Consider the following 57,671-nt stretch of genomic DNA (forward strand, 5'->3'; position numbering starts at 1 on the left):
GTTACAGATATGACATCTAGATGAATTTGATTTTAGATGTCATGTTTATCACTCCTTTCTGTTAGTTTTGTTTGGTGATTAAATTATATAGAAAAGAAAGAGGTGATTCAAGGGATTTTTTAAAATCTCGAATCACCTTTTTTTATATTATTATTTGCTTACAATCTTTTATTATGATATAATTTAAAAAAAGTTAAATAGGGGAAATTTATGTCATATTCTTCAAAATTAAAAGATGAAATTTTAAACAATAAAAATAGAGATAAAAATGATATATTATCAGAACTTTTTGGGATTTTTTTGTCTAAAAATTGTATTAGAAATAGTGGGATTGAATTTAGTACAGAAAATTTAAAATTAGCTCAAAGGGTATATAATAATATATTGAAAGTAACAAATTTAGTGCCACAATTAAGATATATTACTGCAAAAAGATTTTCCAAACCAAGAGTTTATACCATAAGTATAACTAATATTATAGATACAGAAGAAAATTATGGTTTTTTTTTAAAAGAATTATTTTCTTTTAAAAAATTTGAAAATAATAAGAATATCTCAGGAATTTTAAGAGGATATTTTCTAAATTCTGGATATATAAAAGATCCAAGTAAGGGATATACTTTGGATTTTTTCATAGATACAGAAGATGCTTCAACTTTTTTGTATATGTTATTAAAACATATAAATAAAAAAGTATTTCAAACTGAGAAAAAAAATAAAAATATAGTATATATTAGAAATTCAGAGGATATTTTAGATGTGATACATTTGATGGGTGGATTACAAATTTTTTTTGAATATGAAGATGTTACTGTAAAAAAGGAATTAAATAATAAAATAAATAGGAATATGAATTATGAACTTGCAAATGAAACAAAAAAAATGTCAGCTTCTATCAAACAAATTGATATGATAAGCTATATAGATGAAAAAGTTGGACTTGAAAATTTAACTAAAGCACTTTCTGAACTTGCTAAGTTAAGATTGAAGTATGATGAAGATTCTTTTCAAGAATTAGCAGATAAATTAAATATTTCTAAATCAGGGATTAGAAATAGATTTAGAAGATTAGAAGAAATATATTTAGAATTAAAAGGGTAAAATTATGAAAAAGTTAAAAGAATATAAAGAATTTGAAGAATTTTTAAATGATTTTAAAAATTTTAATGAAAAAGCAAAATATTTTAAAATAGATATGAAAGGAAATGTTTTTATTAAAGCCCCATCCTATATTTTAGAATATGGATATATGTATATAGTTAAGAAATTTGAAGAAGTTGAAGAATTATTTTCTACAGAGGATATATATTTAAAAAAAGAAAAACAGGTAAAAAGACATTCAAATATATCTTTGGAAAAGCTTAAAGAAAGTTTTTTTAGAGCTATATTTAATAGAGATTTCATACATTCTTTAAGTCTTGCAAATGAGTTGATTAGAAGAGATAAAAAAATTTTTTTTGAAATATTATATTTAAACGCGAAACTATCAGATGATGAAAATAGATTAGTTAAGGTATATCTTTTTGAGAAAATAATAGAAGATATAGGAATAAATATACCTATGCTTAGAAATTTAATAGCATATATATGTAGCTCAAAAGAAGGTTACGGAAATAAAAAGAAAATAGATAAACTTTATGCATATATATTTAAAATTAAATTTGGTGAAGATTTGAAGGTTAACCTTAAAAAAATGAATAAAAATAATGAAGTTATATTAAGATTCTTGGAGGAAAAATAATGTTGGAAATGAAATTTATAAGAGAAAATGTAGAACTTGTAAGACAAGGATTAAAAAATAGAAATAGTGAATATGATTTGGATGCGTTATTAGAATTAGATATTAAGAGAAGAGAGTTATTAACTGAGGTGGAAACATTAAAAAAAGAAAGAAATGATGTTTCAGCTATTATAGGTAAAAATGCTAGAGAAGGCATTGATTCTACTGAACTTAAAGAAGGAATGGCGAAAGTTTCGGCAAGAATTAAAGAACTTGATGCTGAAGTTTTAGAAATAGATGAAAAACAAAGAATGATGTTATTAACTATACCTAATGTACCTCATTTTTCTACTCCGATTGGAGTAAATGAAGATGAAAATGTTGAAGTTAGAAAATGGGGAGAACCAACTAAATTTAATTTTGAAGTTAAATCTCATGATGAATTAGGAGTTAATTTAGATATACTTGATTTTGAAAGAGGAGCTAAGCTTTCAGGTTCTAGGTTTACTGTATATAAAGGTATGGGAGCAAGGCTTGAAAGAGCTTTAATTAACTTTATGTTAGATATTCACACAGAAGAACATGGATTTACAGAAATCTTAACGCCACAACTTGCCAAAAAAGAAATAATGATAGGTACAGGGCAACTTCCTAAATTTGAAGAAGATATGTATAAAATAGTTGGTGAAGATTTATACTTAATACCAACTGCAGAGGTAACTTTAACTAACCTTTATGCAGGAGAAATTTTAAAAGAAGAAGAATTACCTAAACATTTTTGTGGATTTACTGCATGTTTTAGACAAGAAGCAGGTAGTGGTGGAAGAGATTTAAAAGGATTAATAAGACAACATCAGTTTAATAAAGTTGAAATGGTTAAAATTGTTCATCCAGATAAATCATATGAAGAATTAGAACATATGACGGGCTGTGCAGAAAGAATATTACAAAAATTAGGACTACCTTATAGAGTTCTTGCATTATGTACAGGAGATATGGGATTTTCTGCAACTAAAACATATGATTTAGAAGTATGGGTTCCATCTCAAAATAAATATAGAGAAATTTCAAGTTGTTCAAATACTGAAGATTTCCAAGCAAGACGTGCTATGATTAAATTTAGAGCAGAAGATAAAAAAAGTTATTTTGTTCACACATTAAATGGATCAGGATTGGCTGTTGGAAGAACTTTACTTGCAATAATTGAAAATTATCAACAAGAAGATGGAAGTATTTTAATTCCTGAAGCATTAGTTCCATATATGGGTGGTAAAACAGAAATAAGATAAGAGGCAATATGAAAAAAATAATAAAAGGTCTAATCCTTCTAGTTTTTTTAGGAGGATTAGCCTGGTATTTAGAATTTTCGGGATACCTATATCATAATCATATATTAGCTAGAAAATATGATATACACGGTATAGATATCTCACATCATCAAGTGAGACTAAATTGGTCTCAAATAGACAAAGACTATGAGTTTGTATTTATGAAGGCAACAGAAGGAAAAGATCATTTAGATAGAGATTTTTTCTATAACTGGAATAGAGCACAATTATCAGGATTTAAAGTAGGAGCTTACCATTTTTTCTCTATGTTATCTAAAGGAGAAGAACAGGCTAATTTTTATATCTCTAAAGTACCTAAAGTAGATAATGCATTTCCGCCTATAGTAGATTTAGAAATACCAACTAAATATCCAAAAGAAGTTGTAAATAAAGAACTTAAAGATTTAATAAATAAACTAGAAGCACATTACAAAAAAAGAGTAATAATATATGTTACAAGACATACATATAAGGCATTTATTGAAAATGAATTTCTAAATAATCCTATATGGATAAGAAATATAAAATGGTATCCAGAGCAAGAAAGATGGGATTTTTGGCAATATTCAAATAGAGGAAGAGTTAAAGGTATTTCAGGGTTTACAGATAGAAATGTCTTTAGAGGTAAGGATATAGATAAGTTTATAGAAGAAAATAGAATAAAATAATAAAATAGTTCAATGAAATTTCATGGAACTATTTTTCGTGTAAGGAGAAATAATGAATCTAGTGCAATTTAATAATGTATATAAACAATTTAATGGTGAATACATATTAAAAGATATTAGTTTTAGTGTAAATAACACTGATAAAATAGGATTAATAGGATTAAATGGTGTTGGAAAATCTTCATTAGTAAAAATATTACTTGGAAGAGAAAATCATGATGGTATGGAAAATAATATTAATCAAAAGGGAACGGTATTTCTAAATCCTAATATTAAAGTTGGCTATTTATCACAAAATCATAGTTTTTCTTCAGAGAAGAATACAGTATATGAAGAATTATTAGAAGTTTTTTCAAAACAAAAAGAATTGTTAGAAAAAATAAATAAAGTTAATACATTAATGAGTGTAACTGAAGATTTAGAAGATTTACTTAAAGAATATGAAAAATTACATAATGAATATGAAGCTACAGGCGGATATGAAGTAGAATTTAAAATAAAACAAGTAATGCAAGGGTTAGAATTAAATGATTTTAGAGATGCTATACTTTCTTCACTTTCTGGTGGTGAGAAAACTAGAATTACTCTTGCAAAATTACTCTTACAAGAACCTGACTTATTAATACTAGATGAGCCTACTAACCATTTGGATATAATATCTATTGAATGGTTAGAAGATTATTTAAAAAAATATGTTAAAGCTTTCATATTAATATCACATGATAGAATATTTTTGGATGAAGTATGCAATAAGATAATGGAAATAGAGAATAAGAAACTATATGAATATGATGGAAATTTTTCTGATTTTGTAATTCAAAAAGAATTGTTTTTAAAAGGCGAAATAAAAAGATATGAAAAAGAAAGTGAAAAGATAAGAAAAATAGAAGAGTATGTACAAAGATATAAAGCAGGAATAAAATCAAAACAAGCAAGAGGAAGACAAACAATATTAGATAGAATGGAAAGGATGGATAACCCTATATTTAACCCTAATAGAATGAAGTTGAAATTTGAAATGAAACATTCCTCTGGAGATAGAGTTTTAAATGTCAATCAGATTACTAAGAGTTTTGAAGAAAAGAAAGTTTTAAATAATGTTAGTTTTGAATTATTTAGAGGAGATAAAGTAGGTATAATAGGTAAAAATGGCATAGGAAAATCAACCTTGCTTAAAATTTTAATAGGAAAACTTAAACAAGATTATGGAGATTTCAAAATAGGAGAAAGAGTAAGTATCGGTTACTATGATCAAGATCATCAAAATCTTTTTCCAGAAAATAATATATTACAAGAAATAAATAATTCTTTATCATATACTGAAGAATATTTGAGAAGTAAATCAGCATCTTTCTTGTTTTCAGGAGATGATGTGTTAAAAAAAATTTCTTCACTTTCTGGAGGAGAAAAAGTTAGAGTTTCATTACTTAAGTTAATAGAAGAAAAAGCTAATTTATTGATACTAGATGAACCTACAAATCATTTAGATATTTATTCTATAGAAGTACTTGAAGATGCTTTAATAGATTATGAAGGTAGTATGCTTTTAATATCACATAATAGACATTTTTTAGATTCTGTTTGTAATAAAATATATTTTCTATCAGAAGATGGGTTAGAAGAATTTAAAGGTAATTATGGAGAATATAAAGAAAATATTAAAAATAGAAAAGAAGTAGTAGATAAAACTGAAGAAAAAATTAGTTATGAAGAGAGAAAAGCAAAACAAAAAGCAGAAATAAAAAGAAAAAAAGATCTTGAAAAAATAGAAAGAGATTTAGAAGATATAGCTAATAAACTTAAAACTTTAGATGAAGAAATGGCTAAAGCAGGGTATAAAAATGATTTAAGTAAGATGATAGATATACAAAAAGAAATAGAAAAAACTAAAATGAAAGAAGATGAATTAATATTATTGTGGAGTGAATTAGAGTAGTTTTTATTATCTTTTTTTGATATAATTAAAATGAAAATAGAAGAAAGGATATTTCTTTGATAGATATGATTAAATTAAATACACTAGAAGAATTAATAGGTAAAAAAATACCTAGTTTAAAAGAAGATTTTAATGTAACTATGAATTCTAAAGAAGCAAAAGAAAATATGGTTTTCTTTGCAATTAATAAGGGTAATGATTATGCGAATGAAGCAGAGAAAAATGGGGCTTTTGTAATTTTTGATAAAGAGGGTTTAGATATTAAAAATGGTCATCTTGTAGAAGATACAGTTAAATTTATGCAAGAGTTTGCTAAAAGGTATAGGAGAAATAAAAAATTTACTGTAATTGGTATTACAGGTTCAAATGGAAAAACGACAGTTAAAGATATACTCTATTCAGTTCTATTAGATAAAGGAGAATCTGTATATAAGACACAGGGAAATTATAATAATCATATAGGACTTCCATTTACAATACTTTCGGCAAAAGATAGTGATAATATTTTGTTACTTGAAATGGGTATGTCAAATTTAGGTGAAATAGATTTACTAGCCTCTATAGCTAAACCAGATTATTCTATAATTACAAATATAGGACAATCACATTTAGAGTATTTGAAGACAATGGAAAATGTATTTAAAGCTAAAACAGAAGTAATACCTCATACACTAAAAAAGGTTATAGTTAATGGTAGTGATAAATTCTTGTCGAAATTAGAAAATGTGATTAAGGTAGATGTTAAAGAAATAAAAACAAATCTTTTAGGAGATCATAATTTACTTAATGTCTCTATTGTAGATGAATTACTTAATTTTATGGGATATAAGAAGTTAAATTATGAGAATATCTTGTTAACTGCAGGAAGATTTCAAATAGTTAATGGTAAATATTTATATATAAATGATGCATATAATGCATCGCCATTATCAATGAAGGCATCTCTTGAAACATATTCTAAATTATATAATGAAAAATATAAAATAGCAGCTCTTGGAGATATGTTAGAACTTGGAGATGATGAAATTAAATATCATGAAAGATTAATAGATGTTTTAAAAGAAGTATATATAGATGAGTTAATGCTTTTTGGTACAAGAATGAAACATTTATATAATGAACTTTTGAAAGATGAAAAGGTTAAATTCACATATAGTTATTTTGATGATAAAGAAAATATTAGAAAAGCTATAGATAATATAAAGACTTCTAAGGAAAAAGTGATTTTATTGAAGGGGTCAAGATCTATGAAAATGGAAGAAATAATGGAGGTAAATAACTAATGCTATATTATATTCAAAGTCTATTTATAAATAAATATACATATTTAAGAGTATTTAGATCTATATCTATAAGAATGGGAGTTGCTTTTGGTGTAGCACTTTGTTTTATGATAATTTTTGGGAATTCATTTATTAAATGGTTGAAATATAAAAAATTTGGAGATACTATAAGAGAAGATGGGCCTGAAACTCATTATTCTAAACAGGGTACACCTACTATGGGAGGTCTTTTAATAATAGCTTCTATACTTTTTTCTACTTTAGTTGCAGGGAACTTTACTAATAAGTTTACAGTTTTCCTATTCTTCATGACTATAGTATTTTCAACTATAGGTTTCTATGATGATTATTTAAAATTAACTAAAAGTAAAAAAGGTTTATCAAGTAAGAAAAAGCTTTTATTCCAAACTATAATGACATTTATAGTCTTTGGTTTTGTGTATAAGCTTGGATTAGTTAATAATACTATAGATTTTGCTATTATTAATCCGATAATTAAAAAATCGTATATTTATATGGGACCAATTTTATTTTTCTTTTTTATGTTTTTTGTAATAGTTGGGACATCAAATGCAGTTAATTTAACTGATGGATTAGATGGACTTGTTAGTAGTCAAATAGTAATTGTTACTTCTGTGTTAATGTTAATAGCGTATGCAGTAGGACACTATAATTGGGCAGAATATATTAATATTTATCATGTAACAGGAGCAGGAGAAATTGCGGTGTTTTTAGCTTCTATAGTAGGAGGATGTCTAGGATTTATGTGGTTTAATTTCTTTCCAGCTCAAGTATTTATGGGAGATGTTGGTTCTTTAACTATAGGAGGATTACTAGGAACTATATTTATATTATTAAAACAAGAACTACTTTTACCTATTATGGGTATAATCTTCTTTGTAGAAGCTTTATCTGTAATGATACAAGTATTATCATATAAAAAATTTAGAAGAAGAGTATTTAAAATGGCCCCTATTCATCATCATTTTGAAAAATTAGGTATGCCAGAAACAAAAGTTACAATAAGATTTTTAATTGTTACAATAATTGCTTGTTTATTAGCATTAATGATACTTAAATTAAGATAGGAGAATAAAAATGATTATCGTATTTGGTGCAGGTATTAGTGGTATAGGTGCAAGAGACCTATTAGAATCAAAAGGGAAAAAGGTAGTTTTAGTTGATGATAAAATTGGAGAGATGACTACTGAAAAAGCTTTAGAAATTATTGAAAAAGAAGAGATTGAATATATAGTTAAATCACCAGGAATTTCTTTTAAAAATCCTTTTATTCAAAAAGTAATAGAGAAAAATATTCCTATATATTCTGAAATAGACATTGCTTATGAATATATGAATAAAGATATACAAATAATTGCATTTACGGGAACTAATGGTAAAACAACTACTTGTACTAAAACTTATGAAATGCTTAAAAAAGCAGGATTTAATGTAGAACTTGGTGGTAATGTGGGGAGATCTTATGCAGAAATTGTAAAAGAAGATAAAGAGCTTGACTATATAGTGCTTGAATTAAGTAGTTATCAATTAGAAAATAATCCTAAGATTAAACCATATATTGCTGGAATAATTAACTTAACACCAGATCATTTAAGTAGATATAATGATGTAGAAGATTACTATATGACTAAATTTAATATATTCTTACATCAAAGTAAAAAAGATAAAATGATAGTTAATGTAGATGATAGTACATTCTTAAATTTATATAAAATAGCTAAAGAACTTGAAAATTACAAAAATCCAAAAAGAGTATATATAAGTAAAAATACTAAAGGAAGTATATTTGTAGCTGATGGAGCTATATATATTATGAAAGATCTTTATGAAATGTATAATTCTAAATTTAATTTAAGCCAAAGTGCAGATAAATTAATAGAAGTAAAAGATCTTGCTTTAAAAGGAGAACATAATTTAGAAAATATGCTGTTTTTAATAGCAACTGCTAAAATATGTGGAGTTCCAAATAAAGTAATTAGAAATTATCTAAAAGAGGCTAAAAGTATAGAACATAGAATGGAAGATTTCTTTAAAAAAGGAAATACAGTATTTATAAATGATTCAAAAGGAACTAATGTTGCTTCAACAAATAAAGCTATCTCTTCTTATGAAAATGATATAATATTAATTTGTGGAGGGGAAGATAAAAAAGTGCCTTTAGATGAATTAAGTAAAGAAATAGGAAAAAAAATTAAATTTACATATATTTATGGACAAAACAGATATTTAATAGAAAATGAGCTTAAAAATGTTGGGTACAACAAATATTTAATGTTTGAAACTGTTGATGAATGTATTAATCATATTAAAGAAAATGTGAATTTTGAAGAGGATATAACAGTACTTTATTCACCAGCTACTTCAAGTTTTGATCAATTTACAAACTTTGAAGAAAGAGGAAGATATTTTAAAAATAAAGTATTAGAAATTTTAGGAGAAAAATGATGCAAAATTTTTTTAAGACTACTAGTAAAAAGCAATTATTAACAACTGTTTTAATTTTAATTTTAATTTTAACTATTATAGGTGTATTTAACTTATTAAGTTTAACTTCACCTGAGAGTTTAAAAAATACTTCAGGATTAAATCATGTATCAATAATCATAAAACATTTAAGACATTTGAGTATCGCATTTGCAACTATGGGTGCATTTATGGTCTTTTTAAATGTTAATAAACTAAATAAAATGACACTTGGTATCATGATAATTATAGTTGCTGGATTAATAGCTACACTATTAATAGGGAAATCAGTTAATGGAGCTAGAAGGTGGATAGTTTTTGGACCAGTGACAATACAATTTTCAGAATTTGCTAAATTAGGATTAATACTAGTATTAGCATATATGATAGAAAGAGCATATTATATTAGAAAAGAAAGACTTAATATTTACCTATATACTGGAATATATACTTTATTTTGTGCTGGATTAATATTAATTTCAAGATCATTTTCAGCAACAGTACAATTTATATTACTATTCCTTTGTATGTATTGGATAAGTGGAGTAATTTCATGGAAAAAAATAGTTGCAATAGTTTTTATTTTGGTTATTCCAGGTTCTATTGCAGTACTAACAAAAGGATATAGACTTTCGAGATTAAATTTTGAAAATGAACATGCACTTTTAGCTATGAAATCAATAAGTAACGGAGGATTATTTGGTTCAGGTTATGGAAATAGTATAGCAAGAAACTTTTATCTTCCAGAAGTACAAACAGATTATATATTTGCTGGATTTGTAGATGAATGGGGATTTGTGGGAGCTATAACATTAATAATAATATTTTTAATTTTAATTTATTTTATATTCTACAGTGCTAAATTTGCAAATTCTATTTATGAAAAAATGATAATTTATGGAGTAGGATTTATGATATCAAATCAATTTATACTTCATTTAGGAATAAATGTTAACATACTTCCTTCAACAGGAATAACTCTTCCTTTCTTAAGTGCGGGAGGGTCATCTTTATGGACGATATTTATGGGACTTGGATTAGTTTTGAGTATAATATTAAGTATGAATGATAAATTAGAAGAAGGTGTAATATATGAGTAAAATATTAATTACTACAGGTGGAACAGGTGGACATATCTATCCGGCATTAGCACTTGCAGAAAAACTTAAAGAAAAAGGGCATGAATTAGTGTTCATGGGAACTTGTCATAGAATGGAAAAAGAAATAGTTCCAAGTAGAGGATATAAGTTTTATGGACTTGATATTATTCCTATAAGAAGTATTAGTGGAATATTAAAATTAGTTAAAGGAATATATGATGCAAGAAAAATTTTAAAAGAAGAAAAAGTTGAATATGTAATAGGGTTTGGAAACTATATTTCACTTCCAGCGTTACTTGCAGCTAAAACATTAAAACTTGACATATTCTTACAAGAACAAAATGTAACTATGGGACAAGCAAATAAATGGATGTATCCATATGCTAAAAAGATATTTGTAGCATTTACAGAAACTTTAAAAAGTGTTAAAAAGGAATATAAGGATAAATTTGTTGTTACTGGAAATCCAATAAGACCAGAATTTTATGGAGTGTCTAAATGTGAAATTAGAGAAAAAATGGGAATAAATAAAGATGCTAAAGTAATAACTATAATGGGAGGATCATTAGGAGCGAAAAATATTAATGATGTACTAGTTAAGAAGTTTGAAGATATTAAAGCATCTGAAGTTACACTTTATTGGGCTACTGGGAAAGAATTATATAAAGAAGTTACTGATAGAGTAGAAGAAAATGAAAATACTATAGTAGTTCCATATTTTGAGGAATCATATAATATTATGGCTGCATCTGATTTACTTTTATGTCGTGCAGGAGCTTCAACAATTTCTGAATTAATTGAACTTGAAAAACCAGCAATATTGATACCATATAATTTTGTTGGACAAAAAGAGAATGCAGAAATATTAGAAGCAATAGATTCTGCTAAAATATATTCTAATGAAGAAGTAGAAATTGCTATAGATGAAGCAATTAGACTTGTTAAAGATGAAGGAAAACTTAAATTTATGAAAGAAAATATTTCTAAAATTAATCCAGGTAATGCTGTAGAAAATATTATGAAATATTTTGAGAATTAGTATGGGTAAAATACTAATAACTGCTTTTGATCCTTTTGGTGGAGATCAAATTAATGTTTCGGAAGAGGTATTAAAGAACCTTCCTGAAAAAATAAATGGATATGAAGTTATTAAACTTTTAATACCTGTGGTTAGAAATAAAAGTTTAAATAAAATTAAAGAAGCTATTATAACCTATAATCCTAAATATATATTATCTTTAGGTCAAGCTGGAGGCAGTAAGACAATATCTATAGAAAGGATAGGAGTAAATGTAGATGATTATAGAATAGAGGATAATGAAGGTAATCAACCTATAGATGAACCTATCTTTGCAGATGGAGAAAATGCTTATTTTTCAACATTGCCTATTAAAAGTATCTTTGAAAGATTAGAAAAAGAAAGTTTGCCTGTTAAAATTTCTAATACTGCAGGAACTTTTGTATGTAATCATGTACTTTATGGTGTAAGATATATAATAGAAAAAGAAAAGTTTGATATTAAATCAGGATTCATACATCTTCCATATATGGATTTTCAGGTAAAAAATAAAGAGAACATGTATTCTTTACCTTTTGAAAAGATATTAAATGGAGTAATTAAAGCAATAGAAGTAATAGTGGATAATGAAAAAGATAAGAAAATTATCGCTGGAGAGATATTTTAGAAAAGATAAATAGACAACTATTTATCTTTTTATTTTTATAAAGATATAATAATATTTAACAATTCCGTTAGATGAGGGTAAGGTTAGAACTACTAAAGAGATTAAAAAATGAAAAAAGTATATAGCTGTAGGTAATAACGAAAGTGCAATTAATGAATTTACATACGAATATAAAAATAAATATATTGGTGGTATAGTGGATAGGAAAGTATATATGAAAACAAAAAATGAATATTAGAGGGAGAAAGTATTTTTATAAATAAGATTCCTGCGGTGGAGAAAAAAGTTTTGGCACTGTACTTGAAAGGGTAAATTGTTAGCATTGAAGAAGAAGGGAAAGTATATAAAATGATTAAAAGTGGGTAAAGATAATTATATTATTTTAACTGAAGAAAAAAATGGGAAAAAAGAGAGGTGTTTATATTAGAAAAAGGAAATAGAAAAATTGTTTTAGGAAATTATTCTGAAAAAATAAATAAGTTTGAATTTAGGATGAGAAATAAAAGAAATTAAATAAGTTTAGAATAAAGAGAAACAACAATATCACTTGATTTTTTACATAAAATTTGATAAAATTTAGGTGTATGAAACAATAAAAATCTAGGAGGAAAAGAAATGAAGTATAATTACAAAGACTTAGGTTTAGTAAATACTAAAGAAATGTTTGCTAAAGCAAATAGAGAAGGGTATTCAGTACCAGCGTTTAATTTTAATAACTTAGAACAATTACAAGGGATTATTGAAGCTTGTGTTGAAATGGGTTCACCTGTAATTTTACAAGTATCTACTGGAGCAAGAAAATATATAGGGAAAGAAATGTTACCGTTTATGGCTAAAGCTGCAACAGCATATGTAAAAGCTTCAGGTTCAGATATACCAGTAGCATTACATTTAGATCATGGTCCAAGCTTTGAAGTATGTAAGGACTGTATAGAATATGGTTTTTCATCAGTAATGATAGATGCATCACATCATTCATTTGATGAAAATGTTGAAATTTCAAAATCAGTTGCTGAATTTGCACATCAACATGATGTTACAGTAGAAGCAGAATTAGGAGTTTTAGCTGGAGTTGAAGATGATGTAGTTGCAGAACATAGTATATACACTCAACCTGATGAAGTTCAAGAATTTGTTGAAAGAACAGGTGTAGATTCATTAGCTATCGCTATAGGAACTTCTCATGGAGCACATAAATTTAAACCAGGAGACGATCCTAAAATTCGTTTAGATATTTTAAAAGAAATCGAAGAAAGAATACCAGGATTCCCAATAGTATTACACGGTTCATCTTCAGTACCTAAACAATTTGTTGATATGATAGTTCAATATGGAGGAACTATGAAAGATGCAATAGGTATACCTGATCAACAATTATTATTAGCTTCTAAATCAGCAGTAGCAAAAATAAATGTTGATACAGATGGAAGATTAGCTTTCACTGCAGGAATTAGAGAAGTATTAGCAACTAAACCAGGAGAATTCGATCCTAGAAAATATGCTGGAAAAGCAAAAGATTATATGAAAGAATATTATAAATCTAAAATTGTAGAAGTATTTGGATCACAGGATGCATATAAAAGAGGAGTAGAAGTTAAATAATTAGTTATAAAAGCCTTGTTTCTAAATCTATGGAATAAGGCTTTTAAACATATAATAAGGAGGTTGTAGTGTTTAGTAGAATTTCAGATGCAGAAGTAGCACAAATAATTTTAAAAGGGTTAGGGAATAAAGGAAATATAGATTCATTAGAAAGCTGTTTCACAAGATTAAGAGTGGGAGTTAAAAATTTAGATAAAGTTAATAATGAAGTATTAAAAGAAGCAGGAGCACTTGATGTAGTTGTTGTGGACGAAAATAACGTACAAGTAGTAATGGGAACAAAAGCTCCAAGAATTTTAGATGTAATTAATAATGGAGAAGAAAAACTTTCTACTAAAGAAGAAAAGTTAATAGAAGCTTTAGGGAAAAAAGAAAATATAGACTCATTAGAAAGTTGTTTTACAAGATTAAGAGTAGGAGTTAAAAATTTAGATAAAGTTAATAATAATGTTTTAAAAGAATTAGGAGCATTAGATGTAGTTGTTGTGGATGAAAATAACGTTCAAGTAGTAATGGGACCAAAAGCACCAAAAATTTTAGATGAACTAAAAAAATTAATATAGGTGATAATATGAAATATTTTGTTGGAGTAGATTTAGGTGGAACAAATACTAAAATAGGACTGTTAGATTCAAAATATAATATTTTAGTTGAAGAAAGTATAAAAACAGAATCGAAAAAAGGGCCAGAAGATACATTTGGTAGAATTTGGAATAAAATACAAGAATTATTTACAAGAATTTCAGCTGATATATCAGAATTAGAAGGAATAGGGCTTGGTATACCTGGTCCAGTGGTTGATAGATCTATAGTAAAAATAGCTGCTAATTTTTCTTGGGGGAATGATTTTAATGCTAAAGAAGTATTTGAAAGAATTTCTGGAAAAACTGTAATAGTAGAAAATGATGTTAGAGCTATAGCACTTGGTGAAAATTTATTTGGAGCGAGTAAAGGGTATAAAAATAGTATAATTATGCCCATAGGAACAGGTATTGCTGCAGGTATGATAATTAATGGAGAATTAATTTCAGGTAATGATGGAGCAGCAGGTGAAATTGGACATATTTCAGTTGATTTAAATGGTGAGAAATGTGGTTGTGGATTAACAGGGTGTTTAGAGTTATTTACATCAGCTACTGGTATAGTGAAAGAGGGAATAAAAGTTCTAAAAAAAGAACAAAAAGGAATACTTTATGAAACATTTAAAGATGAATTCGAAAAACTTGAAGCATATCATATTTTCATTGAAGCAAGAAAAGGAGATAAAACTGCAGAAATTATAGTAGATAATTTTTGTAATAAATTAGCCTATGGAATGGGTGTGTTAATTAATTTAGTAAATCCTGAAATAATAGTTATTGCAGGAGGGGTTGCAAAATCAGCTGACTTAATAATAGATGGAGTAAAAAAACATTTACCTAAATATGCTTTAAATATGAGTATTAATATACCTATAGTTAAAAGTGAATTATTAGATTCAGCTGGAGTAAAAGGAGCTGCATCGTTAATTATAAATAAAAAATAAGAAATTTCATATAATAATATGATACAATGAATATTATATAAAAAAGGAGAGATATAAATGAAAAAGACAATATTAGGGTTAAGTCTTGTTTTATCTGCATTATCATTTACAGCAGAACCAAAATATAAATTGGGAGATGTAGAACAAGCAGTTATACAAGCAGAATTAACAAGAGTAGCGGAAGAAGGTACATTAAATTTCATTTTTGCTGATTTTAATAATTATGTAACAGAATTGGTTAAGAAAGAAAAAGAAAAGAATGCGAAATATGATGAAACTAAATTTGAAAATAAAAAACAAATATATATTTCTGGTTTAAAATATATATTTGCTCAATTAGGATATGATGCTAATTTTTCTATTAAAGAAAAAGAACAAGAAAATGCAGAATTTGGATATTATGTTGACAAAACTATGAATGACAAAGATACATATTATTTAGATAAAGCTGTATTAGAAATTTTAAATAAACTTTACGAAAAACCAACTAAAGTTAATTTTAAAGTTTATTCAGATAAAAATTTAACTAAAGAAAAAAAATAAGGAATTTTTATGAAAAAAATAGTTATAGCTATATTACTTTTATTTTCTTTTAATTTATTTGCAATGATTGATTTAGAGGAAGGATTAAAAGAACTAAAAGATATGAAGAAAGAATTAATAGTAAAATATAAGAAAGAAATGAATATTGATTTTACTGATATGACTAAAAATAGTGTTAATGAGATAAGAATTTTTAATGAAACACTTTATCTTAAATTTCTTTCAAAATATGTAACAGATATTACAGATATTAAAATTTATTCATCAAAAATGGTTAATAATTTAGTTATATTTGCTGATATTCCAATAGAAAAAAGTGATTTTAATAGTATTTATAGTATTATAGCTAGAGAAGAAAATAAAAAAAGATTGAAATTATTACAAGTTCCGAGCAGTAGTAATAAAAATCAATTAGATAAAATAATACAAGAGAAATCTTCGGGAAGGGATTAAAGAATGACTAAGTATGTATTTGTTACAGGTGGAGTAGTTTCCTCTCTAGGAAAAGGAATTACTGCCGCATCTCTAGGTAGATTATTAAAAGAAAGAGGGTATAAAGTAACGATTCAAAAATTTGATCCTTATCTAAATGTTGATCCAGGTACTATGAGCCCATATCAACATGGTGAAGTTTTTGTTACAGCAGATGGAGCTGAAACAGACTTAGATTTAGGTCATTATGAAAGATTTATTAATGAAGAACTTACAAAATATAATAATGTAACTAGTGGAAAAATAATGTCAACTATAATTAGTAAAGAAAGAAAAGGTGATTACCTTGGAGGGACTGTTCAAGTTATACCTCATGTTACTAATGAAATTAAGAAAAAAATTATGCAAGCTGGAAAAGCTTCAAATTCAGATATAGTAATAACTGAAATAGGAGGAACTATAGGAGATATTGAATCTAATCCTTTTATAGAGGCTATAAGGCAATTTAAAAAAGATGTAGGTAGAGAAAATGTGATATATATACATGTAACTCTACTTCCATATTTAAAAGCAGCTGGAGAATTAAAAACAAAACCGACACAGCAAAGTGTTAAAATGTTACAAGGACTAGGAATTAATCCGGACATAATAATTCTAAGAAGTGAACATCCTGTAGATAAGAGTATAAAATCTAAAGTTTCATTATTCTGTGATGTTGATGAAAGTTCTGTAATTGAAGCATTAGATGCTAAAAATTTATATGAAATACCTATTCAAATGGAAGAATTAGGTCTTGCAGATGAAGTTTGTAAAAAATTAAATATAGAAAATATTAAACCTAGTCTTGAAAAATGGAAAGAAATGGTTAATAAATTTATGAACCCTAAACATGAAATTAAAGTAGCTGTTGTTGGAAAATATGTAGAACTAAAAGATGCATATATTAGTATAAATGAATCTATTGAACATGCTGGATTCCATTATGATACTAAGGTTAAAATTGATTATTTAAAAGCAGAAGAATTTGATTTAACAGAGTTAAATGAATATGATGGAATATTAGTTCCAGGAGGATTTGGTGGACGTGGTATAGAAGGTAAAATAAATACTGTAAGATATGCAAGAGAAAATAAAATTCCTTTCTTTGGTATTTGTTTAGGAATGCAAATGGCTACTATAGAGTTTGCTAGAAACGTTTTAGGAATGAAAGAAGCTAATTCTACAGAATTTGATAAAGAAACTCCGTATCCTGTAATAAGTTTAATGGAAGAACAAGGTCAAATTGAAAATTTAGGAGGAACTATGAGACTTGGAGCATATCCATGTAAGTTATCTTCTAATAGTAAATCTTATGCACTTTATGGTCAATCTGAAATTTTAGAAAGACATAGACATAGATATGAATTTAATCAGAAGTATTTAGAAGAATTTGAAAAAAATGGATTTAAGATAGTTGGGAAATCTCCAGATGGAAATTATGTAGAAATAATTGAAATAGAAGATCATCCATTTTTTATAGCTGCTCAATTCCATCCAGAATTTATGAGTAGACCAAATAAACCACATTCATTATTTAAAGGATGGATAAAAGCAATTTTAGATAGAAAAAATATAAAATAGAGCAATGCAGGGTAACCTGCATTGTTTTTAAAGAGGTATTTATGAAAAAAATCTATATTTTATTTGTGTTTTCTTTATTTGTTAGCTGTAATTCAATTCAAAAAGAAGTAAAAAATAATTTTGTTAACGAGCCTTTAAAGGTAGAAGTTTCAAAATCAAATCAAGAATATATAGAAAAAATGAATCAAAAAGCGAATGAAAGAAAGAAAGAAATAGAATTTAAAGAAACTGAAATAATAAACATCAATAATAATGTTGATGATTTTGAATTATTAAGAAAAAAAGAAATAGAATTTAAAGAAGATAAAACTAAAATATTAGAAGATTCTAAACACAATAGTTCAAAATATTCAGATGAAAATGAATATATATATGTTTTTGAAAGTGGATTAATAAGTCCAGGGAAAAAATTACTTTCAGAAATAGAAGTTGAAGGAATAAATATATTAAATAGAAAAAAATTAGAAAATCAAACATATAAAAATATAAATCATGCTACAAATGTTTTAGAAAGTTTAGTAAATAATAATTATTCAGATACCAAAACCTTAAATATTAGATTAGGAAGTTTTCAGGATAAAGATTATAGATACAATGCAAAAGGTTTTATTAATATGTCTTATGGTTGGTCTGATTATTATAAAAATCTAATATATCTTTCTAAAGAAAATAATTATATAGATGATATAGGTCAAAATTATAAAATAAATAATATAAATAGAGATATGTTTTCTAATTTAATTTTTGATAAAGAATATAAAAAAAATAGACAATTAAAAGTATTAGCATTAGGTAATGTAGAAACGGATAAGACTGTAAATTACTATAATTCTACAAATGGATTATTATTTTATTTTAATATGTCTCCTGAAGTTCAAAAGGCAGCAAGATCTGAGAGTATATTAGTTAAAAATATGTATAGTGATAAAGAAGCAGAGCTTGATTTAATGTATAAAGGAAGAAAAGAAAAAATAGGAAATGATTTTTTTTATGAAGTTGAAAATTTAGGTAAAAATAATTCAAAGCCATTAGCCCTAAGATCTGCAACAGTAGTTCATGAAGGTTTTTTAAAAGAGGGTGTTAGAGGTTCAAGTTTTTCAGCACCTAAAGTAACAAGACTTGCATATGAAATTAAACAAAGATATCCATTTTTAACATATCATCAAATAAAAGAAATAATATTAACGACTGCCTCTAGAGAAAGTGGCGAAAAAGAATATTTAAGTAATATTTATGGGTGGGGAGTGGTAAATGGAAAGAAAGCATTAAATGGTTTTTCTGATTTTAATGCTGGTTTAATAGAAGAGACAAAATTTTTTGAAGGTATGAATGAAAAAATTTATGATAAATTAGGGAATATATATCAATATATTGAAATACCAAAGGGGATTTTTGAATTTTCTAATGATATTAAAAGTGGACTTGCTGGAAATGGTGAAAATATAGATTCAGATATACTAAATTTGACAGATTCATCTTTAACTGTTGATGGACCAAGAGGTAATTTTAGATTAAATATACCTAAAGTACTAGATAGTGAAAAAATTTTTTATTCAAATGTAAAAAAAGCAGGACTTAGAAAAGCTGGAGAAGGAGAATTGATTTTATCTGGAAAACAAAATTATCCGTGGACACAAGTGTTAGAAGGAGTTTTAACTTTAGAAAATAAATCTACTTCAAAATACGATGTATTTAAAAAAGCTACTTTAAGATTAGATAAAGAAGCTCAAATAAAAAATGAAGTACAAAATGATGGTTTAGTCATAATTAATACAGATGTTGAAATTGATAAATATATTTCAACAGATTTAGCTACAACTAAATTTAAAGCAGGGAAAAAAATTACTGCAAAAGAAGCATTAATTTCTGGTAAAATTAAAATATATTTTCCAGAAGGAGAAGAGATTAAACCTGAATATGAGATTATTAAAGGTAAAGATATTGATATAAATAAAATAGAATTTCTAAATGTTTTTTTAGATAAGCCTAGACTTGATAATAAAGTTGTTAAAATAGGTACAGGTATAAGAAAAAAAATATTAGAATTAGATGAAGAAAAATTAAGAAATATTCCTTCTTATAATTATAATATGAAAAGTTTTTTTGAGGAGTATAATTTAGATGATAATGAAAAATATTTATTAAATATTACTTCTGAAAATCGTTTAGAAGCTATGTCTCAAATATTTACAGATAACTATGCAACATATTTATCAAATGTTCTTAACTTAAATAATATGACACTATCAAATATCAAAAAACCATTATTTAAAGAATATAATAAAAATAATATAGTTTATTATAATTCATTTATTTCTACAAATTTGGTTAAAGATGATTTAAATACACCGTTTAAAAATAATATTTATTCTAATAGTTTAGGAATAGATTTTAAATTGTATAATAATATTCATTTGGGATTTTTTAGTGGAATAAGTAATTTAAGAAGTGTTTTTGAAAATAATGCAGATTTTATATCTGATAAATATAATATTGGTTTTAAATATAAATATAAATATAAAAACTTGGTTTTATCAGATATTTTAGATTATTCATTTGTTAATTCTAAAGTTAGAAGAAAAATAGTTAATGATGATGTATATTCATATTTTAAAACACATATTATTAATAATATGTTAAGTTTAGGATATGAAGTTGATATAAATAATAAACATAAGTTAGTTCCTAATATAGATCTTATTTTAACTAAAGTTTTAGTTGATTCTAATAAAGAAATTGTAAATGGAGAAAATGAAAAAATAGGTTTAGAAATTAAAGATAATAATTTAAATTATACAAGTTTTGCTTTTGGTTTTGATTGGCAATATAAAATAAATAAGTATTTGACATTAGATAATAATATTAATTTAAATTTTAATATTAAAGATAGAGTAGAAATAAATGCGAGACTATTAGATACAGATTTTAAAATGAGGGGTAAAAATCTTGATAAATTTTTAATGAGTTATAGAGTAGGTGCAAACATTGATTTTCAAAATAATTTTAAAATTGGAGTAGAAAGTAGTATAAATACTAAAGGTAAATGGAATAATTCATTTACACTTAAATATGAATTTTAAGAAGTTGCAACGATATTTATCGTTGCATCTTTAGTTAGGAGATATATGATAGAAACTTTAAAAAAAAGTATTTATTTTTCTTTTATAAATTCAGAATCAGTAATTACTAATGAATTTGCAACTGATTTAATAGTAAATGAATATAGTCAAGGGAAAAAGATGTTAACAGAATTATCTCAGGAATTATTAGGTTCGGATAATTTTCGATTTAGTGTAGCTTTTATTACTTTAAGTGGAATTACACCATTACTTTCAATATTTGAAGAATTAGAAAGTAGAGGTGTAAAAGGAAAAATTTTGACAACAGATTATCTTCATTTTACTGAACCGAAAGCATTAGAAAAATTAATTTCTTTTAAAAATATAGAGGTTAGAATATATAAATCTAATGGAAATGTTGGGTTTCATACTAAAGGTTATATTATGGACAAAAAAGAATATAGTTGTATAATTACAGGGAGTTCTAATCTTACTATTTCGGCACTTACAACTAATAAGGAGTGGAATAGTAGAATGTATGTACATAGAGATGGAGCTATGTATAAACAAGTAATAAATGAATTTAATAATTTATGGGATAGTTCTAAAGAAGTAAATTTAGAACAATATATTAAAAAATATAATGAAAATAGAAAAAATAAAGTAAAAACTATTTCTTTAGAAAAACTAAAACCAAATAATATGCAAAAAAAATTTATTGATAGTTTTAATTCTAGTATTAATTTAGGAAAAAAAAGAGGGATCTTAATTTCAGCAACAGGAACAGGAAAAACGTATGCTTCAGCTTTTGCATTAAAAAATGCCAAAAGTATATTATTTATAGTTCATAGAGAACAACTTGCAAGGCAAGCAATGGAAACATATATTAAAGTGTTAGGGAAAAATAAAAAAATGGAAATATATTCTGGAAATAATAAAAAAATTACTTCTAAATATATATTTGCAACGATACAAACATTATCAAAAAATTTAGATAAATTTTTAAGAGAAGAATTTGAGTATATAGTTATAGATGAAACACATAGAGCAGCTAGTAAAAGTTATAAAAAAGTATTAGAATACTTTAATCCAAAAATTTTTTTAGGAATGACTGCAACTACAAGTAGAACAGATGGGATAGATATATGTAATCTTTTTGAGAATAATATTCTTTATGAAATTAACTTAAAAGAAGCATTAGAGGAGGATATATTATGTCCTTTTCATTATTTTGCAATAACAGAGTATTTAGATGATGAATTTAATAATGAGTTTAAGGATTTCAATAAACTTGTTGATGAAAAAAGAGTAGATTATATTATTTCAAAATTAAAAATATATGGATATTCTGGAATAAAACCCAAAGGATTAATATTTTGTTCAAGAAATGAAGAAGCAAAAGAATTATCTAAAATATTTAATGAAAGAGGTTATAAAACATCTTATTTAAATGGGATGGATAGTCAAGAAAAAAGAGAAAAAGAAATAGATAAGTTAGTTAATGATAAATTAGAATACATTTTTACAGTTGATATATTTAATGAAGGAGTAGATATACCTGAAATTAATCAAATTATTATGCTTAGACCGACAGTATCTCCAATAGTATTTTTACAACAATTGGGCAGGGGTTTAAGAAAACATAATAGTAAAGAATTTGTAGTTGTATTGGATTTTATAGGTAATTATACTACAAATTATATGATACCTTTAGCATTTTCAAGTAAAAGTAAATATACAAAAGATGATATGAAGAAATATGTATTAACTATGAATTCTATTGTTCCTGGTTATTCGAGTATTAATTTTGATGAAATATCAAAAAAAAGAATATTTGAATCTATTAATAAATTTAAGTTAAATGTATCTAAAATAGTAGTTGAAGAATATTTAAGAATAAAAAATATGTTAGGAAGAATTCCAAATATTTTTGAATTTGATAAATATTCTAATATAGATATAACGAGGGTTTTTGAAAAGTTTGGCTCTTATTATCAAATGCTTATGTTAAATGAAAAAGAAGTAAATTATACTAAAGATGAGTTAAATTTATTTAAATTTATTTCAATTAGATTTTTAAATGGTAAAAGACTTAAAGAATTAATGTATTTAAAAACCCTAGAAGGAAAAGATAAACAACTTGAAAATATGATGAATAATAAATTTGAATTTTATTCTAAATTTGATATAGACTTTAATAAATTTTTGGAATATAAGGATAGTAAAGAAATAAAAGATATGATAAGTTTAGGAATAGATAGACATAATAGAATATATTCTAATAAATATGAAGATACTGACTTTGTACTTTATGAAAAGTATACTAGGGAGGATGTTTGTAGATTATTGAATTGGGAAAAAGCTATTAATCCTCAAGGTATTAGTGGATATAAGCTAGATAACAAAACTAAAACTCTTCCTGTATTTATTAACTATGAAAGAAGTGAAAAGAATAAAAGAGCTATGAGTTATGAACCTAATTTTCTAGATAATAAACATGTAGTAATATTTTCTAAACCAGGAAGAAAAGTAAATTCTCCTGATATTGATGCTGCAATAAATGCAAAAGAATATGGGATTTCAACACATCTATTTGTTAGAAAAAATAATGATGATAATGAGTTTTACTATCTAGGTAAAATGCTACCTACTATGAAATATGAAGAAGTTATATTACCTATACAAAAAAGTGCTGTTGCAATAGAATATGAATTAAATACAAGGATAAGAGAAGATATATTTAAGTATCTTGAATATTAATATACAAAATGCTACAATTTAATAAAGGAGTTTTATGGGACATAAGATATATGAAATGCCTTTTTCAAAGGTTTATCCACTTTTAAAGGCAAAATTAAATAGAAAAAATATTGATGAAAATAAAGTAGATTTAGCAATAACTTGGTTAACGGGATATAATAAGAGAGAGATATCTAAAATAGTTGAAAATAAGATTGGGTATAAAGAATTTTTTAAAAAAGCTCCAAAATTAAATGAAGATAGATTTTTAGTAACAGGTAGTATTTGTGGAGTTAGAATAACTGAAATTGAAGAAGAATTGATGAAAGAAATTAGAATATTAGATAAAGTAATAGATGAGTTATCTAAAGGGAAAGATATTGATAAAATTATCAAAAAGGAAGGAAAATAATGGAAATAAAAATAACTACAGAATATATTAAACTTGATCAATTACTTAAATTTGCAAATCTAGTAGAAAATGGTGGAAGTGCAAAAGAGGTAATATTAGAAGGTCTTGTTTTAGTAGATGGTGAAGTTGAAACTAGACGTGGTAGAAAAATATACAGTGGTATGGTAGTTGAGTTTGAAGGAGAAAGAGTAGAAGTTAAATGATAAAAGAAGTGTTTTTTTCAGGTTTTAGAAATTTGATAGATAAGAGAGTTAAATTGTCTCGTGGATTTAATCTAATTTATGGTGAAAATGCACAAGGTAAAACTTCTTTTATGGAAGCTATCTATTTTGGAGCAACAGGTAGAAGTTTTAGAACTAAAAAAAATAATGAAATGATAAAATATGATAATGATGATGCAAAAGTATTTGTTAAATTAGAGAACACTTCTAGTTATTCTATTAACCTATTTAAAAGTGAGAAGAAATACTTTAAAAATGGAGAAAGAATAAAATATGTAGACTATATTGGAGATATTTTAGCCATTTCATTTATACCAGAAGATGTAGAACTTGTGATGGGGAACCCTTCTATTAGAAGGGGATTTTTCAATTACGAAATTTCTCAAATCAGTAAAGAATACTTATATTTAATAGTGGATTATGAAAAAGTACTTAAGATAAGAAATAAGATGCTTAAGGAGAAAAAACACAAAGAAGAATTGTATAAGATATATAATGAAAAGTATATAGAGATGTGTGCCAAAATACTTAAGATGAGAAAGGAATATGTAGAGGAATTAAATAAATACTTAGATGTAAATTATAAAAAACTATTTAACCCTAAACATAATCTAAAGTTAATATATGATAACTTCTTAAAATTAGAAGATGTAACTGATGTTGAAAAAAATAAGGAGAAGATATCAGAAATATTAAAGAATAAGGAAGCATACGATGTACAGTTAGGTTATTCTAATTACGGTATACATAAGGATGAATTCCATTTTGATTTAAATAGTAAAAATGCTAGATATTTTTCATCACAAGGTGAAAAAAAATCTATAGTATTCATATTAAAGATATCTGAAGTTGAGTTAATAGAGAAAAAGATGAATAAGAAACCCGTATTTTTAATGGATGATATAGCATCATTTTTTGATAATTTTAGAAAAAACCAAATTATTCACTATTTCTTAGAAAAAGAGATACAATGTTTTTTAACTTCAACGGAAGATTTAAAAATAGTGGGGAAAAAATTTGATGTTGATGGGGGTGTAGTAAGTGAAACGGATTAGTAGTGTAATAAATCAAAACAGTTTTGTTGGATTTAATTATGATAAATACGTAAATGATGCATTAATTAGTAGTTGCAGTATATGCTCTATTAAAGATGAGAATATATATATTTATGTAAATGATCCTAATGTAAAGATATTTATAAATCAAATTAAAACTAATATTTTAATAGAAGCTAGAAAATTTTCTGAAATAAAGGAAATATATGTACTAGATGATAAAAAAGGTTTAGTAAATGCTAGAAATATGAAGAGAAAGAATGCTAAAGAAAAAGTAACATATGATGATGGAATTAAATATGAAGATATTTCTACAGAAGAAAAAGAGAGAATATTAAAGGATATATCTGAGGTTGAAGCAAGTGAAGAAATAAAAAAACATCTTTATGATATAGCTGAAATATATTTTAAGACAGGAAAAGAAATTAGGGTTATATGTCCTGTATGTAATAAGGAAAAACTAGACTTATTTGGTGATAAGTGTTTAGATTGCTTGCAGAGAGAATTAGAATATAAAAGGGAAGAAGCGTATTTTGATATTAAAGATAACCCATATATAGAGGATAATAGTAAGATATATATAGAAGCAAGAAGAAGAATAGTAGAAGAAAAAATTGATAAGATTTTTAAATACTTAGAAGAAAAACAAGAAAAAGCTAATATTAATGATATAAATAATCTTTTTATGGAATATGCTATGTATAAAGCAGGGACAAAAGATAGTGAAGTGCAATTTTTAGCTGCAGATGAACTTAGAAAAAAACTATATCATTACTATCTTAAGAAAAATATAGTAATACCTGTGTTAGGAGGCAATAATGGATAGAAAAAATATTGCTTTACTAAAAGAAGAAGTAGTAGAGAAGTTAACTAATATGGGTCTTGATAAAATGGTAGTAATAAGTTCAGCATCTAATAACTTAGAATACTATCATAATATATTAAAGCAAGAAGAAAGTAACTATGAAAGTAAATATGTTAATTTAAGTTCATATTCTGCTCTTGATTTAGTAGGAGCAAATATTGAAATACTTGAATTTTTAAATAAGAAGGGAAAAGGAATATTATTCCTTGATATCAATTTAGCTCTAAAAGTATTCTTTGATGAAGTAAGAGTTATGAATTTTAAGGTAGATGAAGAATATAGTAGAGAAGAAATTTTTGAGTATTTAGCTCAAAATGGATATAAGAAGGAATATACAGTATTAACTAAGGGAGAATTTGCTATTAGAGGTGATATTATAGATATATATCCATCTAATTTAGATAATCCTATAAGACTTGATTTTTTTGATACTTTACTTGAAAGTATAAAGGTATTCTCAACTTATGATCAAAGATCTAAAGAAAATATAGATGAGATAACAATATTTGGTAATATTTTAAGTGGTATAGAAAGAGAAATAGTTGATATGCTTTCAATATTTAATGAAAGTAATATAGAGATTTTTTTAGAGAATAAAGAATTTCTTGAAGTTAAATTAGAGCAAATGACTATACTTGATAAAGATAATGCCCAAACTTTAAAGAAAAGGTTTGAAAAACTATTAGAAAATGGTAATTTACTTGAAGTTAGTAGAAGTAAAGATAGAAATTATCAAGATGAAATAAGGGTAAAAAGAGAAAGAATAGAGAAAAAAGGACTTAAATTTAATAGTGTAAATCAAATACTTGAAGGAGATTATGTAATACATGTTGAATTTGGTATAGGGATATATAAAGGGACAATAAATATTAATGAAAGAGATTATCTATACATTCAATATGCTGATAACGACAAGCTATATATTCCTGTAGAAAAACTAGATAGAATTAGTAAATATGTTTCAGCAGGAACAGCTCCTAAACTTTATTCATTAGGTACTAAAGGGTATAGAAGACGTGAAAAAAGAATTAGAGAAGATGTTGAAAAATTTGCAAAAGAATTAGTAACGATACAAGCTAAGAGAAAATTAGTAACTAAGCTTCCTTTTGTTAAAGATACTTTATGGCAGGAAGAATTTGAAGAAAAATTCCCTTTCAATTTAACTTGGGATCAACAAAAAGCAGTTGAAGATATTAAGTGTGATTTAGAAAGTGGAAGATTAATGGATAGACTTTTAGTTGGTGATGTTGGATATGGTAAAACAGAAGTTGCCATGAGAGCTGCATTTAAAGCAATAGAAAATGGATATCAAGTTGCTATACTTGCGCCAACTACAGTACTTGCAAATCAACATTTTGAAAGATGTCATAAAAGATTTGAAGATTTTGGTATTACGGTAGCTAATCTTTCAAGACTTACAGGTAAAGGTACAGATGATGTCCTATATGGTTTAAAAGATGGTAAGATAGACTTAGTAATAGGTACTCATAGATTACTTGGAGATGATATTAGATTTAAAAACTTAGGTCTTTTAATTATAGATGAAGAGCAAAAATTTGGAGTTACAGCTAAGGAAAAAATTAAGAAAAGAAGAGAAGATATACATCTTTTAACTCTAAGTGCAACGCCTATTCCAAGAACTTTAAATCTTGCATTACTTGGTATTAGAGATATTTCTTTAATACAAAGTTCACCTATGGATAGATTACCAATAATTACAAATAAGATAAAAGAAGAGGAAATTAGGGAAGTAATACTTAAAGAATTGGCAAGAGATGGACAGGTTTTCTATATCACCAACAATGTTAAGGGTATGGTAGAAAAGAAAAAAGATTTAAAGAAACTTATGCCTGAATTTGTAAATATAGAATATATACATGGACAACTAACACCTAAAGAGATAAGAAAAAAAATTAATGATTTTGATGAAGGTAAATTTGATATATTAATAGCCTCAACTATAGTTGAAAATGGTATAGATATTACTAATGCTAATAGTATAATTATAGAAAAATATACTCATCTTGGATTATCACAGATTTATCAATTAAGAGGAAGAGTTGGTCGTGGTAAAAGACAAGGTTACTGTTATCTTTTAGATACTGAGTATAAGACTAAGAAAGGTAAAGAAAAAGACAAGAGTCTTGATAAGATAGAGGGAGTTGAAGGTGGAGGATATGTACTTTCACTTGAAGATTTAAATATACGTGGTGCAGGAGAAATCTTAGGAGAAAAACAACATGGTGCCATAGATATGTTTGGATATGATCTTTATCTTAAAATGTTAAAGAATGAAATTAATAGATTAAAAGGTGAGAAGATACAAGAACTTAAAAATACTGAAATTAATCTGTTAAATAATGGATATATTCCTAAAGAATATATAGAAAAAGACGAAAGAATAGTAGTGTATAAAAGATATGCTGAAGTTCAGAGTATAAATGAGTTAAGAGAATTAACAGAAGAAATAAGAGATAGATTCGGGAAAATACCAGAAGAAATGCAAAATTTCGTTTATTCAATGAGGGTAAAGATGTATATGCTAGAAAATGGTATAGATAAGGTTGAAGAAACAAATCATGAATATATCTTAACTTTACCAAACTATATTGTTAAATTAACTAAAGAAGAATTTGCTAAGAGAATTAAATAAAACTTGCCAAAAGTATATGAAAGTAGTAATATCAAAACAAGAAATGAGAGGGAGAAGTGGAAATTATGAAAAAGTTTTTAGTTTTAACAGTAGTATTATTTAATATGTTATCATTTGCTGAAGCAAAACATAATAGATATAGATTAGATGTTTTAGCGTCATATGATAGACAATTAGAAGAATTTGGTGTAGAAGGACCAACAGTTTCAGTAGGATTTATGCCTGAATGGAAAAAAGAGATAAATTAAAAATTAGATGTAACATTTGGTACAAAAACATCTGTAGCTATAGGGTGAGCTATCAGAATAGATTATGATACTAGTGATCTTAATTTAAAAGATTGTTATGAAGAAGGATTTACTCCTGAAGATTCAGCAAAATGTGAATTAGAAGTTGATAAATATATAGTTCGTCATGCTAAAAAAACTTTTAAAAAGTTTGTACATGGTTCAATTAACTTAATTGGTGTTGCTGACTTAAATTATAGAATAAATGAAAAAGTAGGAATATATGCTGGTGTAGAAGGAGGATTAGGTATTTTATTCTTATCACAAGATAGAATAATACAATTACCTCAAAATCATGAAACTGTTGGAGATTCAACAGTGACATATGATCCAAATAAAACACAAACTATAAAATATGAAAATTTCGGCTTCGAACTTGGACCAGTAATTAAAGGAACATTAGGAGTTAAGATAAATGACAGATACAATATAGGTGTGTTCGGAGGATACGGAAATAAAGAGCTTGTAGGAATAGAAGCAGGATACAAATTTGATAGATAGTGGGAATTTTTCCCACCTTTTTTTATGCAAGAAAAAATATGTTGAATATATTTGTAATTTATGATAAATTAGACTAAAAGAATATATATTTATGGAGGCCATATGTCAAACTTAAGATTTTTTGTAGAAAAGAAAAAGCATTGTGACTTTGAATCGAGGAGGTTATTAAAACAGCTGCAAGAAGAATTGGGTATAATGTCTTTGAAAGATATTAGAATATTAAATTGCTATGATATTTTTAATTCTCCTGATAATATAGAGGATATAAAGAAAATGATATTATCTGAACCAGTAACAGATGATATTTTTGACAAGCTAGAATTAAACGGAGAAAAATATTTTGCTATCGAGTTTTTACCGGGGCAATTTGACCAAAGAGCTTCGTCTGCAATGCAGTGCGTAGACATAATAACAACATCAGATAATAATCTAGATATAACAACTTCTAAAATTTTCATACTATATGGTGAAGTGTCAACTGATGAACTTCAAAAAATCAAAAACTATCTAATAAACCCTATTGAAACAAGGGAAAAGAATCTAAACATCCTAGAAAAAGAAAAATTAACTATCAATACGGACGTAATTACGTACAATAATTTCATAGACTTAAACTCAGAAGAATTGGAGAACTTAAGAAAAGAACTTGGTTTATCAATGACTTATGAGGATATTTTACATATTCAAAATTACTATAAATCAGAAAAAAGAAATCCAACAGAAACAGAAATAAAAGTATTTGATACATATTGGTCTGACCATTGTAGACATACTACATTTGAAACAAAAATAAATAAAGTAGAATTTCCAGACACTAGTTATGGAAGATTTTTAAATTCTGAATTTGAAAAATATTTAGAAATGAAAGAAGTTGTTGCAAAACATAAAAACATTACTTTAATGGATCTTGCAACAGTAATACCGAAGTATTTCAAAAAGATAGGAAAATTAGATAGTTTAGAAGTTAGTGAAGAAAATAATGCATGTTCAGTATATATAGATGTTGAAACTGAGAAGTTTGATGGAGAAAAAGAAGTTGAAAAATGGTTATTAATGTTTAAAAATGAAACACATAATCACCCTACAGAAATAGAACCGTTTGGAGGAGCATCTACTTGTCTTGGTGGAGCTATAAGAGATCCATTATCAGGAAGAGCTTATGTTTATCAAGCAATTAGAATTACAGGAGCAGCAAATCCATTAGAAAAAATAGAAAATACTTTAAAAGGTAAATTATCTCAAAAGAAAATAACTACTGGAGCAGCTCATGGATATTCTTCTTATGGAAACCAAATAGGAATAGCAACATCTCTGGTTTCAGAAATATATCATGAAGGATATAAGGCTAAGAGAATGGAAGTAGGAGCGGTAGTTGCTGCTGCACCACTTGAAAATGTAATAAGAAAGAGTCCTGCAAATACTGATAGTATAATATTACTTGGAGGAAAAACAGGAAGAGATGGTTGTGGAGGGGCAACTGGATCATCTAAAGAACATACAGATGAATCATTATTTATGTGTGGTTCAGAAGTTCAAAAAGGTAATGCACCAGAAGAAAGAAAAATACAAAGATTATTTAGAAATGGAAATGTAACAAGATTAATTAAAAAATGTAATGACTTTGGAGCAGGAGGAGTTTCAGTAGCAATAGGAGAACTTGCTGACGGAATAGATGTTAATCTTGATTTAGTTCCAGTTAAATATGATGGATTAAATGGAACAGAACTTGCAATATCTGAGTCTCAAGAAAGAATGGCAGTAGTAGTAGCTAAAGAAGATGTAGAAGAATTCTTAAAAGAAGCTGAAAAAGAAAACTTACTTGCTACAGTAGTTGGAAGTGTTACAGATAATGGAAGATTAATTTTAAGACATAAAGGAGTAGATATAGTTAATATTTCAAGAGAATTCTTAAATACTAATGGAGCTACTCAAGAAATAGAAATTAAAGTTGAAGATATAAATGTTAAAGACTTCTTAAGTAGAGAATTAGCTAGTGAAACATTTAAAGAAAAATGGTCAGAAAATATACAAAAATTAAATGTTGCATCTACTAAAGGATTATCAGAAATGTTTGATTCAAGTATAGGAGCAGGAACAGTATTAATGCCTTATGGAGGTAAATATCAACTAAGTCCTATAGATGTATCAATAATGAAGATACCTATGTTATCTAAGAAAACTAACACAGCTTCAGCAATAACTTGGGGATATAACCCATATTTAACAGAAAAATCACCTTATCATGGATCTATGTATGCAGTACTTGATTCAGTAGCTAAACTTGTAGCAGCTGGTGTAGACTATAAAGGAATACACTTATCATTCCAAGAATACTTTGAAAGATTAGGTAAAAACAGTGTTAAATGGTCAAAACCTATGCTTGCATTACTTGGAGCAATGAGATGTCAGCTTGACTTTGAAATAGCTGCAATAGGTGGAAAAGATTCTATGAGTGGAACATTTGAAAATATTTCAGTACCACCTACATTAATATCTTTTGCTGTAAATACTGTAAATGCTAAAGATGTAATATCAACAGATATTAAAGAAGCAGGAAATAGAATATACTTAGTAGAAAATATAATAGATGAAGATTTATCATATAATAGTGAAGATATTAAAGTTAAATATGCAAAAGTACTAGAAGAAATGAGAAAAGGAAATATAGTAAGTGCTAAAGTTGTAGGCATGGGAGGAATTTCTGGTACAATTTCACAAATGTGCTTTGGTAATAAATTAGGAGTTAAATTAACTAATATGGATGTAGACTACTTTGGATATAAACCAGGAAGTATAGTAGTTGAATCAAAAACAGCACTTGATTTCATTGCTTTAGGAGAAACTACTAAAGAGTATGAAATAAATGTAAATGGAGAAATTATTGATTTAGAAACAGTTAAGAACTTATGGTTAGATAAACTAGATCCAGTATTCCCTTATGAATACAAAGAGAAAAAAGAATCAATAATAAATATCTCTAAACCAAAATTTGTAGACTATAGCTCAAGTGTTAAATATGCTAAACCAAGAGTATTAATTACAGCATTCCCAGGAACTAACTGTGAATATGATATGAAGAATATATTTGAAAGAAATGGTGCAGTAACAAATATTACTTTATTTAGAAACTTAAATAAAGCTCATATAGAAGGATCAATTGATGATATATGTAGAGAACTTAGAAATAGTCAAATATTTGTACTACCAGGAGGATTCTCAGCAGGAGATGAACCAGATGGATCAGGTAAGTTCATTGCTGCAGTATTACAAAATCCAAGAGTTAAAGAAGAAATAGAGAAATTCTTAGCTAGAGATGGATTAGTACTTGGAATATGTAATGGATTCCAAGCCTTAGTTAAATCAGGATTACTTCCATATGGTAAGATAGGAGAAATAACTCCAGATAGTCCAACATTAACATACAATAAGATAGGAAGACATATATCTCAAATGGTTAAAACTAGAATAGCAACAAATAATTCACCATGGTTATCTAGCTTTAATGTAGGAGATGAATTTGATATTCCCGTATCACATGGAGAAGGAAGATTCTTTGCAAATCGTGAAACATTAGAAAAATTAATAGAAAATGGTCAAGTTGCAACTCAATATGTTGACTTTGATGGTAATGCAAGCAATGAATTTAAATTTAATCCTAATGGATCAGAATTTGCTATAGAAGGTATCGTATCACCAGATGGTAAGATATTTGGTAAGATGGGACATTCAGAAAGAATTGGAGAAAATACACTTAAGAATGTAGAAGGAAATAAATATCAAAATATATTCAAAAACGGAGTAGAATACTTTAAATAAGAGGAGGAAAAATGCAAGTAGCAATCATTTTTGGTAGTAAATCAGACTTAGATGTTATGAAAGGAGCAGCAAATGCTTTAAAAGAATTTGATATTCAATATGAAGCTTTTGTACTTTCAGCGCATAGAGTTCCTGAAATATTAGAAGAAACTTTAGAAAGATTAGAAAAAGACGGGTGTAAGGTTATTATAGCAGGAGCAGGGCTTGCAGCTCATCTTCCAGGTGTAATAGCATCTAAAACTACACTTCCAGTAATAGGAGTACCTATTAATGCAGCTTTAGGAGGAGTAGATGCCCTTTATTCAATAGTACAAATGCCTAAGAGTATTCCGGTAGCAACAGTTGGAATTAACAATTCATACAATGCTGGAATGTTAGCAGTACAAATTTTAAGTGTTTCAAATGAGGATTTAAGAAATAAATTAAATAGTTTTAGAGTTAAAATGAAAGAAGATTTCAAAAAAAATATATCAGTAGAACTTTAGGAGGATAAAATGGAAAAAAGAGATTTCTTATACGAAGGTAAGGCAAAACAACTATATACAACAGATGATAAAGACTTAGTTATTGTGCTTTATAAAGATGATGCAACTGCAGGAAATGGTGCTAAAAAAGGAAGTATTAAAAATAAAGGTATCTTAAACAATGATATCACTACATTAATTTTTAACCTTTTAGAAGAACATGGAATTAAAACTCACTTTGTTAAAAAATTAAATGAAAGAGAACAACTTTGCCAAAAAGTTGAAATCTTCCCACTTGAAGTAATAGTAAGAAACTTAATAGCTGGATCTATGGCGAAAAGAGTAGGTATAGAAGAAGGAACTAAACCTGTTAATACTATATTTGAAATTTGCTATAAAAATGATGAATATGGAGATCCATTAATTAATGATCACCATGCAGTAGCTTTAGGACTTGCTACATATGAAGAATTAAAAGAAATCTATGAAATTACAGCTAAAATAAACAACTTATTAAAAGAAAGATTTGATAAATTAGGAATTATTTTAGTTGATTTCAAAATTGAATTTGGTAAAAACTCTAAAGGAGAAATCTTACTTGCAGATGAAATTACTCCAGATACTTGTAGATTCTGGGATAAAGAAACTGGTAAAAAATTAGATAAAGATAGATTCAGAAGAGATCTTGGAGATATAGAAGAAGCATACATGGAAATTTTTAGAAGACTTAGTGTTAAATAGGGGATAAAATGAATATATTATTTGATAAAATGGAAGAAGAATGTGGAGTTTTTGGAATATATTCTAAAAACAAAGAAAAAAATATTTCAAAACTTGCATATTACGGACTTTTTGCCCTTCAACATAGAGGACAAGAAAGTGCTGGTATAAGTGTTTCTTTAAATGGAGAAATACAAACATACAAGAATATGGGCCTAGTTGCTAAAGTTTTTGATGAAAAAATATTAGATGACTTAAAAGGAAATATTGCTATAGGACATGTTAGATACTCTACTTGTGGAGGATCTAAAATTGAAAATTGCCAACCTTTAGAATCTAAATTTAAATTAGGACATATAGCTGTTGCTCATAATGGTAACCTTATTAATGCTGATATAATTAGAGAATTAATGGAAGATGGTGGATCAACTTTCACAACTACTATAGATTCAGAGGTTATTATTAAATTAATAGCTAAAAAGGCAAAAAAAGGTTGTATTAATGCAATAAAAGAAAGTGTAATGGCTATTAAAGGAGCTTATGCATTAACAATATTAATGGATAATAAATTAATAGGGGTTAGAGATCCTTTTGGTATTAGACCTCTATGTCTTGGTATGACTGAAGATGGAGACTATATCTTAGCTTCTGAATCATGTGCATTAGATGCAGTAGGTGCAGAATTAATTAGAGATATAGAAGCTGGAGAAATGGTAATTATAGATGAAAATGGTGTTGAAAGTATTAAATATACTGAAAATAGAAGATTCTCACCATGTTCATTTGAATATATTTACTTTGCAAGACCTGATACTATTATGGATGGTATAGATGTATATCTAGCAAGGGTTGAGGCAGGTAAAATGCTTGCAAGACAAAATGAAATTAAAGCAGATTTAGTAATGGGTGTACCTGATTCAGGTGTTCCTGCTGCTATAGGTTTTTCTGAAGAAAGTAAAATACCTTATGCTCATGGATTAATTAAAAATAAATATATTGCTAGAACTTTCATAGAACCAAGTCAAGAAATGAGAGAAAAAGCAGTACTTGCTAAATTAAATCCTATTAAGAGTTCAATTAAAGGTAAAAGTATCATAGTAATAGATGATTCTTTAGTTAGAGGAACTACAAGTAAAATATTAATAGAAATATTAAGAAAGGCTGGGGCAAGAGAAGTTCATTTTAAATCAGCTTCGCCACCAGTTAAATTCCCTTGCTATTTTGGAATTGATACTGCAGATAGAGGTGAATTAATAGCTGCAAATAAGACTCTTGAGGAAATAAGAGAAGAAATTAATGCAGATAGTTTAGACTATTTAAAACTTGAAAATATGTTAAAGACATTACCATGTAAGAAATGTTGCGTGGCATGCTTTAACGGAGATTACCCTATAGATATAGTAAAATAAGGATGGTGAAGTGTGTGAGTACATATAAAGAATCTGGTGTAGATAAAGAAGAAGGATACAAAGCGGTAACCTTAATGAAAGAAAAAGTTGCAAAAACACATAATAGTTCTGTGTTAAATAACTTAGGAAGCTTTGGGGCTATGTATGAATTAGGTAAATATGAAAATCCAGTTTTAGTTTCTGGTACTGATGGTGTAGGAACTAAACTTGAAATAGCACTAAAACAAAAAAAATATAATAGTGTAGGAATAGACTGTGTTGCAATGTGCGTAAATGACATACTTTGTCATGGAGCGAAGCCTCTATTTTTCTTAGACTATTTAGCATGTGGAAAACTTTCAGCAGAAGTAGCTGCTGAACTTGTATCTGGTGTAGCGCAAGGATGTTATGATTCAGGTGCAGCATTAATTGGTGGAGAAACAGCAGAAATGCCAGGTTTCTATAAACCAGGAGATTATGATATAGCTGGATTCTGTGTTGGAGTTGTAGAAAAAGATAAAATGATTAATGGATCTAAAGTTAAACCGGGAGATAAAATTATAGGTTTAGCATCAAGTGGATTCCATAGTAATGGATATTCATTTATTAGAAAAATATTTACAGACTATAACGAAGTAGTATTAGGTAAGAGTGTTGATGAAATCTTACTTACTCCTACAAGAATATATGTAAAAAACATACTTCAAATTTTAGATAAATTTAATGTAAATGGTATGGCACATATTACAGGAGGAGGATTAATTGAAAATCTTCCAAGAGCTATGGCTAAAGATATGTCACCAGTAGTATTTAAAGATAAATTAGTAATACCTGAAATCTTTAGAGAATTACAAAGACGTGGAAATGTAAGTGATGATGAAATGTTTGGAACATTTAATATGGGTGTTGGATTCACTTTGATAGTAAATGAAGAAGACGTTGATAGTATTTTAGATGAATTAGAAAAATTAGGAGAAAAAGCCTTTTTAATAGGACATATAGAAAAAGGGGATAATACACTATGTCTAAGATAGCAGTTTTAGTTTCAGGTAGTGGAACTAACTTAAGAAAGATATTAGAAAATGGTATAGAAGTGGCTGTAATAATTTCAGATAGAAAATGTTTAGCTGAAGAAATTGCAAAAGAATACAATGTGCCTTACTTTGAACTTGAAAGAAAAGATGTTTCAAGTAAAATTTTAGAAGTATTAAAAGGATATAACGTAGAATTAATAGTACTTGCAGGATTTCTTTCTATACTTAATGGAGAGATTTTAGATGTATATGAAGGAAGAATAATTAATATTCACCCTTCACTTTTACCTAAATATTCTGGGCGTGGAATGTATGGTATGAAAGTTCATGAAAAAGTATTTGAAGCTGGAGATGAAATTAGTGGAACTACTATACATTATGTAACTAAAGAAGTAGATGCTGGTGGAATAATTAGACAAGAAGTAGTGGATATTAAAGATGCTAAAAGTCCTGAAGAAATTCAAAAATTAATACTTGCAAGAGAATGGCAAATATATCCACAAATAATCAAAGAAATATTAGATGGGAGAAAATAAATGAAGAGAGCTTTAATTTCTGTATTTGATAAAGAAAATGTACTAGAAATTGCTAATTTTTTAAGCGATAGAGGAGTAGAAATAGTTTCTACTGGAGGAAGCTATAAATATCTTAAAGATAATGGTGTTAATGTAATAGATATTAGTGAAGTAACTAAATTTCCTGAAATGTTAGATGGAAGAGTAAAAACTCTACACCCTAATATACATGGAGGAATACTTGCAATAAGAGATAAAGAAGAACATATGGCAACTATTAAAGAACATAATATATCAACAATTGATTATGTAATAGTTAACCTATATCCATTCTTTGAAAAAGTTAAAGAAGATTTAACTGAAGCTGAAAAAATAGAATTTATAGATATAGGAGGACCAAGCATGCTTAGATCTGCAGCTAAATCATTTAAAGATGTAGTTGTAATAAGTGATAAAGATGATTATCTTCCTATAATGCAAGAAATTAAAGAAAATGGAGATGTAAGTTTATCTACAAGAAAGAAACTTGCAGCTAAAGTATTTAATTTAACATCAGCTTATGATGCAGCAATATTCAATTTCTTAAATGAAGAAGAATTCCCTAAATATTTAACTATTTCATATACTAAAGAAAGTGAAATGAGATATGGAGAAAACGGGCATCAAAAAGCAGCATATTATGTAGATAATATGAGTGAAGGTGCTATGAAAGGATTTAAACAATTAAATGGTAAAGAACTTTCATACAATAATATTAGAGATATGGATCTTGCATGGAAAGTAGTTTGTGAATTTGAAGAAACAGCTTGTTGTGCAGTTAAACACTCAACTCCATGTGGAGTAGCTTTAGGAAGTGATGTTAAAGATGCATATATTAAAGCTTATGAATGTGATCCTGTATCAATATTTGGTGGTATAGTTGCAATAAATAAAGAAGTTGATTTAGAAACAGCTAAACTTTTAACTCAAATATTCTTAGAAATAGTAATTGCTCCAAGCTTTACAGAAGAAGCACTTGAAGAATTAAGAAGTAAAAAGAATTTAAGAGTAATAGAATGTGATAGAAAACCTGTAGATAAAAAAGAAACAGTAAAAGTTGATGGAGGAATGCTTTATCAAGATACAGATACAGTTCTTTATACAGACTTAAGAGTTGCTACTGAAAAAGAAGCAACTGAAGAAGAAATGAAAGATTTAATCTTTGGATTAAAAGTAGTTAAATATGTAAAATCTAACGGTATAGTTATTGCTAAAGATGGAAAAACATTAGGAATAGGTGGAGGAGAAGTTAGTAGAATTTGGGCAGCTGAAAAAGCTCTTGAAAGATCTAAAGTAACTGAAAATGCTATTATGGCATCAGATGCATTCTTCCCATTTGAAGATGTAGTAGAACTTGCAGCTAAATATGGAATTTCTTCAATAATACAACCAGGTGGTTCTATTAATGATGAAAGATCTATTAAAGCTTGTAATGAAAACAATATTTCTATGGTTATTTCAGAAATTAGACATTTTAAACATTAAGGAGAAATATGAAGGTATTAATAATAGGAGCGGGTGGTAGAGAAGATGCCATTATGTGGAAAGTTAAGCAAAATCCTAATGTAAAAGAAGTCTATAAAATGACATCAAATGATATTTTTGAAATAAGAGATTTTGCTTTAAATGAAAAAATTGATTTAACTATAGTTGGAAGTGAAGAACTATTAGTTAAAGGTATAGTTGATGAGTTTAAAAAAGTGAATTTAAGAATATTTGGGCCTAATAAAGAAGCAGCTATGCTTGAAGGATCTAAAGATTTTGCTAAAGAATTCATGAAAAAACACGGTATTAGTACTGCAAGTTATGAGTCTTTTACTGAAATGGAAAAAGCAGAAGAATATATTAAGAAAAACAATAAATATCCTATAGTTATCAAAGCAAGTGGTCTTGCTGCAGGTAAAGGAGTAATCATTGCAGAAAATGAGGGAGAAGCTATAAAAGCCATAAGAGATATTATGGAAGATAAAGCTTTTGGTTCTGCAGGAGATATAGTAGTAATAGAAGAATTTTTAAAAGGTGTTGAAATGTCTATACTTTCAATTACTGATACCAATATTATTCTTCCATTTAAATCTGCTAAAGATCATAAGAAAATACTAGAAGGTGAAAAAGGATTAAATACTGGAGGTATGGGTGTAATTTCACCTAATCCATACCATAGTGAATGGGTAGAAAAAGAATTTGTAGAAAAAATATTAAATCCAACTCTTGAAGGATTAAAAAAAGATGGCATGGATTTTGCTGGTATAATATTCTTTGGATTAATGATTACAGAAGATGGAGTATATTTACTTGAATACAATATGAGAATGGGAGATCCTGAAACTCAATGTCTACTTCCGTTAATGGAAAGTGATTTAATAGAAGTTATAGATGCTGCTTTAGATAAGAAATTAACTGAAGTAGAACTTAAATGGAAAGATGAACATTCTTGTTGTGTAGTAGCAGCTTCATTTGGATATCCAGAAAAATATGAAAAAGGTAAAGAAATTACTGGTATTGAAAATGTGAGTAAAGATGCACAAGTATTCTTAGCAGGAGTAAAAGTTGAAGATGGTAAATACTTTACTAATGGTGGAAGAGTATTAAATGTAGTTGCTCAAGCTAAAACAAGAGAAGAAGCAATAGAAAAAGCATATACAGAATTAGAAAAAATATCTTTTGAAGGTAAATATTCTAGAAAAGATATAGGGAAGATATATTAATAAATAAAGTTGGAAGTCTACTTCCAACTTTTATGTTGTTAACCTACAAATAAAATAAAAATTGAAAAAAGAGGTTAATAATGATACGATATATTTGTGAGGTGATATGATTGGAGATGAAAATATTAGAAGAATATGAAAAAGTTTTAGCTCAAAAAAATGAGATAGAAAAAGTATTACCAACCCTTTTAAATGGATATATCTCTATAAAAACTATTAAAGGTAAAAAATATTCATATTTACAAAATAGAGTAAATAATAAGATTAAAAGTAAATATTTAAGAGAAAATGAAATAGATGGTGTAAGGGAAGAATTAGAACTGTATAGAATGTATAAAGAAAATATTCCTAAAATAGAAGGACGCCTTAAAGAATTGGAACAAGCAGCTAAAATAGTTGATAAGAATATTTATAGAGAACTAAGATTAATTAAGATGGCGAATACATTAGATTTAATAGATGAAAAGCAGAAGAAAGAAAGTGTTAATTTTGCTGATGCGATTAGTTCTATTGAAGGAGTAGATGTAACTGAAAAAACACAGAAAAAGATTGAAAGTTGGTTAAAAGGAGAGAAATCATATTTAACCATATTTGAAGAGACTTTAAAAATGTATAAAAATGGAGAAGAATAATATGAGAGATCCGGATTTATTTAAAGATGCAGACGTATTAAAAAAATTAGGAGATATAAAAAATATTGATTTATTAAGAAAATTTGAAGCGGATATAACTAATTTATCAATGATCGCAGTATATAATCAGAATTATAGCATTTTTAATATCGAGACCTTACAGGATATACATTTTAGTATTTTTTCAAATATATATGAATGGGCGGGAGAATTTAGGACTATTCAAATTGTTAAATATGAAGATATACTAGGTGGCGATACAGTTAAGTATGCATTTCCCAAACAGATCAAGAAAGAACTTAATATTGTAATGAAGGAAGTAAACAAACTAGAAAGAACAGAAAATAATGATAAAGAACTAATATTTAAGATAGAAAGAATAGTTTCTAAAATTTGGCAAATACATCCTTTTAGAGAAGGAAATACAAGAACTTGCATAGCATTTGGAGTCCTACTTGCAAAAAAACTTGGATTTGATGTAAATTATTGTATTTTTAAAGAACATGCCAATTATGTTAGAAATGCATTAGTATGGGCATCACAAGGGATTTATTCTAAACATGAATATTTAGAACATATTTTTTATGACGTAATATTAGGTAATAATTTAGATGATAAAAATATCTTTGATAATTTAGAAAAAAAATATCAGAAAATTGAAGGTTATGATATAAGAGAATATAAAGAAAGAGTACATGAATATGTTGAAGAATAAAAAATTAAATAAAAGTTGGAAGTCTATTTCCAACTTTTATGAAAATAATTTTGAAAGATACATGTTATGGGTTATATTATTAATAAAATATAATTGGAGGGTAAAATACCTATGTGGTTAAAGTTAAATTCTGGTGGAATAGGAATACATTTTAGGATAAAGAGATATGGATATAACAAAAGTGAAGATGTATATTGTCGTTGGTGTAGAGTAGAAGTATTTTTAACTTCTATTGCTGGGTGGTTAAACTATGGTATAGATTCAGAGGTATTACTTGAATGTGAAGTTGACGAGTTAAAGGTAAAATTAGAAGAATTATTAAATAATGAACTTAAAGAAGATAAAGATTTATTGTTTTATGAACCAGATATAGAATTTAAGTTGAAAGCTAAAGAAAAAATATTATATTGGATTGTTAATTTTTGGAGTAATGGAACTTTAACAGCAAATTATATTACTCTTACTTTATGTGAAGAAAATATAGAAATATTAATTAAATACCTATATTTAATTACTGGTAAATTAAGTTTGGATTCTGAAGAGATACATAATTTAATAAAAAATGGATATATTTATGGTTAAAAATATATATAGGACTAATTTTATTAGGTATTTATGATTCAATGTTATTAAATGATATTAGCTATAAAAGATACTTTAAAGAGATAGTGGTAGCTTTTTTAACTGAAAATGTTGGACAATTACTAAATTATACTCAAATATGAAATATGTAAAGGTAAAAAAATAATGAAGTTATATATTATCAAGTAGCATATCAACTTCCAAATAATAATCATGAAACAGATAATTTATTACTTATAAAAGTTAATTATGAAAAAGTAGTAATTACAGGAAGGTATGAGGGAATAGAAAGTATTGATGGGGTTAAAATAAAATATATAGTAGATTGGTTATTAGAAAAATAAAACTCTTGAAATGAATAGTTGTTTCTAATATAATAGAGACAATAATATGGACTATATTGATTTAGTCAAATAATAATTTAAAATAGATAATATAAAGGAGAAAAATGGGAAAAATTAGTAATTTTATTAAAAGAATATGGAAAGGCATTTTAAGTAATTCATTTACTTGGTTAATGTTTTTTGTAATAGTAATATTCTTTGCGCCTATTGCAGTAAATCATATAATTAGAAAATTTGCTTATGATGATTATTCAGCATGGTTAGGATTTTCTGGAGAATATGTAGGAGCAGTAATAAGTGTACTTTTAGTATTTATAGGATATACATTAGAGAAAAAACATAATAAAAATATATCAGAAATAGAAGAGAAAGTAAGAACTAAAGCTAAATTTACCTTACATTTAAAGAACCTATATACTAATTTTTCAGGTAAAATATACTTTCCAAGACAAAATGATCTGTTTTTATACAGCAATGATAAATATACTAAAATAAAGAAACCTAATTTCTATTACTCTAAGTTAATACTTGATAATATAAATGAAAATGAAGAGGATACCTTCTTTTTAACAAATATTTCAGAGAATAAAATATTTGATGTTTCTATTACTGTAGAAATATTAGGGAATGATAAATTTAAACCTATAGAATATTATTTAAATTCTATGGATGAAGGAGAAACTGTTGCCCTATATAGCTTTGCGATTCCTTTTGAGTTTAAAGATGTAGAATTTGTTGTAAATTTAACATATACAAGTTCTAAAAAGGAAAAAGTTAAACTAAAATTTGTAGAAACTGATATTGAAGGATATTTTTCTACAGTTGAAGAAGTCAATCTATTTGATGATGATAGAGTATATTATTCACCTAGAGGAGAATCATATTATATTAAAAGTGATGAAAATATGAAAACAGAAAATTTTGAAACTAAGATATTAGTTAATTTTAGTGAATATGAAACAACTATGAAAGATTTAGTTATAAATGATAAGAAGTATAAAAATGGAGTAATTTTAGGTGAAATAGATATAAATGAATATCAAAATACTAAATTAGTAGAAGATATTTATTTGATAACTATAAACAAAGCGATTCAATCATATGATGGAATATATATGATATATGATATTAAAGAAGAAAAAGAAATTAAATTAAGTGATATAGAATCTCTAGTAATAGACTAGAGATTTTTTACTTTAATTGACTTGAAAAAAAAAATACTGTATAATTGTATTACAAGTAATACAGTTGAGGAGGGAAAATAATGAGCACACTTTCATTTAGAGTTTCAGAAGATGAAGCAGAATTAATTAGAAATTATACAAAAGTTAATGATATTAATATGTCATCATTTATCAAAAATCTTGTTTTAGATAAAATAGAAGAAGATTTAAAATTGGATGAAGAAAGAATATTAAAAGCAATGGAAAAAATAAAAAAAGAAAAAACAATTACTGCTGAAGAATTATGGGAAAGGCTTGATGTATAATGTATAAAGTTAGATTTACTGAAAATTTTGAGAAAGAGTTGAAAAAATTAGATAAATCTACTTTAAGGGTTATAAAAAATTGGATAATAAAAAACTTAATTGCAGTTGAAAATCCAAGACAAAAAGGAAAGGCACTTACAGGTAATCTTAAAGGCGTATGGAGATATAGAGTTGGAGATTATAGACTGTTTGCAAGGATTGAAGATGATATACTTATAGTTTTTTTATTTGATGTTGGACATAGAAAAAATATATATAAATAAAAATCTCTAGTAATAGACTAGAGATTTTTTGTCTATTGACAAAATTAAGAGTGTGGGGTATATATTATGGAGGAGAGTGATATATAAGATGAAAAAGATGTTTTTAATTTTAAGTCTAATAGGTATGTTTGGATATAGCAATACTATTAGAGATGTAGAAGAAGTAAAATTTATTAATGCATATATTGATACAGATACTTCTATAACTGATAGAATAGATGAAAATGTATATGTTAATATAGATGTTACAAAATGGTTAAATTCAAATAGAATGGGTACACAAGGATTTAACGATTTTGCTCCTGAATTAAATATAGGAGTGAATGGAAGTATTAAAGATGTTAAACTTGGAGCTTTTGCTGGATATCAAAATGAAAATGCTCATCAAGTTCAAGTTGGTTTAAATGTAAAATATAAAGAATATAAAGGCTTTGTAAGATATAGAGCAGCCTTAAAAGAGTTAGCATTAAATCATAATGTAGATGTATACAATAAATATGAAAAAGATATACAAGTATTAGAAGATTTAACTATAACTCCAGGGGTTGGACTTCTAGTAGGAATATCATCTCCTAGTAAGGTTTCAAAAGCTAGATCATTAACAACAGGATTTAATGTTAGTGGAGATATAGATACTAAGATAAAATATGATATTAAGAAAATAGATGCAAGTCTAATCACTAAGCCTTATGGAAGCATAGGTTATGCACAACAAGCAGTTTACGAAAATCAAAGTCCTAATAATAAAATAAAGATAGGAGAACTAATATTTAAATATGGTATAGATTTAACTTTTGATAAACATTTTAATAAATTTGGTCTATCTACTAGCTTAGGTGCAGGAGGAAATCATAAAGGGGCATTTAATATAAAAGCTGGTATAGGAATGAAATATGATTGGGAATAAAATAAAATCTCTAGATTAAAGTCTAGAGATTTTTGCTATAAAATCACATAGAAATATTGCAAACGGTTGCATATCAAGGTATAATATGGATAGGAAATGGAGGTATTTATGAATAAAATATTTAGAAAATTAGTGTTTGCTTTTTTACTGTTAATGCAAATAGTTGTATTTGCTGCAAGTACTAAAGTAATTATTCACTATAAACCAAGTGAAAATTTAGAGTGGGATTTATGGGTATGGCCTGATAAAGGTAATGGAAATGCGTATGCCTTTGATAAAGAAGATGAATTCGGGAAATATGCAGAAATTACTTTAGATGGAGAACATAAAAAAGTTGGATACATTGTTAGACTTTCAGATTGGTCTAAAAAAGATGTAGGAGAAGACAGATTTATCGATATTGAAGATGGAGAAACTGAAATATGGGTTAAATCACAAGATCCTATGACATATTATTCTAATCCAGATAAAGCACCATTAGTGTTCCAAAATGTTAATTTAGATATTACATATTATCCAGTAGAAAAAGATGCTAAAAAATACAGAGTAAAAGTATGGGCCGAAGGGCAAAAACCAAAATATATTAATTTAGAACAAGATGGTGAAAAATTTGTTGCTAAAGGGAATTATGAAGGTAAAGATATCAGTAAATTAAATTTTGAAATTACTAAGAGATGGTGGTTCTTCTTTGAAAAAATAGTAGATGTTTCAAGAGAAATAACTAAAATAGATGAAAGTGGTAATGTAAATATTTTTATAAATCAAGAAGATAAAACTATATATAAATCAGCAGAATCAGCAACTAAACCAAAAGCTATTGAAAGTGCTAGTATAGATGCAATGAATTCTATTACTGTTAAGACTAATAAGAATTTTAATTTAGAAAAAGAAATGGCTAGAGGAATTACAGCTAATTTTGATAATAAGGTGAAAGAAATTATTTCTTTAACTGAAGATCCAGTACAAACAGATATGTTTAAAATAGTATTTGATAAAGACTTAGATTTAAAGAATAAAGATGGAAAAGTAATGATGGCTACATTTGGTGAAGCTAAAGTTAATTTAGGAAGTGTAGTTAGAGATAAAAGCTTTGATGATTTCTATGCATATGATGGAGAGCTTGGAGCTATATATACAAAAGATGAAACAACTATAAAAGTTTGGGCACCTACAGCAGAGTTTGTAAACTTATTAACTTATGAAGGTGAACAAGTTATTAAAGAACCTATGGTATTAGGGGAAAAAGGAGTATATTCTATTACTTTCCCTGGTGATAAATTAGGTTTAGTATATCAATTTGAAGTTGGAGTTAATGGAGAAGTTAATGTAACTAATGATCCATACACTTATTCAACTACAGTTAATGGTGAAAAATCTGTAGTTGTTAATCCAAGTATTTCTGATGTTCCAAATCCAGTAATTGATAACCCTATCATATATGAATTACATGTTAGAGATTTATCAGTACATCCTGGAAGTGGAATTAATAATAAAGGTAAATTCTTAGGATTAACTGAAACAGGAACAAAAACAGCAAGTGGACAAATTACAGGACTAGACTATATTAAATCTTTAGGAATAACTCACGTACAATTATTACCTATATATGATTTCAGTTCATATTCAGTAGATGAAACAGATCAATTTGCTAGATATAACTGGGGATATGATCCAGTAAACTATAACAGTGTTGAAGGTTCATATTCAACTAATCCATATGATCCTAATGTTAGAATACAAGAATTACAAAAAACAATAGATGTATTACATCAAAATAATTTAGGTGTAATTATGGACGTTGTATATAACCACGTATTTAGTGCAGGAGAACATGCATTTAATAAAATTGTTCCAGGATATTATTATAGATATGATATGGATGGAAATTTAACTAATGGAACTGGTGTAGGAAATGATGTAGCTAGTGAAAGAAAAATGGTTAAGAAATATATAATAGACAGTGCTAAATATTGGGCTAAGACATATAAATTAGATGGATTCCGTTTTGATTTAATGGGTATACTTGATGTTGATACTATGAATGAATTAAGAGATGAAATGAAGAAAATTAACCCTAATTTCTTTATACTTGGAGAAGGATGGGATATGGGAACTCTTGATCCTGAATTAAGAGCAAATCAAAATAATGCAAATAAACTTGAAGGTATAGCATTCTTTAATGATGATTTCAGAGATGCAGTTAAAGGATCTACTTTTGGAGAAATAAGTAAAGGATTCATTAGTGGAAACTTAAAACAAGAAGAAAGACTATTTACTTCAATTAAAGGTGGAGAAGGTATGAGAACATATACATCTCCTATGCAATTAATTCAATATATTGAAGCACATGATAACTTAACTTTATTTGATCAAATAACTAAAACTAATGATACTGAAGATTTAGCAATGATAACTAGAAGACATAATCTAGGAACAACTATAGTTCTTCTATCACAAGGTGTTCCATTTATTCATGCAGGACAAGAATTTTTAAGAACTAAAGGTGGAGATGAAAATTCATATAAATCAAGTGATGAAGTAAATAGACTTGATTGGGAACTTGCAAGAAGAAATGCAGCAAGTATAGATTTAGTTAGAGAATTAATTAAAATACGTAAAGCAAATCCTGACTTTAATTTAAAATCATTTGATGAAGTTAATAAGACTATAACTCCTATTAAAGTATTAGATCAGGTTGTAGCATATACACAAGCAGATAAAGTAATAATATATAATGCTAGTGGAAAAGAAAAAGAAGTTCAAGTACCTAATGGAAATTATGTAGTACTTGTTAAAGATAATAAGGCTAAGGCAGAAGGTCTTGGAGAAATAGAAGTAAAAGATGGAAAAGTAAAAGTATCAATGCAATCAGCATTAGTACTTAAGAAAAAATAAGATTTAGGGGCAATATTGCCCCTTTTCTTAAGATTTGATATAATATGAAAAAAAGGAGGAGATATGTCAACAATAACAAAAACAAGTAAAAAGAGTTTTTTTAAGTTAGTTTTTAGTAGAACCTTAGTTGTAACAGTGTTATTATTACTAGAATTAGCTCTAGTATTAATGTCTGTAATGTGGTTAGGCAAAAACATGTATATACTAATAGGAAGTAGTAGAATTATCAGTTTTGGTATGATAGTTTATTTAATAAATAATAGACAAAATGCTAATGTTAAATTAGTTTGGATATTATTAATATTACTTTTACCTTTATTTGGAATATGTCTTTATTGGTTTGTTAAATTAGATTTTGGAAGTAGAATGATGAAAAAGAGAATAGTTGAGATTCAAGCACAAACTAAAAATCTTTTAGTTCAAAAACAAGAGATACTTAATAAAGTAAGAGATGAAAAAGAATATGAATTAAGAAATATTGCAAGATATATCAAAAATACTGGTGGATATAACCTATATCAAGATAGTGAAGTTAAGTATTATTCATTAGGTGAATATATGTTCTTAGATATGTTATTAGCATTAAAAGAAGCAAAGAAATTCATATTTATAGAATACTTTATTATAGAACAAGGTAAAATGTGGAATTCTATTGTAGAGATATTAAAACAAAAAGTTCTAGAGGGTGTAGAAGTAAGAGTAATGTATGATGGAACTTGTGAATACACGACTTTAGATAGAGATTATCCAAAAGAATTGATATTACATGGAATAAAAGCACAAACTTTCTCACCAGTAACACCATTTGTTTCAACACACTATAACAATAGAGATCATAGAAAAATTATGGTTATAGATGGTAAGATAGGATTTACTGGAGGAGTAAACTTAGCTGATGAATATATTAATGAAATAGTTAAACATGGTCATTGGAAAGATACTGGTATTAGAATAATGGGAGATGCAGTTAAAACACTTACATTAATGTTCTTACAATCATGGAACTTATTTGATTATGAAAGTAAAGAATATTCTAAATACTTAGATATTTCTCATGATATTAAAAATGATGGATACATAATTCCTTATGGAGATGAACCATTTGATAATGAATTATTAGGTCAAAATGTATATATTGATATTATTAATAATGCAAAAGAATATGTATATATTATGACACCATATTTAATTATTGATAATGAAATGACAGCTGCTATGAAACTTGCAGCAATTAAAGGTGTGGATATTAGATTAATATTACCATATATACCAGATAAAGAAACACCTTTTGCTCTAGCTCATAGCCATTATGCTGAACTTATGGATGCAGGAGTTAAGATATATGAATATAACCCAGGATTTGTACATGCTAAGATGTTTATTTCAGATGATATAAAGGCTGTAGTAGGAACTATAAACTTAGATTATAGAAGTCTATATCATCATTTTGAAAATGCAGTATATATGTATAAAATGGATGTTATTAAAGATATTAAAGAAGACTTTGAAGATACATTCAAAAAATCACATATTGTTTCACATAGAGAATTAAAAAATGATAAATTAACAAGAAAAATAATAGGAAAATTAACGAAAATTTTCGCACCATTGCTATAACAATAATGAAGATGTATTTTTTTTGATACATCTTTTTTGTTTAGTTGAATTAAGCCTTTCAATATTGTATAATTAAAAGAAGAGAATAAATTAGGAGGAAATAATGTTATTAGATATTTTAAAGGTCTTTATACTTTCGCTAATTGAGGCGTTTACAGAGTTTATACCTGTAAGTTCAACTGGACATATGATACTTGCTGATAAATACATTAATTTATCAAGCAACAAGGAGTTTGTTACAGCATTTCAGGTAATAATACAACTTGGAGCAATACTTGCTGTTGTGGTAATCTTTTTTAAGAAACTTTATCCTTTTATGTATAAAGGAGAAAAAAGGAAAAGTTTACTTGTACTTTGGTCTAAAATAATAGTAGCTGTATTACCTGCGGTGGTTTTAGGTTTACTGTTTGATGACTATATTGAAGAACATTTCTTTAATGCAACTATAGTTGCTTCTATGCTTTTAGTTTATGGGATACTTTTAATATTTATTGAAAGTAAAAATAGGAGAGCAAGTATAAATAATCTTGCCAATATTACTTATCCTGTGGCTCTTGCTATAGGACTATTTCAATGTCTTGCAATGATACCTGGGACTTCACGTTCTGCAGCAACAATAATAGGAGCGATGTTTTTAGGATTAAGTAGAGTGGCAGCAACAGAATTTTCTTTCTTTTTAGCAATTCCAACTATGCTTGGAGCAACAACTTTAAAATTAATAAAAATTGGATCACTATTAAGTGGATATGAGTTATTCTTAATATTTTTAGGATTAATATTTACATTCATAATGTCTTTAATGATAATAAATTCTTTCTTAAAATACATTAAGAAGCATGATTTTAAAGTATTTGGATATTATAGAATAGTGATAGCAATATTAATACTTTTAGATATATATGTGTGGTAATAAATGAAGATAAAATCAAATTATGAGATAAATGAGAATAAATGGAATGAATTTATTTATGTATTCTTTAAAGAAAATGAAGATGAAGTATATATTGAAGTAAAAGAGGATGAAGAGTATATACATATTTCTGCAAATAATGGAGAAAAAAGCATTGAATACAAATTAGAAAAAATGATAGATAATCAAATAGAAGTTATGCTTAAAGCATGTTTATTAAAGCTATATGATATATATGTTCCATGGGGTTCTTTAGTTGGAGTAAGGCCAACAAAACTTGTTAGAAAATTACTTAAAGATAACGATTATGAGAAGATAGTTAAAGTATTACAAGAAATATATTTAGTAAGTTCTGAAAAATCAAACTTGTTAATAGAGGTAGTTAAGAATTCAATTGATTTCTTAGATGATAAAACTATAGGTATATATATTGGACTTGCATTTTGTCCTACAAAATGCACCTATTGTTCTTTCCCTGCGTATCTAAAAAAGGGGAAATATGAACAAAGATATGAAGAATACTTTCAAACTTTACTTAGAGAGATTAGGGAAGTTGGTTCTCTATGTAAAGAATTAAATCTTGAGATAAATAGTATATATGTAGGTGGAGGAACTCCAAGTTATTTATCAATAGAGGAATTAAACGAACTCTTAGTAACTATTAAAGAATATATAGACATGAAATCTTTAAAAGAATATACTTTTGAAGCAGGAAGAATAGATACATTAGATAGTCAAAAACTTACTATGCTTAAAGACTTTGATGTTACAAGAATAAGTATTAATCCACAATCATTTAAGGATTCAACTTTAAAACTTGTAAATAGATATCATAACATAGATAAACTTAATGAAGTATATATGGAAGCAAAAAGATTGAAATTAGACATTAATATGGATTTCATAATAGGACTTCCACGTGAAAATACAGAAGATGTATTAAATACTTTAGAAAAGTTTAAACAGTATGATCCAGAAAATGTAACTTTCCACTATTTAGCTATGAAGAAAGCATCAATTCTTACTAAAAGTAAATATTTTGAAGAAGATGCCTTAGATCATAAATTAATAACTCAAAAGATAACAGAAATAATGAGAGAAAAACAATATTTCCCCTACTATATGTACAGACAAAAGAGTTCTAGTATAGATGGAGAAAATATGGGATATTGTAAGGAAGGAAAGCAATTAATTTACAATATAGAGATGATAGAAGAATACAAGACTATCATATCTATAGGTGCTGGAGCTATAACTAAATTAATTAAAGATGATATAATAAAGAGGCTTATAAATCCTAAAGATCCACTTATGTGGATAGATGAATTTGAAGATAGACTAAATGAAAAGAAAAAAGAAATTAGGGGGCTAATGTGAGAAAATTAAAATATGTTTTAATTACATTATTAATATTATTTGTATTTAATTTCATTAAAGGAATATTTGGATTTGAAACTCATGGAGGTGACGTGCCTCGTGTTGAAATTAATGAAGAAATAGTATTTCAAGATGAGAAGAATGCAGATAAATTATTTGATATTAACACTGTAGGTTATGAAGATATAGTTGGAAATGGAATTTCGAGTAAAGAAGCTTACAAAATACTTGAATATAGGGATTTTGTTGGGTATATTGATAATGTAGATTACTTAATTAGAGCTAGAGGTATAAACAAAGGTAATATAGATAGAATAAAGAAAAACTTTTATGTAGAAGAAACAGAAGAAAAAGAATATGTTAAACATAATATTAATGCCTTAGATGAAGATGGCTTGTATATGCTTGGATTTTCAAAACAAGATGTTAAAACTATTCTAGATTTAAGAAATTCTGGAGAGATTAAATCAGATCTTGATTTAAAAGGAAAAGTAAATATGAATATAGTTAGTAAACATATACAGTTTTAGGAGATGGATATGAATAGAGAAGAAAAGGACAGAGAGAATATTTTTGCTCTATTGTCAGGTTTAAAGATGGCAGTAGAAAATAAGAACTTAGTACAAAAAGAATTTTGTAGTGCACTACTTTCTAAATACTTACAAGAAGGAGTTAATATCTATGAATTTGTGGAAAAAGAAGAAATAGAAAAATATATAAATGAAGGGTTGAATCTTTTTGTGAAGAGAAAAAGAAAATATTTTATTAAGAAAACATTATTTAACGTATTTACAGGTATGGCAGCAGCAATATTTACTTATATATTTTTAGGAGTATCATTTGCGAAATCGTTAGCAGTATTTCTAGGAGCTTTTTTAATAGATAGTTTTATTAAGTTAAAAGTTAGTAAAATAGTCTTTGTAAATGAAGTAAGAAAAGAATATGAAAGATATGTGGATTCTAAATTAATACATATTAGAGAAAGTGAGGATGTGAGTAAATTATGGAAATAAGAAGACCTAAGATAGAAGGGTATAAAATAGGTAATCTTTCTCCTAATGTTAAATTCACAAAAGAATTAAAAGTTAAAGAATCTGAAAAAAGGGGAATAAAAGAATTTAATTCATCACTTGAGAAAATGAGATCTGAAATGTGGTATCCAAATAAGGATATAACAACAGTTCATATTAAGAACGAGATAAAAAAAGTAGAGGGAATTAGAGTTGTTAAATATTCGGTGGATGAAGAAAATAAAGAAAAACTAATAATATTTTTCCATGGTGGAGGATATTATGGAGGTTCAACAGATACTATACATTATACATGTAGATATATGGCTGAAAAAACAGGATCAACTGTAGTATCAGTAGATTATTCTTTAGCACCAGAATTTCCATTTCCTACTTCTATAGAAGAGGGATATACTATACTAAAATATTATGAAAATAGATATGAAAGTATTTATCTTGGTGGAGATAGTGCAGGTGGTGGACTTGCATGTTCTGTAGTAATTAAAGATATAGAGGAAAATACTAAGATAGCTGATGGGTTAATCATGTATTATCCAGTTTTACTTATAGATCTTAAAGATAATTGTAGAGAAGATTTTATATGGGATATTAAAGAGTATGATATAGATGAAACTAGTCCTGATGCAGGTTTAATGAAATCAGAATCTAGTGGTTTAAAATATGCTATGCCATATATTAAAGATATGTATATTAAAACTAATGAAGCTAAAGAGAATTACTATATCTCTCAAATAAATGCACCAGACAGCGTGTTAAGACAATTTCCTAAAACTTTAATATTTACTGTTGAATATGATTATTTAAGACTAGAAGCGGAATATTTCCACAAAAGACTTAGAGAAAATGCAGTAAAATCTATTGGGATTAGATATGCTGGTGAAGTGCATGCCTTTATAGATAAAACAGGATATAATGACAATATCATAGATAGTATAGATGAAATTAGGGAGTTCATAAAATGATAAAAGAAATAGTTAGTTCAGAAATAAAAGACCTTTTAACACTACATAGTGAAGAATATAGTGAAAAAGGTTATTATTTAGAAAATGATGGGCATGAAATATATTATGAAGTTAGTGGTAATGAAGAAGGTATACCAGTTGTATTTGTACATGGTGGGCCTGGATCACCTATGGGTGATTATGCAAAAAGATTTTTTGATAAAGATAAATATAGAATAATAGTAATAGATCAAAGAGGATGTGGAAAAAGTAAACCTTTTGCTAAAATGGAAGGTAATAATACTTTTGCATTAATTGATGATATGGAAAAAATAAGAGAGAAACTAGGAATTGAAAAATGGGTAGTATTTGGAGGTTCTTGGGGGTCAACTTTATCTTTAGTATATAGTATTACTCATCCTGAAAGAGTTAAAAAAATAGTGTTAAGAGGAATATTTTTAGCTAGAGATGAAGATGTAAATTGGCTATATAAAGAAGGTGCAAGCTATTTTTATCCAGAAGAATTTGATAAGTTTGTTGCTCCTCTTACAGAAGAAGAAAGAAAAAATCCAGTTGAGTCATATTTAAAATATCTACAAATGGATATGGAAATTGCTAAAAAATATGCAAAAGTTTGGTCAGATTGGGAGCATTCTTGTGTAAGACTTATTAGAAAAGATAATTTAAGTGAAATATCACAAGCAGATATTTCAATGGCAATAATAGAATGTGTTTATTTTAATAATAATTCATTTTTACCAACTAAAAACTATATTTTAGAAAATGTAGATAAAATAAAGGATATAGAGATAGATATAGTTCATGGTAGATATGATGTAGATTGTAGATTAATAGGAGCTTATGAGCTATATAAAAATCTTAATAATGCAAAACTATATATAGTTCAAGATGCAGGACATTCTAGTCTTGAAAAAGGTATTACACATAAATTAATGGAAATAATGGAGGAATATAGTGAAAGATAAGATAAAATTAATAGCTATAGACTTTGATGGAACTTTCTTAGATGACAGTCATTTCAAACAAGACTTAAGTTATGTAGAAAAATTAAGAGAGAAGAACCTTAGTCAAGAGATAGTATTTGCAAGTGGAAGAGCAACTGCAGGTATAGTTGAACTTGTTAAAAGAATAAAAATGACTGATATGGTAAGATACATAATTGGACATAATGGTGCTGAAATTTATGACCTTAAAGAAAATAAGATAATATATCAAGAATGTATAGAGGATGATTTAGCTTTTGGTATAATAAAACTATTAGAAGAAAAAGGACTTAATACTCCAATAAGTTTCCATGATTGGGATAATTTCTATACATATAAAAATGAGGGTGTATATACAGAACTTGTTGAACTTGAGAAAAAAGTTAATTTTGTAAATTTAATAAATATAGATGACCCTAAAGATTTCCCTGAACACAAGATAAAACTTATGGTATTTACTAAAGATACTGAGGAATTAAATTTAGTATATGATATTATTGCTAAAAGTGAATTTAATGATAAGGTTACTCAAGCTAGAAGTGGTTTCTTTTTAGATGAATTAACTAAAAAAGGGATTAATAAAGCAAAAGGTCTTGAGGTATTATGTTCAAAATTAAATATAGATTTAAAAGATGTACTTGCATTTGGAAATGCTGAAAATGATTTAGATATGTTACTTGAAGTAGGTTATGGTTTTGCTATGAAAAATGCAGAAAAGATAGTTTTAGACAAAATAGAGAGAGTTACAAAATATACTAATAATGAATTTGGTGTAGAAAGAGAAATAATAGAATTTTTAGGAATATAAGGAGAGAAAGAATATGAAAAAAATGTTATTTGTGTTAATGTTACCAATATTTGCCTTAGCAAATGTGGATGTAGTAAATGTTAAAAATATCAAATATGAAGAGTCAGATTTAAAGAAAATAGAGTTGTCAATAAAAGAAAGATTATCTGAAGATACAAAAGAAATTAGCGATGCTTTAGCTGAAATGTTAAATTTACAATTAGGAGAAAAGGTTGAGAAAAAATTTATTGAAACAAAACTTGAAAATCTCTTTAATACAATGTTAGAGTCAATTAACTTAAAATTAGAAAAAATAGTGTTTTTAGATGAAAAAGAAGGTGTTTCAATTTACCAATTTAAAGATATTTCTAGTGAGTTTTCTATTAATCAAGAAGAACTAACTTATAATTTATTAATTAAAATCGCACAAAAACCTGAATTAATTAATGATGAAAAGAAAATGTTTGAATTTATGATAGATAAAGTAATTGAATTAGTAGAGAAAGAAATCAAAAAAGAATTTAAATTAACTAAAGCAGCTATGCCATTAATTAAAAAAGATGGCAACTGGATAATTGAAAGATAAAAAATAGAAAGGAAAATATATGTCAGAAATAGTCCAATATATTTTAGGTATTAGTCCTAGCATACTATTACCTATCATTATTATAATTATGTCATTGTTTATGAAGATGCGTCTGAAAGATGCTTTAATTTCAGGTATTACACTTGCAATAGCATTTACATCGATTTCACTTGTAATAGAATTTATGTTTAATACTATTTCGCCTGTTGCTTTAAGGTTTGTAGAGTACACTAATATTAAACTTGACGTAATAGATTTAGGATTTTCTCCTATGGTAACTATATCGTTTGCTTGGCCTTTTGCGATTATAATATTTCCGTTACAAATTGTATTAAATTTAATATTAATTCATTTTGATCAAACAAATATTTTAAATGTTGATATCTTTAATATATGGACTAAGGTTTTTACAGCAGCTATAGTTACAGTATTATCTGGTAGTGTTTTATTTGGTTTTATTTCTGCAACTATACAAATTATTGCAGAACTTAAAGTAGCAGAAAAAATTAGAAGAAGAACAGATGAAATTACCGGGATGGAATCTACAACGACAACACATGTTTCTATACTTCAATGTATATTAATGTACCCAATTAGTGAGTTTTTAGATAAAATACCATTTATTAGAGATACTGAACTTGATATAGATCATTTAAAAAATAAGATAGGTGTATTTGGTGAAGATTCAGTAATGGGATTTATTATAGGTATGATACTTTCGATTTTTTCAGGATATTCAATACTTGAAAGTGTCGAAATTGCAGTAAAGCTTGCTGCAACATTAGTACTTTTACCAATGATTGCAGGAATGTTTGTCAAAGCTTTAAATCCAGTATCAGAAGTTGCTAAAAATTTTATGGAAAATAAATATAAACATAAAGATATAGTGATAGGTCTTGACTGGCCTATATTAGGATCTGCACCAGAATTATGGATAGTTTCAGTATTGTTAATCCCAGTAACTTTAATGCTAGCTTTAATTTTTTCAAAGCTTGGATTTAGTAGTATATTACCTCTTCCAGGAATTGTAAATCCTGTGATAGTAGTTCCTGCTTTAATAGTAGCTAATAGAAATTTACTTAAAATGCTAATACTTGGAACAATAATTACTCCTATATATTTGATGGTTTCAACTAATATAGCTCCTGCTATTACTCAACTTTCAAAGAGTATAGGAGGAATAGGAAAT

Annotated in this window: 52 protein-coding genes (1 of these 52 running past the window's edge); all 52 read left to right on the forward strand. The window is 26.6% G+C overall.

The window, feature by feature from the left end; genetic code table 11:
* The first annotated feature begins 210 nt into the window (after positions 1 to 210).
* Positions 211 to 1,101 carry a DNA-binding protein WhiA gene (gene whiA, locus GM111_RS01545; RefSeq protein ID WP_156299134.1) on the forward strand — a complete coding sequence of 297 codons (891 nt, stop codon included), beginning with the start codon at positions 211 to 213 and terminating at the stop codon, positions 1,099 to 1,101.
* A gap of 4 nt (positions 1,102 to 1,105) precedes the next feature.
* Positions 1,106 to 1,741: a hypothetical protein gene (locus GM111_RS01550; RefSeq protein WP_156299135.1), complete on the forward strand. Its 636-nt coding sequence runs from the start codon at positions 1,106 to 1,108 to the stop codon at positions 1,739 to 1,741.
* Positions 1,741 to 3,009 (forward strand): serine--tRNA ligase, encoded by a 1,269-nt coding sequence (gene serS / locus GM111_RS01555; RefSeq protein ID WP_156299136.1) that lies wholly within the window; start codon positions 1,741 to 1,743, stop codon positions 3,007 to 3,009. Before GM111_RS01550 ends, serS begins: the two co-directional genes overlap by 1 nt.
* A gap of 8 nt (positions 3,010 to 3,017) precedes the next feature.
* Positions 3,018 to 3,716: a GH25 family lysozyme gene (locus tag GM111_RS01560; protein WP_156299137.1), complete on the forward strand. Its 699-nt coding sequence runs from the start codon at positions 3,018 to 3,020 to the stop codon at positions 3,714 to 3,716.
* A gap of 52 nt (positions 3,717 to 3,768) precedes the next feature.
* Positions 3,769 to 5,652, forward strand: a complete 1,884-nt coding sequence (gene abc-f / locus GM111_RS01565; protein WP_156299138.1) for a ribosomal protection-like ABC-F family protein — start codon at positions 3,769 to 3,771, stop codon at positions 5,650 to 5,652.
* A 65-nt stretch (positions 5,653 to 5,717) separates the two neighbouring features.
* Entirely contained in the window at positions 5,718 to 6,935 is a 1,218-nt protein-coding gene (locus tag GM111_RS01570; protein ID WP_156299224.1) for a UDP-N-acetylmuramoyl-tripeptide--D-alanyl-D-alanine ligase, read from the forward strand.
* Positions 6,935 to 8,023: a phospho-N-acetylmuramoyl-pentapeptide-transferase gene (gene mraY / locus GM111_RS01575; protein ID WP_156299139.1), complete on the forward strand. Its 1,089-nt coding sequence runs from the start codon at positions 6,935 to 6,937 to the stop codon at positions 8,021 to 8,023. Before GM111_RS01570 ends, mraY begins: the two co-directional genes overlap by 1 nt.
* A gap of 10 nt (positions 8,024 to 8,033) precedes the next feature.
* Positions 8,034 to 9,401, forward strand: coding sequence for a UDP-N-acetylmuramoyl-L-alanine--D-glutamate ligase (gene murD, locus GM111_RS01580; protein ID WP_156299140.1), 1,368 nt, complete (start codon positions 8,034 to 8,036; stop codon positions 9,399 to 9,401).
* The gene (locus tag GM111_RS01585) at positions 9,401 to 10,519 is read left to right on the forward strand and encodes an FtsW/RodA/SpoVE family cell cycle protein (RefSeq protein WP_197034438.1); all 1,119 of its coding nucleotides are present in this window, start codon (positions 9,401 to 9,403) and stop codon (positions 10,517 to 10,519) included. The genes murD and GM111_RS01585 overlap by 1 nt, the downstream gene beginning before the upstream one ends.
* Positions 10,512 to 11,558: an undecaprenyldiphospho-muramoylpentapeptide beta-N-acetylglucosaminyltransferase gene (gene murG / locus GM111_RS01590; RefSeq protein WP_156299142.1), complete on the forward strand. Its 1,047-nt coding sequence runs from the start codon at positions 10,512 to 10,514 to the stop codon at positions 11,556 to 11,558. The genes GM111_RS01585 and murG overlap by 8 nt, the downstream gene beginning before the upstream one ends.
* Position 11,559: 1 nt before the next feature.
* Positions 11,560 to 12,204: a pyroglutamyl-peptidase I gene (locus tag GM111_RS01595; RefSeq protein WP_156299143.1), complete on the forward strand. Its 645-nt coding sequence runs from the start codon at positions 11,560 to 11,562 to the stop codon at positions 12,202 to 12,204.
* A 615-nt stretch (positions 12,205 to 12,819) separates the two neighbouring features.
* Positions 12,820 to 13,806 (forward strand): class II fructose-bisphosphate aldolase, encoded by a 987-nt coding sequence (locus tag GM111_RS01600; RefSeq protein WP_156299144.1) that lies wholly within the window; start codon positions 12,820 to 12,822, stop codon positions 13,804 to 13,806.
* Between the two features lie 68 nt (positions 13,807 to 13,874).
* Entirely contained in the window at positions 13,875 to 14,369 is a 495-nt protein-coding gene (locus GM111_RS01605) for a glucose PTS transporter subunit EIIB (RefSeq protein WP_156299145.1), read from the forward strand.
* 8 nt (positions 14,370 to 14,377) lie between these two features.
* Complete coding sequence (locus tag GM111_RS01610) at positions 14,378 to 15,331, forward strand: ROK family protein (RefSeq protein ID WP_156299146.1); 954 nt, start codon at positions 14,378 to 14,380, stop codon at positions 15,329 to 15,331.
* A 57-nt stretch (positions 15,332 to 15,388) separates the two neighbouring features.
* Entirely contained in the window at positions 15,389 to 15,874 is a 486-nt protein-coding gene (locus GM111_RS01615) for a hypothetical protein (protein WP_156299147.1), read from the forward strand.
* Positions 15,875 to 15,883: 9 nt separating this feature from the next.
* On the forward strand, positions 15,884 to 16,327 hold the full coding sequence (locus tag GM111_RS01620) for a hypothetical protein (protein ID WP_156299148.1): 444 nt from the start codon (positions 15,884 to 15,886) through the stop codon (positions 16,325 to 16,327).
* A gap of 3 nt (positions 16,328 to 16,330) precedes the next feature.
* Positions 16,331 to 17,926, forward strand: coding sequence for a CTP synthase (locus GM111_RS01625; protein WP_156299149.1), 1,596 nt, complete (start codon positions 16,331 to 16,333; stop codon positions 17,924 to 17,926).
* A gap of 41 nt (positions 17,927 to 17,967) precedes the next feature.
* On the forward strand, positions 17,968 to 21,006 hold the full coding sequence (locus GM111_RS01630) for an autotransporter domain-containing protein (RefSeq protein WP_156299150.1): 3,039 nt from the start codon (positions 17,968 to 17,970) through the stop codon (positions 21,004 to 21,006).
* A 45-nt stretch (positions 21,007 to 21,051) separates the two neighbouring features.
* Positions 21,052 to 23,745: a DEAD/DEAH box helicase gene (locus GM111_RS01635; RefSeq protein WP_156299151.1), complete on the forward strand. Its 2,694-nt coding sequence runs from the start codon at positions 21,052 to 21,054 to the stop codon at positions 23,743 to 23,745.
* A gap of 34 nt (positions 23,746 to 23,779) precedes the next feature.
* Positions 23,780 to 24,136, forward strand: coding sequence for a DUF2200 family protein (locus GM111_RS01640; protein WP_156299152.1), 357 nt, complete (start codon positions 23,780 to 23,782; stop codon positions 24,134 to 24,136).
* The gene (gene yaaA / locus GM111_RS01645) at positions 24,136 to 24,339 is read left to right on the forward strand and encodes a S4 domain-containing protein YaaA (protein WP_156299153.1); all 204 of its coding nucleotides are present in this window, start codon (positions 24,136 to 24,138) and stop codon (positions 24,337 to 24,339) included. The genes GM111_RS01640 and yaaA overlap by 1 nt, the downstream gene beginning before the upstream one ends.
* Positions 24,336 to 25,412 (forward strand): DNA replication/repair protein RecF, encoded by a 1,077-nt coding sequence (gene recF / locus GM111_RS01650; protein WP_156299154.1) that lies wholly within the window; start codon positions 24,336 to 24,338, stop codon positions 25,410 to 25,412. Before yaaA ends, recF begins: the two co-directional genes overlap by 4 nt.
* Positions 25,399 to 26,238: a hypothetical protein gene (locus tag GM111_RS01655; protein WP_156299155.1), complete on the forward strand. Its 840-nt coding sequence runs from the start codon at positions 25,399 to 25,401 to the stop codon at positions 26,236 to 26,238. The genes recF and GM111_RS01655 overlap by 14 nt, the downstream gene beginning before the upstream one ends.
* Positions 26,231 to 28,930: a DEAD/DEAH box helicase gene (locus GM111_RS01660; protein ID WP_156299156.1), complete on the forward strand. Its 2,700-nt coding sequence runs from the start codon at positions 26,231 to 26,233 to the stop codon at positions 28,928 to 28,930. The genes GM111_RS01655 and GM111_RS01660 overlap by 8 nt, the downstream gene beginning before the upstream one ends.
* 65 nt (positions 28,931 to 28,995) lie before the next feature.
* Positions 28,996 to 29,178: a hypothetical protein gene (locus GM111_RS01665; protein ID WP_156299157.1), complete on the forward strand. Its 183-nt coding sequence runs from the start codon at positions 28,996 to 28,998 to the stop codon at positions 29,176 to 29,178.
* A gap of 357 nt (positions 29,179 to 29,535) precedes the next feature.
* Positions 29,536 to 29,718 carry a hypothetical protein gene (locus tag GM111_RS01670; protein WP_156299158.1) on the forward strand — a complete coding sequence of 61 codons (183 nt, stop codon included), beginning with the start codon at positions 29,536 to 29,538 and terminating at the stop codon, positions 29,716 to 29,718.
* Between the two features lie 102 nt (positions 29,719 to 29,820).
* Complete coding sequence (locus tag GM111_RS01675; RefSeq protein WP_156299159.1) at positions 29,821 to 33,534, forward strand: phosphoribosylformylglycinamidine synthase; 3,714 nt, start codon at positions 29,821 to 29,823, stop codon at positions 33,532 to 33,534.
* Between the two features lie 11 nt (positions 33,535 to 33,545).
* Positions 33,546 to 34,019 (forward strand): 5-(carboxyamino)imidazole ribonucleotide mutase, encoded by a 474-nt coding sequence (gene purE / locus GM111_RS01680; protein ID WP_156299160.1) that lies wholly within the window; start codon positions 33,546 to 33,548, stop codon positions 34,017 to 34,019.
* A gap of 9 nt (positions 34,020 to 34,028) precedes the next feature.
* A complete protein-coding gene (gene purC, locus GM111_RS01685) occupies positions 34,029 to 34,739 on the forward strand; it encodes a phosphoribosylaminoimidazolesuccinocarboxamide synthase (protein ID WP_156299161.1) in 711 nt (236 codons plus the stop codon).
* Between the two features lie 8 nt (positions 34,740 to 34,747).
* Positions 34,748 to 36,127 (forward strand): amidophosphoribosyltransferase, encoded by a 1,380-nt coding sequence (purF, locus tag GM111_RS01690; protein ID WP_156299162.1) that lies wholly within the window; start codon positions 34,748 to 34,750, stop codon positions 36,125 to 36,127.
* A gap of 2 nt (positions 36,128 to 36,129) precedes the next feature.
* On the forward strand, positions 36,130 to 37,140 hold the full coding sequence (purM, locus tag GM111_RS01695; protein ID WP_156299163.1) for a phosphoribosylformylglycinamidine cyclo-ligase: 1,011 nt from the start codon (positions 36,130 to 36,132) through the stop codon (positions 37,138 to 37,140).
* Positions 37,128 to 37,676: a phosphoribosylglycinamide formyltransferase gene (gene purN / locus GM111_RS01700; protein ID WP_156299164.1), complete on the forward strand. Its 549-nt coding sequence runs from the start codon at positions 37,128 to 37,130 to the stop codon at positions 37,674 to 37,676. The genes purM and purN overlap by 13 nt, the downstream gene beginning before the upstream one ends.
* Entirely contained in the window at positions 37,677 to 39,179 is a 1,503-nt protein-coding gene (gene purH, locus GM111_RS01705; protein ID WP_156299165.1) for a bifunctional phosphoribosylaminoimidazolecarboxamide formyltransferase/IMP cyclohydrolase, read from the forward strand.
* A gap of 8 nt (positions 39,180 to 39,187) precedes the next feature.
* Positions 39,188 to 40,402 (forward strand): phosphoribosylamine--glycine ligase, encoded by a 1,215-nt coding sequence (purD, locus tag GM111_RS01710; RefSeq protein ID WP_156299166.1) that lies wholly within the window; start codon positions 39,188 to 39,190, stop codon positions 40,400 to 40,402.
* Between the two features lie 116 nt (positions 40,403 to 40,518).
* Positions 40,519 to 41,034, forward strand: a complete 516-nt coding sequence (locus GM111_RS01715) for a hypothetical protein (protein ID WP_156299167.1) — start codon at positions 40,519 to 40,521, stop codon at positions 41,032 to 41,034.
* Position 41,035: 1 nt separating this feature from the next.
* Positions 41,036 to 41,749, forward strand: a complete 714-nt coding sequence (locus GM111_RS01720; RefSeq protein WP_197034439.1) for a Fic/DOC family protein — start codon at positions 41,036 to 41,038, stop codon at positions 41,747 to 41,749.
* A gap of 111 nt (positions 41,750 to 41,860) precedes the next feature.
* Positions 41,861 to 42,331, forward strand: a complete 471-nt coding sequence (locus GM111_RS01725) for a WapI family immunity protein (protein ID WP_156299169.1) — start codon at positions 41,861 to 41,863, stop codon at positions 42,329 to 42,331.
* Positions 42,332 to 42,779: 448 nt separating this feature from the next.
* Positions 42,780 to 43,859, forward strand: a complete 1,080-nt coding sequence (locus GM111_RS01730) for a hypothetical protein (RefSeq protein WP_156299170.1) — start codon at positions 42,780 to 42,782, stop codon at positions 43,857 to 43,859.
* 80 nt (positions 43,860 to 43,939) lie between these two features.
* The gene (locus GM111_RS01735) at positions 43,940 to 44,164 is read left to right on the forward strand and encodes a DUF6290 family protein (protein WP_156299171.1); all 225 of its coding nucleotides are present in this window, start codon (positions 43,940 to 43,942) and stop codon (positions 44,162 to 44,164) included.
* Positions 44,161 to 44,427, forward strand: a complete 267-nt coding sequence (locus GM111_RS01740; protein WP_456243022.1) for a type II toxin-antitoxin system RelE family toxin — start codon at positions 44,161 to 44,163, stop codon at positions 44,425 to 44,427. Before GM111_RS01735 ends, GM111_RS01740 begins: the two co-directional genes overlap by 4 nt.
* Before the next feature lie 88 nt (positions 44,428 to 44,515).
* Positions 44,516 to 45,334, forward strand: a complete 819-nt coding sequence (locus tag GM111_RS01745; RefSeq protein ID WP_156299173.1) for a hypothetical protein — start codon at positions 44,516 to 44,518, stop codon at positions 45,332 to 45,334.
* 108 nt (positions 45,335 to 45,442) lie between these two features.
* The gene (pulA, locus tag GM111_RS01750) at positions 45,443 to 48,229 is read left to right on the forward strand and encodes a type I pullulanase (RefSeq protein ID WP_197034440.1); all 2,787 of its coding nucleotides are present in this window, start codon (positions 45,443 to 45,445) and stop codon (positions 48,227 to 48,229) included.
* A 63-nt stretch (positions 48,230 to 48,292) separates the two neighbouring features.
* The gene (cls, locus tag GM111_RS01755; protein ID WP_156299175.1) at positions 48,293 to 49,846 is read left to right on the forward strand and encodes a cardiolipin synthase; all 1,554 of its coding nucleotides are present in this window, start codon (positions 48,293 to 48,295) and stop codon (positions 49,844 to 49,846) included.
* 103 nt (positions 49,847 to 49,949) lie between these two features.
* Entirely contained in the window at positions 49,950 to 50,756 is an 807-nt protein-coding gene (locus tag GM111_RS01760; protein ID WP_156299176.1) for an undecaprenyl-diphosphate phosphatase, read from the forward strand.
* A gap of 3 nt (positions 50,757 to 50,759) precedes the next feature.
* Complete coding sequence (locus tag GM111_RS01765) at positions 50,760 to 52,133, forward strand: coproporphyrinogen III oxidase (protein ID WP_156299177.1); 1,374 nt, start codon at positions 50,760 to 50,762, stop codon at positions 52,131 to 52,133.
* Positions 52,130 to 52,663, forward strand: coding sequence for a helix-hairpin-helix domain-containing protein (locus tag GM111_RS01770; RefSeq protein WP_156299178.1), 534 nt, complete (start codon positions 52,130 to 52,132; stop codon positions 52,661 to 52,663). Before GM111_RS01765 ends, GM111_RS01770 begins: the two co-directional genes overlap by 4 nt.
* A 9-nt stretch (positions 52,664 to 52,672) precedes the next feature.
* On the forward strand, positions 52,673 to 53,146 hold the full coding sequence (locus tag GM111_RS01775) for a hypothetical protein (RefSeq protein WP_156299179.1): 474 nt from the start codon (positions 52,673 to 52,675) through the stop codon (positions 53,144 to 53,146).
* The gene (locus GM111_RS01780; protein WP_156299180.1) at positions 53,137 to 54,126 is read left to right on the forward strand and encodes an alpha/beta hydrolase fold domain-containing protein; all 990 of its coding nucleotides are present in this window, start codon (positions 53,137 to 53,139) and stop codon (positions 54,124 to 54,126) included. Before GM111_RS01775 ends, GM111_RS01780 begins: the two co-directional genes overlap by 10 nt.
* Positions 54,123 to 55,091: a prolyl aminopeptidase gene (gene pip / locus GM111_RS01785; protein ID WP_156299181.1), complete on the forward strand. Its 969-nt coding sequence runs from the start codon at positions 54,123 to 54,125 to the stop codon at positions 55,089 to 55,091. The genes GM111_RS01780 and pip overlap by 4 nt, the downstream gene beginning before the upstream one ends.
* Positions 55,081 to 55,917: a Cof-type HAD-IIB family hydrolase gene (locus GM111_RS01790; RefSeq protein WP_197034441.1), complete on the forward strand. Its 837-nt coding sequence runs from the start codon at positions 55,081 to 55,083 to the stop codon at positions 55,915 to 55,917. The genes pip and GM111_RS01790 overlap by 11 nt, the downstream gene beginning before the upstream one ends.
* A 13-nt stretch (positions 55,918 to 55,930) precedes the next feature.
* Positions 55,931 to 56,482 (forward strand): hypothetical protein, encoded by a 552-nt coding sequence (locus tag GM111_RS01795; RefSeq protein ID WP_156299183.1) that lies wholly within the window; start codon positions 55,931 to 55,933, stop codon positions 56,480 to 56,482.
* A 19-nt stretch (positions 56,483 to 56,501) separates the two neighbouring features.
* A protein-coding gene (locus GM111_RS01800) for a PTS transporter subunit IIC (protein WP_156299184.1) crosses the window boundary here: on the forward strand, positions 56,502 to 57,671 show its 5' portion. Its footprint extends 153 nt past the window's final position; only the first 1,170 of its 1,323 coding nucleotides appear in the window; it begins with the start codon at positions 56,502 to 56,504; its stop codon lies off the right edge, out of view.

It is taken from the genome of Streptobacillus canis, from assembly GCF_009733925.1.
Lineage (GTDB): Bacteria > Fusobacteriota > Fusobacteriia > Fusobacteriales > Leptotrichiaceae > Streptobacillus > Streptobacillus canis.

Coding starts and splice junctions, on each gene's coding strand:
- whiA (WP_156299134.1), top strand. CDS start 211: ATGTCATATTCTTCAAAATTAAAAGATGAAATTTTAAACAATAAAAAT.
- GM111_RS01550 (WP_156299135.1), top strand. CDS start 1,106: ATGAAAAAGTTAAAAGAATATAAAGAATTTGAAGAATTTTTAAATGAT.
- serS (WP_156299136.1), top strand. CDS start 1,741: ATGTTGGAAATGAAATTTATAAGAGAAAATGTAGAACTTGTAAGACAA.
- GM111_RS01560 (WP_156299137.1), top strand. CDS start 3,018: ATGAAAAAAATAATAAAAGGTCTAATCCTTCTAGTTTTTTTAGGAGGA.
- abc-f (WP_156299138.1), top strand. CDS start 3,769: ATGAATCTAGTGCAATTTAATAATGTATATAAACAATTTAATGGTGAA.
- GM111_RS01570 (WP_156299224.1), top strand. CDS start 5,718: ATGATTAAATTAAATACACTAGAAGAATTAATAGGTAAAAAAATACCT.
- mraY (WP_156299139.1), top strand. CDS start 6,935: ATGCTATATTATATTCAAAGTCTATTTATAAATAAATATACATATTTA.
- murD (WP_156299140.1), top strand. CDS start 8,034: ATGATTATCGTATTTGGTGCAGGTATTAGTGGTATAGGTGCAAGAGAC.
- GM111_RS01585 (WP_197034438.1), top strand. CDS start 9,401: ATGCAAAATTTTTTTAAGACTACTAGTAAAAAGCAATTATTAACAACT.
- murG (WP_156299142.1), top strand. CDS start 10,512: ATGAGTAAAATATTAATTACTACAGGTGGAACAGGTGGACATATCTAT.
- GM111_RS01595 (WP_156299143.1), top strand. CDS start 11,560: ATGGGTAAAATACTAATAACTGCTTTTGATCCTTTTGGTGGAGATCAA.
- GM111_RS01600 (WP_156299144.1), top strand. CDS start 12,820: ATGAAGTATAATTACAAAGACTTAGGTTTAGTAAATACTAAAGAAATG.
- GM111_RS01610 (WP_156299146.1), top strand. CDS start 14,378: ATGAAATATTTTGTTGGAGTAGATTTAGGTGGAACAAATACTAAAATA.
- GM111_RS01615 (WP_156299147.1), top strand. CDS start 15,389: ATGAAAAAGACAATATTAGGGTTAAGTCTTGTTTTATCTGCATTATCA.
- GM111_RS01620 (WP_156299148.1), top strand. CDS start 15,884: ATGAAAAAAATAGTTATAGCTATATTACTTTTATTTTCTTTTAATTTA.
- GM111_RS01625 (WP_156299149.1), top strand. CDS start 16,331: ATGACTAAGTATGTATTTGTTACAGGTGGAGTAGTTTCCTCTCTAGGA.
- GM111_RS01630 (WP_156299150.1), top strand. CDS start 17,968: ATGAAAAAAATCTATATTTTATTTGTGTTTTCTTTATTTGTTAGCTGT.
- GM111_RS01635 (WP_156299151.1), top strand. CDS start 21,052: ATGATAGAAACTTTAAAAAAAAGTATTTATTTTTCTTTTATAAATTCA.
- GM111_RS01640 (WP_156299152.1), top strand. CDS start 23,780: ATGGGACATAAGATATATGAAATGCCTTTTTCAAAGGTTTATCCACTT.
- yaaA (WP_156299153.1), top strand. CDS start 24,136: ATGGAAATAAAAATAACTACAGAATATATTAAACTTGATCAATTACTT.
- recF (WP_156299154.1), top strand. CDS start 24,336: ATGATAAAAGAAGTGTTTTTTTCAGGTTTTAGAAATTTGATAGATAAG.
- GM111_RS01660 (WP_156299156.1), top strand. CDS start 26,231: ATGGATAGAAAAAATATTGCTTTACTAAAAGAAGAAGTAGTAGAGAAG.
- GM111_RS01665 (WP_156299157.1), top strand. CDS start 28,996: ATGAAAAAGTTTTTAGTTTTAACAGTAGTATTATTTAATATGTTATCA.
- GM111_RS01675 (WP_156299159.1), top strand. CDS start 29,821: ATGTCAAACTTAAGATTTTTTGTAGAAAAGAAAAAGCATTGTGACTTT.
- purE (WP_156299160.1), top strand. CDS start 33,546: ATGCAAGTAGCAATCATTTTTGGTAGTAAATCAGACTTAGATGTTATG.
- purC (WP_156299161.1), top strand. CDS start 34,029: ATGGAAAAAAGAGATTTCTTATACGAAGGTAAGGCAAAACAACTATAT.
- purF (WP_156299162.1), top strand. CDS start 34,748: ATGAATATATTATTTGATAAAATGGAAGAAGAATGTGGAGTTTTTGGA.
- purM (WP_156299163.1), top strand. CDS start 36,130: ATGGTGAAGTGTGTGAGTACATATAAAGAATCTGGTGTAGATAAAGAA.
- purN (WP_156299164.1), top strand. CDS start 37,128: ATGTCTAAGATAGCAGTTTTAGTTTCAGGTAGTGGAACTAACTTAAGA.
- purH (WP_156299165.1), top strand. CDS start 37,677: ATGAAGAGAGCTTTAATTTCTGTATTTGATAAAGAAAATGTACTAGAA.
- purD (WP_156299166.1), top strand. CDS start 39,188: ATGAAGGTATTAATAATAGGAGCGGGTGGTAGAGAAGATGCCATTATG.
- GM111_RS01715 (WP_156299167.1), top strand. CDS start 40,519: ATGAAAATATTAGAAGAATATGAAAAAGTTTTAGCTCAAAAAAATGAG.
- GM111_RS01720 (WP_197034439.1), top strand. CDS start 41,036: ATGAGAGATCCGGATTTATTTAAAGATGCAGACGTATTAAAAAAATTA.
- GM111_RS01725 (WP_156299169.1), top strand. CDS start 41,861: ATGTGGTTAAAGTTAAATTCTGGTGGAATAGGAATACATTTTAGGATA.
- GM111_RS01730 (WP_156299170.1), top strand. CDS start 42,780: ATGGGAAAAATTAGTAATTTTATTAAAAGAATATGGAAAGGCATTTTA.
- GM111_RS01735 (WP_156299171.1), top strand. CDS start 43,940: ATGAGCACACTTTCATTTAGAGTTTCAGAAGATGAAGCAGAATTAATT.
- GM111_RS01745 (WP_156299173.1), top strand. CDS start 44,516: ATGAAAAAGATGTTTTTAATTTTAAGTCTAATAGGTATGTTTGGATAT.
- pulA (WP_197034440.1), top strand. CDS start 45,443: ATGAATAAAATATTTAGAAAATTAGTGTTTGCTTTTTTACTGTTAATG.
- cls (WP_156299175.1), top strand. CDS start 48,293: ATGTCAACAATAACAAAAACAAGTAAAAAGAGTTTTTTTAAGTTAGTT.
- GM111_RS01760 (WP_156299176.1), top strand. CDS start 49,950: ATGTTATTAGATATTTTAAAGGTCTTTATACTTTCGCTAATTGAGGCG.
- GM111_RS01765 (WP_156299177.1), top strand. CDS start 50,760: ATGAAGATAAAATCAAATTATGAGATAAATGAGAATAAATGGAATGAA.
- GM111_RS01775 (WP_156299179.1), top strand. CDS start 52,673: ATGAATAGAGAAGAAAAGGACAGAGAGAATATTTTTGCTCTATTGTCA.
- GM111_RS01780 (WP_156299180.1), top strand. CDS start 53,137: ATGGAAATAAGAAGACCTAAGATAGAAGGGTATAAAATAGGTAATCTT.
- pip (WP_156299181.1), top strand. CDS start 54,123: ATGATAAAAGAAATAGTTAGTTCAGAAATAAAAGACCTTTTAACACTA.
- GM111_RS01795 (WP_156299183.1), top strand. CDS start 55,931: ATGAAAAAAATGTTATTTGTGTTAATGTTACCAATATTTGCCTTAGCA.